This is a genomic window from Pseudoalteromonas sp. 19-MNA-CIBAN-0066, from assembly GCF_040308705.1.
In the GTDB taxonomy this organism is placed as follows: Bacteria; Pseudomonadota; Gammaproteobacteria; order Enterobacterales; family Alteromonadaceae; genus Pseudoalteromonas; species Pseudoalteromonas nigrifaciens.
Genome location: NZ_JBEONZ010000024.1, coordinates 1 through 56,619, shown reverse-complemented (window position 1 = coordinate 56,619; position 56,619 = coordinate 1). Strand labels below are relative to the sequence as shown.

General features: G+C 40.1%; 52 protein-coding genes, 1 tRNA gene and 1 pseudogene. 23 read left to right on the top strand and 31 right to left on the bottom strand.

The features are described 5' to 3' along the window. Positions 1-135: 135 nt before the first annotated feature. Positions 136-822 (bottom strand): M48 family metallopeptidase, encoded by a 687-nt coding sequence (locus tag AAEZ18_RS13470; RefSeq protein ID WP_192532808.1) that lies wholly within the window; start codon positions 820-822, stop codon positions 136-138. 162 nt (positions 823-984) lie between these two features. Between AAEZ18_RS13470 and AAEZ18_RS13465 the strand changes: the two genes are divergently transcribed. Next, a complete protein-coding gene (locus tag AAEZ18_RS13465) occupies positions 985-4,308 on the top strand; it encodes an MHYT domain-containing protein (RefSeq protein ID WP_350595045.1) in 3,324 nt (1,107 codons plus the stop codon). Between the two features lie 3 nt (positions 4,309-4,311). Continuing rightward, positions 4,312-5,307 carry a response regulator gene (locus tag AAEZ18_RS13460; RefSeq protein WP_011327836.1) on the top strand — a complete coding sequence of 332 codons (996 nt, stop codon included), beginning with the start codon at positions 4,312-4,314 and terminating at the stop codon, positions 5,305-5,307. A 1-nt stretch (position 5,308) separates the two neighbouring features. On the opposite strand, the gene AAEZ18_RS13455 is transcribed toward AAEZ18_RS13460, so the two are convergent. Together AAEZ18_RS13455 and AAEZ18_RS13450 are read right to left on the bottom strand one after the other, a co-directional pair. Further along, a complete protein-coding gene (locus tag AAEZ18_RS13455; RefSeq protein ID WP_086993303.1) occupies positions 5,309-5,740 on the bottom strand; it encodes a VOC family protein in 432 nt (143 codons plus the stop codon). After that, entirely contained in the window at positions 5,727-6,383 is a 657-nt protein-coding gene (locus AAEZ18_RS13450) for an HD domain-containing protein (RefSeq protein WP_502935384.1), read from the bottom strand. Before AAEZ18_RS13450 ends, AAEZ18_RS13455 begins: the two co-directional genes overlap by 14 nt. A gap of 152 nt (positions 6,384-6,535) precedes the next feature. Between AAEZ18_RS13450 and AAEZ18_RS13445 the strand changes: the two genes are divergently transcribed. Beyond that, a complete protein-coding gene (locus tag AAEZ18_RS13445; protein WP_011327833.1) occupies positions 6,536-7,726 on the top strand; it encodes a class I SAM-dependent methyltransferase in 1,191 nt (396 codons plus the stop codon). A 336-nt stretch (positions 7,727-8,062) separates the two neighbouring features. On the opposite strand, the gene AAEZ18_RS13440 is transcribed toward AAEZ18_RS13445, so the two are convergent. The 11 genes from AAEZ18_RS13440 to AAEZ18_RS13390 form a co-directional block, all read right to left on the bottom strand. After that, a complete protein-coding gene (locus AAEZ18_RS13440) occupies positions 8,063-8,359 on the bottom strand; it encodes a PilZ domain-containing protein (RefSeq protein ID WP_086998101.1) in 297 nt (98 codons plus the stop codon). An 8-nt stretch (positions 8,360-8,367) separates the two neighbouring features. Then, on the bottom strand, positions 8,368-8,748 hold the full coding sequence (locus AAEZ18_RS13435) for a response regulator (protein ID WP_058373030.1): 381 nt from the start codon (positions 8,746-8,748) through the stop codon (positions 8,368-8,370). Between the two features lie 76 nt (positions 8,749-8,824). Further along, positions 8,825-12,712: an ATP-dependent RNA helicase HrpA gene (gene hrpA, locus AAEZ18_RS13430; RefSeq protein ID WP_350595041.1), complete on the bottom strand. Its 3,888-nt coding sequence runs from the start codon at positions 12,710-12,712 to the stop codon at positions 8,825-8,827. A gap of 127 nt (positions 12,713-12,839) precedes the next feature. Beyond that, the gene (locus AAEZ18_RS13425; RefSeq protein ID WP_089368012.1) at positions 12,840-13,874 is read right to left on the bottom strand and encodes an isoaspartyl peptidase/L-asparaginase family protein; all 1,035 of its coding nucleotides are present in this window, start codon (positions 13,872-13,874) and stop codon (positions 12,840-12,842) included. A 122-nt stretch (positions 13,875-13,996) separates the two neighbouring features. Beyond that, positions 13,997-14,701, bottom strand: coding sequence for a SapC family protein (locus AAEZ18_RS13420; RefSeq protein WP_011327828.1), 705 nt, complete (start codon positions 14,699-14,701; stop codon positions 13,997-13,999). Positions 14,702-15,042: 341 nt separating this feature from the next. Continuing rightward, positions 15,043-15,753 (bottom strand): 6-phosphogluconolactonase, encoded by a 711-nt coding sequence (pgl, locus tag AAEZ18_RS13415; protein WP_350595039.1) that lies wholly within the window; start codon positions 15,751-15,753, stop codon positions 15,043-15,045. Then, positions 15,753-17,228: a glucose-6-phosphate dehydrogenase gene (zwf, locus tag AAEZ18_RS13410; RefSeq protein WP_352255565.1), complete on the bottom strand. Its 1,476-nt coding sequence runs from the start codon at positions 17,226-17,228 to the stop codon at positions 15,753-15,755. Before zwf ends, pgl begins: the two co-directional genes overlap by 1 nt. Before the next feature lie 299 nt (positions 17,229-17,527). Further along, on the bottom strand, positions 17,528-19,174 hold the full coding sequence (pgi, locus tag AAEZ18_RS13405; protein ID WP_350595037.1) for a glucose-6-phosphate isomerase: 1,647 nt from the start codon (positions 19,172-19,174) through the stop codon (positions 17,528-17,530). Between the two features lie 272 nt (positions 19,175-19,446). Then, a complete protein-coding gene (locus tag AAEZ18_RS13400) occupies positions 19,447-21,705 on the bottom strand; it encodes an aminotransferase class V-fold PLP-dependent enzyme (RefSeq protein ID WP_197182860.1) in 2,259 nt (752 codons plus the stop codon). A gap of 133 nt (positions 21,706-21,838) precedes the next feature. Then, complete coding sequence (locus AAEZ18_RS13395; protein ID WP_011327823.1) at positions 21,839-22,912, bottom strand: AI-2E family transporter; 1,074 nt, start codon at positions 22,910-22,912, stop codon at positions 21,839-21,841. Further along, positions 22,905-23,123, bottom strand: a complete 219-nt coding sequence (locus AAEZ18_RS13390) for a hypothetical protein (RefSeq protein ID WP_011327822.1) — start codon at positions 23,121-23,123, stop codon at positions 22,905-22,907. The genes AAEZ18_RS13395 and AAEZ18_RS13390 overlap by 8 nt, the downstream gene beginning before the upstream one ends. A 146-nt stretch (positions 23,124-23,269) precedes the next feature. Here AAEZ18_RS13390 and AAEZ18_RS13385 point away from each other — a divergent pair, with 146 nt between their 5' ends. The 5 genes from AAEZ18_RS13385 to AAEZ18_RS13365 are packed head-to-tail and all read left to right on the top strand — an operon-like array spanning position 23,270 to position 26,795. Beyond that, positions 23,270-23,935, top strand: a complete 666-nt coding sequence (locus tag AAEZ18_RS13385) for a hypothetical protein (RefSeq protein WP_089368010.1) — start codon at positions 23,270-23,272, stop codon at positions 23,933-23,935. Position 23,936: 1 nt separating this feature from the next. After that, the gene (bepA, locus tag AAEZ18_RS13380; protein ID WP_011327820.1) at positions 23,937-25,394 is read left to right on the top strand and encodes a beta-barrel assembly-enhancing protease; all 1,458 of its coding nucleotides are present in this window, start codon (positions 23,937-23,939) and stop codon (positions 25,392-25,394) included. 53 nt (positions 25,395-25,447) lie between these two features. Further along, complete coding sequence (arsC, locus tag AAEZ18_RS13375) at positions 25,448-25,795, top strand: arsenate reductase (glutaredoxin) (protein WP_011327819.1); 348 nt, start codon at positions 25,448-25,450, stop codon at positions 25,793-25,795. Next, the gene (gene wrbA, locus AAEZ18_RS13370; RefSeq protein WP_011327818.1) at positions 25,795-26,349 is read left to right on the top strand and encodes an NAD(P)H:quinone oxidoreductase; all 555 of its coding nucleotides are present in this window, start codon (positions 25,795-25,797) and stop codon (positions 26,347-26,349) included. The genes arsC and wrbA overlap by 1 nt, the downstream gene beginning before the upstream one ends. After that, positions 26,346-26,795, top strand: a complete 450-nt coding sequence (locus AAEZ18_RS13365; RefSeq protein ID WP_182683231.1) for a DUF2069 domain-containing protein — start codon at positions 26,346-26,348, stop codon at positions 26,793-26,795. The genes wrbA and AAEZ18_RS13365 overlap by 4 nt, the downstream gene beginning before the upstream one ends. 161 nt (positions 26,796-26,956) lie before the next feature. Here the strand turns inward: AAEZ18_RS13365 and AAEZ18_RS13360 are convergent, their stop codons facing one another. After that, the gene (locus tag AAEZ18_RS13360; protein WP_089368009.1) at positions 26,957-28,294 is read right to left on the bottom strand and encodes an ankyrin repeat domain-containing protein; all 1,338 of its coding nucleotides are present in this window, start codon (positions 28,292-28,294) and stop codon (positions 26,957-26,959) included. A 221-nt stretch (positions 28,295-28,515) separates the two neighbouring features. Further along, positions 28,516-29,109, bottom strand: coding sequence for an MlaC/ttg2D family ABC transporter substrate-binding protein (locus AAEZ18_RS13355; RefSeq protein WP_011327815.1), 594 nt, complete (start codon positions 29,107-29,109; stop codon positions 28,516-28,518). Between the two features lie 245 nt (positions 29,110-29,354). On the opposite strand from AAEZ18_RS13355, the gene AAEZ18_RS13350 reads away from it, so the two are divergent. Next, positions 29,355-29,882 (top strand): acyloxyacyl hydrolase, encoded by a 528-nt coding sequence (locus tag AAEZ18_RS13350; RefSeq protein WP_011327814.1) that lies wholly within the window; start codon positions 29,355-29,357, stop codon positions 29,880-29,882. A gap of 94 nt (positions 29,883-29,976) precedes the next feature. Beyond that, a complete protein-coding gene (locus tag AAEZ18_RS13345) occupies positions 29,977-30,123 on the top strand; it encodes a DUF2897 family protein (RefSeq protein WP_011327813.1) in 147 nt (48 codons plus the stop codon). A 37-nt stretch (positions 30,124-30,160) separates the two neighbouring features. Here the strand turns inward: AAEZ18_RS13345 and AAEZ18_RS13340 are convergent, their stop codons facing one another. Further along, a complete protein-coding gene (locus AAEZ18_RS13340; RefSeq protein WP_350551198.1) occupies positions 30,161-31,576 on the bottom strand; it encodes a YjiH family protein in 1,416 nt (471 codons plus the stop codon). Between the two features lie 65 nt (positions 31,577-31,641). Continuing rightward, positions 31,642-32,700, bottom strand: a complete 1,059-nt coding sequence (bamC, locus tag AAEZ18_RS13335; RefSeq protein WP_350551195.1) for an NlpB/DapX family lipoprotein — start codon at positions 32,698-32,700, stop codon at positions 31,642-31,644. A gap of 353 nt (positions 32,701-33,053) precedes the next feature. Here bamC and AAEZ18_RS13330 point away from each other — a divergent pair, with 353 nt between their 5' ends. Both AAEZ18_RS13330 and bcp read left to right on the top strand, forming a co-directional pair. Continuing rightward, complete coding sequence (locus tag AAEZ18_RS13330) at positions 33,054-33,590, top strand: glycine cleavage system transcriptional repressor (protein ID WP_011327809.1); 537 nt, start codon at positions 33,054-33,056, stop codon at positions 33,588-33,590. A 14-nt stretch (positions 33,591-33,604) separates the two neighbouring features. Continuing rightward, the gene (bcp, locus tag AAEZ18_RS13325) at positions 33,605-34,084 is read left to right on the top strand and encodes a thioredoxin-dependent thiol peroxidase (protein WP_011327808.1); all 480 of its coding nucleotides are present in this window, start codon (positions 33,605-33,607) and stop codon (positions 34,082-34,084) included. Between the two features lie 251 nt (positions 34,085-34,335). Here the strand turns inward: bcp and AAEZ18_RS13320 are convergent, their stop codons facing one another. From AAEZ18_RS13320 to queE, 4 genes are all read right to left on the bottom strand, one after another. Next, positions 34,336-34,578, bottom strand: a complete 243-nt coding sequence (locus AAEZ18_RS13320) for a DUF2789 domain-containing protein (protein WP_011327807.1) — start codon at positions 34,576-34,578, stop codon at positions 34,336-34,338. Between the two features lie 103 nt (positions 34,579-34,681). After that, positions 34,682-35,143 (bottom strand): flavodoxin family protein, encoded by a 462-nt coding sequence (locus AAEZ18_RS13315; protein WP_089368007.1) that lies wholly within the window; start codon positions 35,141-35,143, stop codon positions 34,682-34,684. Positions 35,144-35,556: 413 nt separating this feature from the next. Further along, positions 35,557-36,300, bottom strand: a complete 744-nt coding sequence (locus AAEZ18_RS13310; RefSeq protein ID WP_089368006.1) for a class I SAM-dependent DNA methyltransferase — start codon at positions 36,298-36,300, stop codon at positions 35,557-35,559. 194 nt (positions 36,301-36,494) lie between these two features. Continuing rightward, on the bottom strand, positions 36,495-37,160 hold the full coding sequence (gene queE / locus AAEZ18_RS13305) for a 7-carboxy-7-deazaguanine synthase QueE (RefSeq protein WP_089368005.1): 666 nt from the start codon (positions 37,158-37,160) through the stop codon (positions 36,495-36,497). A gap of 146 nt (positions 37,161-37,306) precedes the next feature. Between queE and queC the strand changes: the two genes are divergently transcribed. Then, positions 37,307-37,963, top strand: a complete 657-nt coding sequence (gene queC / locus AAEZ18_RS13300; protein WP_011327802.1) for a 7-cyano-7-deazaguanine synthase QueC — start codon at positions 37,307-37,309, stop codon at positions 37,961-37,963. Between the two features lie 47 nt (positions 37,964-38,010). Here queC and AAEZ18_RS13295 read toward each other — a convergent pair whose 3' ends face one another. After that, the gene (locus AAEZ18_RS13295) at positions 38,011-38,460 is read right to left on the bottom strand and encodes a methyltransferase family protein (protein WP_089368004.1); all 450 of its coding nucleotides are present in this window, start codon (positions 38,458-38,460) and stop codon (positions 38,011-38,013) included. Positions 38,461-38,645: 185 nt separating this feature from the next. On the opposite strand from AAEZ18_RS13295, the gene AAEZ18_RS13290 reads away from it, so the two are divergent. Then, positions 38,646-38,888 (top strand): hypothetical protein, encoded by a 243-nt coding sequence (locus AAEZ18_RS13290; RefSeq protein ID WP_089368003.1) that lies wholly within the window; start codon positions 38,646-38,648, stop codon positions 38,886-38,888. On the opposite strand, the gene AAEZ18_RS13285 is transcribed toward AAEZ18_RS13290, so the two are convergent. The 4 genes from AAEZ18_RS13285 to AAEZ18_RS13270 all read right to left on the bottom strand — a co-directional run bounded on the left by AAEZ18_RS13285 (position 38,883) and on the right by AAEZ18_RS13270 (position 44,546). Further along, positions 38,883-39,929, bottom strand: a complete 1,047-nt coding sequence (locus AAEZ18_RS13285) for a hypothetical protein (RefSeq protein WP_350551187.1) — start codon at positions 39,927-39,929, stop codon at positions 38,883-38,885. The two genes, AAEZ18_RS13290 and AAEZ18_RS13285, sit on opposite strands and share 6 nt — an antisense overlap. A 308-nt stretch (positions 39,930-40,237) precedes the next feature. Next, positions 40,238-41,176, bottom strand: a complete 939-nt coding sequence (locus AAEZ18_RS13280) for a class I SAM-dependent methyltransferase (RefSeq protein ID WP_011327797.1) — start codon at positions 41,174-41,176, stop codon at positions 40,238-40,240. A gap of 2 nt (positions 41,177-41,178) precedes the next feature. After that, the gene (uvrB, locus tag AAEZ18_RS13275) at positions 41,179-43,173 is read right to left on the bottom strand and encodes an excinuclease ABC subunit UvrB (protein WP_011327796.1); all 1,995 of its coding nucleotides are present in this window, start codon (positions 43,171-43,173) and stop codon (positions 41,179-41,181) included. Continuing rightward, on the bottom strand, positions 43,170-44,546 hold the full coding sequence (locus AAEZ18_RS13270; RefSeq protein WP_182683230.1) for an MATE family efflux transporter: 1,377 nt from the start codon (positions 44,544-44,546) through the stop codon (positions 43,170-43,172). The genes uvrB and AAEZ18_RS13270 overlap by 4 nt, the downstream gene beginning before the upstream one ends. A 1,049-nt stretch (positions 44,547-45,595) precedes the next feature. On the opposite strand from AAEZ18_RS13270, the gene AAEZ18_RS13265 reads away from it, so the two are divergent. The 9 genes from AAEZ18_RS13265 (at position 45,596) to nth (ending at position 54,687) form a co-directional block, all read left to right on the top strand. Continuing rightward, positions 45,596-45,672 (top strand) — tRNA-Asn (locus tag AAEZ18_RS13265). A 150-nt stretch (positions 45,673-45,822) separates the two neighbouring features. Beyond that, positions 45,823-47,766 carry an EAL domain-containing protein gene (locus AAEZ18_RS13260; protein WP_011327792.1) on the top strand — a complete coding sequence of 648 codons (1,944 nt, stop codon included), beginning with the start codon at positions 45,823-45,825 and terminating at the stop codon, positions 47,764-47,766. Positions 47,767-48,030: 264 nt separating this feature from the next. Beyond that, the gene (gene rsxA, locus AAEZ18_RS13255; RefSeq protein ID WP_011327791.1) at positions 48,031-48,612 is read left to right on the top strand and encodes an electron transport complex subunit RsxA; all 582 of its coding nucleotides are present in this window, start codon (positions 48,031-48,033) and stop codon (positions 48,610-48,612) included. Position 48,613: 1 nt separating this feature from the next. Then, on the top strand, positions 48,614-49,168 hold the full coding sequence (rsxB, locus tag AAEZ18_RS13250) for an electron transport complex subunit RsxB (RefSeq protein ID WP_011327790.1): 555 nt from the start codon (positions 48,614-48,616) through the stop codon (positions 49,166-49,168). A gap of 8 nt (positions 49,169-49,176) precedes the next feature. Further along, positions 49,177-51,597, top strand: coding sequence for an electron transport complex subunit RsxC (gene rsxC, locus AAEZ18_RS13245; RefSeq protein ID WP_350595395.1), 2,421 nt, complete (start codon positions 49,177-49,179; stop codon positions 51,595-51,597). Further along, entirely contained in the window at positions 51,594-52,652 is a 1,059-nt protein-coding gene (gene rsxD, locus AAEZ18_RS13240; RefSeq protein ID WP_089367998.1) for an electron transport complex subunit RsxD, read from the top strand. Before rsxC ends, rsxD begins: the two co-directional genes overlap by 4 nt. Further along, on the top strand, positions 52,649-53,290 hold the full coding sequence (gene rsxG / locus AAEZ18_RS13235; RefSeq protein WP_011327787.1) for an electron transport complex subunit RsxG: 642 nt from the start codon (positions 52,649-52,651) through the stop codon (positions 53,288-53,290). Before rsxD ends, rsxG begins: the two co-directional genes overlap by 4 nt. Further along, positions 53,287-53,985 (top strand): electron transport complex subunit E, encoded by a 699-nt coding sequence (locus AAEZ18_RS13230; protein ID WP_089367996.1) that lies wholly within the window; start codon positions 53,287-53,289, stop codon positions 53,983-53,985. The genes rsxG and AAEZ18_RS13230 overlap by 4 nt, the downstream gene beginning before the upstream one ends. A 39-nt stretch (positions 53,986-54,024) precedes the next feature. Continuing rightward, positions 54,025-54,687 (top strand): endonuclease III, encoded by a 663-nt coding sequence (gene nth, locus AAEZ18_RS13225; protein WP_089367995.1) that lies wholly within the window; start codon positions 54,025-54,027, stop codon positions 54,685-54,687. 363 nt (positions 54,688-55,050) lie between these two features. Here the strand turns inward: nth and AAEZ18_RS13220 are convergent, their stop codons facing one another. The 4 genes and pseudogenes from AAEZ18_RS13220 to AAEZ18_RS13205 form a co-directional block, all read right to left on the bottom strand. Beyond that, entirely contained in the window at positions 55,051-55,266 is a 216-nt protein-coding gene (locus tag AAEZ18_RS13220) for a GDCCVxC domain-containing (seleno)protein (protein ID WP_089367994.1), read from the bottom strand. Further along, positions 55,254-55,643, bottom strand: coding sequence for an organomercurial transporter MerC (merC, locus tag AAEZ18_RS13215; RefSeq protein WP_024601094.1), 390 nt, complete (start codon positions 55,641-55,643; stop codon positions 55,254-55,256). The genes AAEZ18_RS13220 and merC overlap by 13 nt, the downstream gene beginning before the upstream one ends. A gap of 65 nt (positions 55,644-55,708) precedes the next feature. Then, a complete protein-coding gene (locus AAEZ18_RS13210; RefSeq protein ID WP_010557530.1) occupies positions 55,709-56,086 on the bottom strand; it encodes a MerR family transcriptional regulator in 378 nt (125 codons plus the stop codon). Between the two features lie 284 nt (positions 56,087-56,370). Beyond that, positions 56,371-56,619: pseudogene (locus AAEZ18_RS13205) on the bottom strand (cation transporter); the annotation flags it as partial.

Sequence of the window (56,619 nt, the reverse complement as noted above, 5' to 3'; positions counted from 1 at the left end):
CGGCCAAAGGGATCAGACTGTAAATCTGACGGCTCAGCCTTCGCTGGTTCGAATCCAGCTCCCTCCACCACTTTTCTACTTATATAGTTACTACATTCCTTGTTAGTAATCTCCGTGTTTTTTCTTAGTTAAACATTAAAATACCCATTGTAAACTCATACCATATTGTTTTAGCCATAACGTACTTGCTTTATAGTCGGGACAAAATTGTGCTACGCGCTGCCAAAATGCTTTGCTATGATTTAAATGTCGTAAATGCGCCAGCTCATGCACTATTACATAATCAATAATGCTATGCGGTGCACCAATCAATAATAAGTTAAATGTTAACGCCCTTTTACTATTACAACTTCCCCATTTGCGTTTATAAACTGCAATATTTAAATCGTTAGGCAGCGCTTCTTGCATCAGCGTGCAAAAGTCATTAAGTCGCATTTCAATGTATGCGGTTAACTGCTCTTTTAAATACGCCTCTAAAAGTAATTGGTACTTTTGCTGCTGATGCTTAACACGAGCAGAAACGGTAATAAGCAGGTCATCTTGTTGGCGCTCCACTGTAGAGGTATTGCCTTGCTGAAACGTTAAATTAATTGCTTCTGAAAAAACCCAGATCTTTTTGTCCTTAAGTGGATACTGTTTTGTATCAACCAAAGTAAGCTGTTTTTGCAGCTGCGCCTCAACCCATGATTTTTTTTCTAATAACCAGTTATCGAGCACTTTTTTTTGTACGTGATGGGGGGCATATACCGTCACATTTTGATTATGCACTTTAATAGCAACGGTCTTTCGTCGGGTACTTTTTTTTAGTTGGTAGGCAAACAAATTAATCTCTCACACTATACTAGCTAGGGGCTACTTTTCGTCTAATGGTTAGTTAATGCCGTGTTGTTTATTTATAGCTTAATAAGCAATCATAAAATTAACGGTTTATTAATTAATTAATTCTATTAAACTACACGATTAAAATGCCTATTTAGAGCCGCCATGTTATCAGCTTTCTTTATTACTGACCAAGATCCTAGTTTAATTATAAACGGGGTTTACGATCCTCTCTTGGTTTCTCTTTCAGTTTTAATAGTGATATTTGCCGCTTTTTTTACTACAAAACTCATTGATTTAGCTAAAAAAACTACTTTCCCAAGCTATCAACGTTTAGCTACTGTAACCGCTGCAGCTGTTTTTTCTGCGGGTATTTGGAGCATGCATTTTATTGGTATGTTGGCTTTTTCTTTGTGTACTAACATTAAATATAACCCAACTATTACCTTACTCTCTTTTATACCGGCATTTTTAGCGTGCCAATACGCTGTATCTATACTGGTAAAAAGTAATGGTAACTTTAAAGTATTAGCTGTTTGCTCGGTATTATTAGGCTCAGGTATTGGCACTATGCATTACAGTGGTATGGCAGCGATGGAGCTTGCGCCTATGCTACGGTATGACCCAGTTATGTTTGGGTTGTCTATTTTAGTGGCCGTTGCCCTATCCTTTATAGCTTTATATAGCCACTTTAACCTTGAAAGAATTTTCCCTCGGTTATCACAGTTACAAATTCGTTCAACCAGCGCCGTTATATTAGGCTTTGCTGTTACTGGTATGCATTATATGGGTATGGCAGCAACCCGTTTTGTAGCAACTTCTCCTCTTATTTACGCAGACGAAAATGCGTCTGCTGGGCTTACATTTGTTGCAATTGCGGTTGCCACTGCAACTGTTGCAATAACCAGCGTGGTTGCTGTAATTAATGGCATGGTACGCTATAAACTGCTACTTGAAGAGAAGTCAGCCGACGAGTCGCGGTTAAACGCCATATTAGAAACAGCAATAGATGGCATTGTGACTATTGATCATCAAGGTATTATTTTAAGCTTTAATGATGCTGCGAGTAAGATTTTAGGTTGGCGAGAACATGAGTTACAAGGTAAAAGTGTACAGATTCTTTTAAATGATAATAACGCCTTAAACAATGCGTCATCATCTGGTGATATGACTCTTGATCTAAGCGCTATTATAGGCATAAACCGCGATACTTTTGCTAAACATAAAGATAACCATTTGATCCCTGTGCGCCTTGGTATTGGACAAGTGACGCAAACTGGGCAACCGCCTTTGTATGTTGGCTTTATTACTGACTTAACGCAGCAACGAGCGCTACAAAAAACGGTTGTTGAAAATGAGCAAAAATATCGCTCATTAATGCAAAATATGCCAGGCGTTGCCTTTAGATGTAAATTTGATACTAACTACACCATGCTATTTGTTAGCCCAAGTATATTGGATTTAACTGGCTATACACCAGATGAATTTATTGAGCAACACATTGAGTTTACAGACCTGATTTTAAAGTCTGATCAACAAATGATTATTACCACGCTCACTAATGCCGTTACCGAAAAGCGTCAATATTCTGTTGAATATAGAATTCGCCATCGCAACGGCGCAACGGTATGGGTATTAGAGAAAGGCAGTTTTGACTTTAATAATACCGATGTAGCACAGTGGATTGATGGTGTACTTGTTGATATTACTGAGCGCAAAGAGTATGAAGCAAAATTAGAGCACGCTAAACTGCAAGCAGAAGAAGCTGCCAATGCTAAGCAATCTTTTATGGCAAATATGAGCCATGAAATACGCACCCCTATGAATGCAATTATTGGCTTTAGCGATCTGCTAATGGATACACCGCTAAGTAAAGAGCAGCAAAAGCACCTTGTTACGGTTAATAGCGCAGCACGCTCTTTGCTGCGGCTGCTTAATGAGATTCTCGACTCTGCAAAGTTAGAACGAGGAAAGCTAACCATTGAGCCTGTGCATTTTAATTTAAAGCCCGTTATCGACAGTATTATTTCAACTTTTTGGTTAGAAGCTAAAAAGAAAAACCTTAATTTAACGCTTAATATTAATAAATCAGTTAGCACCGCATACTACGGTGATCCCGACCGCCTTAGGCAAATACTTACAAACCTTATTGGTAACGCTATTAAATTTACTGAGCAAGGCGCTGTTACTGTTACCGTAAGTACCACACAAAATAATCACCTATTTTTTGAAGTACAAGATACAGGCATTGGTATTGCTAAAGATCGTATTAAAGCGGTTTTTCAGCCTTTTGTGCAAGCCGATGGCACGACCACACGTCGATTTGGTGGCACAGGTTTAGGCACAACAATAAGTAAACAATTAGTAGAGCTTATGCATGGCTCAATTGATTTAGTGAGTGAAGTTGATAAAGGCAGCTGCTTTTACTTCTCATTACCTTTTACTGTTGGTGATGAAAATAAAATAGATTATTTTGAAGGCCTACATACCGAACTACCTCCGCTTAGAATATTAGTGGTTGATGATATAGAACAAAATACAGAGCTACTTTCTATATTACTTTCGCGAGATCAACACACAGTAACCACTGCAAGTAATGGTTTAGAAGCCATTGAGGCGTTTAATCAACAAGACTTTGATGTCATTTTAATGGACATTCACATGCCTGAATGTGACGGTATTGAGGCCACCATTAAAATTCGTGCATTGGAGCAACTAAAACAAATAAAATTTACGCCTATTATTGCCTTAACAGCCAGCGTGTTACAGCAAGATAAACTAACCGCTAAAAATGCAGGCATGAATGGGTTTGCTAATAAGCCGGTTGATATCAACCAACTGAATCAAGAAATAGCACTGGTGCTTGGACTTGGCTTAGCAAAAGAAACATTAATTGCGCAAACCGACCCCGATGCCAAGCACATAGATTTTGAAAAAGGGTTAGCTTTGTGGGGCTCTAAATGTAAACAGCTTACCGAAATTACTAAATTTGTTAATACCAACGAAAAGCAATTTATAAGCTTATTTAAGCTGCAACTAAGCGATATTAAAAGTGTTTATACGCTTATTCACACTTTAAAAGGCGTGGCTGGTAATTTAGGGTTATTAACCTTAATGACACTGTTAACGCGTTTAGAGAACGCTGACGATGAAGCTGCGCTAACCAGCGTTTTGGCAGATATAAAAACTGAATTGGCGCTTATCGGCCAATTATTAGCAAGCACTATATGTAAAGAGCCCGCCAAACTTATCGACAATGCTGAGCCGTTATCAACAGCTGAGCTAATAGAAATTTGCCAAGAACTCTATGCTGATGCACAAAATGCCGAACTTAATGATGATCTTCTCGATCAGTTACAACGTAAATGTATAGCATCAGTACAAGTAGATATAGATGAAATAGCCAGTGCCTTTGATGAATTCGACTTTGATAACGCGCAAGTTAAATTAGCAAATTTACTTAAAAAGTTAACCCTAAAGGAGAATTAATTAATGGATTTTATTCTAGATAAGCCCCGCATATTAATTGTTGACGACGAGCCTGCAAACTTAAAAGTAATGCGCGAGGTGCTTGGTAATCAATATAGAATGTCGTTTGCTAAATCGGGCGCTGCCGCTATAGCATTACTTGAAAAAGAACTACCAAAGCTAATTTTACTCGATATTATGATGCCTGATATGAATGGCTTTGAAGTATGCCAAATTGTTAAAGCTAACCCTGCAACATCGCATATCCCTATTATTTTTGTTACTGCACTAAGTGATGAAAGTGATGAATTTAAAGGTTTTGAACTAGGCGCTGTAGACTATATAACCAAACCCATTAGCCCTGCTATTGTACGGGCACGTGTTAAAACTCACCTGTCGTTAGTGCAAGCTGAGCAGCTAAAACAAGCTCATGTCGATTTAGTACAGCGTTTAGGTCGTGCTGCAGAATATAAAGACACCGATACCGGTGAGCATATTATACGTATGAGTCAATACAGCAAAGTACTTGCATTGGCGCTGGGTATGGATGAGCAACACGCCGAATTATTACGCCAAGCAGCCCCTATGCACGATGTAGGTAAAATAGGTATTCCGGATGCCATTTTGCTAAAACCCGGAAAGTTAACTGCCGATGAGTTTACCCACATGAAAGAGCACGCTTTAATTGGTGCACAAATTTTAGCAAATTCATCATCGCCACTATTACAACTGGCGCATGTGCTGGCAATTGAACATCATGAAAAGTGGGATGGTACTGGCTACCCCAATGGCCTAAAAGGAGAAGCCATATCGCTGGAAGGCCGTATTGTTGCCATTGCCGATGTATTTGATGCACTTACCTCAAAACGCCCCTATAAAGAGCCTTGGAGCATAGAGCAAACTCTAGAACATATGCAACAACAAGCCGGTAAACACTTTGATCCGCAATTGGTTGAGCTATTTATTGGCAAAATTGACGATATTATTGCCATAAAAAATGCTCATCAGGAGCGATTTTAATTTAGCTCTTTTTGGCTGTATGCGAGCCTAATAATACCTGCGGATACACAGTTTTAATCTGCGTATAGTCATGAGAGGTAATTTCATGGCTATTTCCGCTGTTATCTTTAAAATAAATTGAAAACGTAACGCCGTGATCAGCTAATACTGTTTTAATATTTAGGTGTTCAAAATGCTCAAGCCATGCAATAAATTGCTCCCCAGTGGCTAAAAAAGCAATGCCTTTACTACGTCCCTGTGCAGTAAATAACGCTAAACGCGTGGTAGCATTTGCATCTTCAAGGGTTAATGGCCCTTTGCCATCTTCATTCCAAAAGGCGAGCGCTTCAACCACACTAAAACCTAAAACACGCTCATACCATTTAACCGCTTGCGCTAAATCATCCACATTTAAATGACAATGATCAATCCCAGCTAGCTTAGGTATACTCACGCTGCTCTCCTATTTCAGACTTTAGTTGCTCTAAAAAGTCATGCATATACTCAGTACGTCTTAGTGCTTCGGCCTTAGCCGAGGGAGTATTCATGCTTTGAGCTATGTGTAATAACTTAATAAAAAAATGATCAAGCGTGTATTTTTTATCATCTGCTTCGCGTTGTAGGCAAAATGGGTCATCCGGGTTATATAGTAATCGACTTATTGAGCCACCTACTTTCATGCAGCGGCTTATACCAATCGCGCCTAGTGCGTCCATTCTGTCTGCGTCTTGCACTATTTGTGCTTCTACTGAGTTCACTTTAATATTGGCGCTAAAGCTATGCGCCGCTATTGCATGATGAATTTGAGTAAATAATTGCGCGTCGTAATTAATAGAAGCTAAAAAAGCAATCGCTTTATCGGCGGCCATAGTAGAGGCTTTAGCCCTATCTGGGTGGTTTTTAGCCACGGCTACACAGTCGTGTAACCATGCAGCCGGGAGCACTACCTTCATATTAGCTTGCTCTGCATCGCACAATTTAATAGCAACCCGAACTACGCGTTCAATATGGGTTATATCATGCGCCACATCGGCATGAATTAGTGTGGTAATAAAGGCTCTGCACTGTAAATTGAGCTGCAGCTCAGGGCTTAACATTATGTCTGTCACAACGTGTTCCAAATACCTAATTAACATATTGAATTAGCCATACTTTACCGCGATTTATGGGCTCCATGCAAAACATTCATTGTATGTTGCCCTTGCCTTGACTAAAATACAGCGCTTATTTATTACTACTGAGAAGCTTTATGACATCTGCCGTTTACCTGCAAGCTGGCCGCGATAAATCATTAAAAAGAAAACACCCTTGGTTATTTTCCAAAGCCATCAAAAAAATTAAAGGTAAACCAGGCCTAGGTGACACAGTTACTATTCACGACAGTGAAGGTAAATTTTTAGCAACAGCAGCTTATAGCCCACATTCACAAATTCGTGCCCGTGTTTGGAGCTTTGACGAAAAAGAAGTTATTGATCAACACTTTTTTGAACGCCGCCTACGTCGTGCACTAGAAGCCCGTAGCCAAGTAATTGAAGAAGGTGGTTTAACTGGTTTTAGACTCTGCGCCGCAGAATCAGATTTTTTACCCGGCGTTACCATAGATAAGTTTGACAACGTATTAGTGTGTCAATTACTTAGCGCGGGTGCTGAGCGTCATAAAGGTGAAATTGTTGGCGCGTTAATGGCTATATTCCCTGGTATGAGCATTTACGAGCGCTCAGACGTAGAAGTACGTACCAAAGAAGGCCTTGAGCCAATTAAAGGGGCATTATGGGGCAATGAACCAACTGCCCCAGTACTCATTGCAGAAAATGGCTTTAAAATTGAAGTTGATATTATTGATGGCCATAAAACCGGCTTTTATTTAGATCAACGCGATAGCCGCGCTGCACTTGAACGCTTTTCTAAAGACAAAACCGTATTAAACTGCTTTAGCTACACGGGTACATTTTCGTTGTATGCCTTACGTGGCGGCTGTAAACACGTAACTAATGTGGATGTATCGCAGCCAGCCCTCGATACAGCTAAGCGCAATGTTGAGCATAACAATCTTGATTTAGATAAGGTTGATTTTGTCAAACAAGATGTATTTAAGTTACTGCGTCAATACCGCGAAGACGGTGTTTTGTTTGACACTATAGTAATGGATCCGCCAAAGTTTGCCGACAACAAAGCACAACTTACTGGTGCGTGTCGTGGCTATAAAGATATAAACATGATTGCTATGCAAATATTAAAACCAGGTGGCACCTTATTAACCTTCTCGTGTTCGGGCTTAATGGAGCAAAACTTGTTTCAAAAAGTGGTGGCTGATGCAGCCCTTGATGCTGGTAAAGACTTACTTATTATGGAGCGTTTAAACCAAGCCGCCGATCACCCTATTGCGGGTAGTTACCCTGAAGGTTTTTACTTAAAAGGCTTAATTTGTAAGGTTTACTAACGCCTAGGCTTGATTAGGGTCTGTTGATCTTTCAAGGTTGAATTTGCAGCAGTGTGTTTGGTATTTAGGCAAGGCAGAGCCTATGTGGTGTGGTTATTCCCCATAAATAGGCGATAACGTAGCATCAATGCCAAACAGGCACTGCCCGAAGGGTTCTGCCTAGGGGCGATTGACTCTTTGTTGCTCGGTTTTTACTTAGCCCACTAGGTTACAAACCTCGCGCCGTGATTAAATCGCCCCTAGTTTGAACAAATTTCAATCCGCAAAGGTCAACAGACCCTAGTATTTATACGTAGTTATTGCCTATTTATATGGGCAATAACCACGCTACCTAAGCTAATTAAACTGTATTATTTCAAGTCCGGCAGTTATTGTACCGTCATCTTCTTTGCTGGCGCGTATCACCTTAGCCGTTGCGTCTAAAGGCGCAATACTCGGATGAGTTGAGTCTATATGTACCAATAAAATAGTGTTTGGCTCAAGTAACTCATCTAAATGCAACGACAACCCAGTTGCACTCAAATCTACACATTCTGCATTATAATTTAAGCCAGCAATCGGCTCTATTGTGGTTAGCTTTGCTGGTGTATTGATCTGCATACGTCGAAAATTTCGCTTATCATCTGTAAACATAATTTTTCCTATACTATTTTATTAATTTGCTCTAACAACAGTGGTACAGAAAACGGCTTAACCACATAAGCATCACAGCCCGCGTCAAACCCAGCTTGCTTTTCAAGCGGTGACTCCAGCCCTGACACCATAACAATAGGGATGTTTTTTGTCTCAGGTGTATGTTTAAGCATTCTACACGTATCGTAACCATCCAGCCCTGGCATACATACATCAAGTAAAATAATATCGGGCGGATTAGCAATAGCAGAGGCTAAACAGCTTGTTCCAGAATCGGCATAATTAACATCAAACTTTGCGCTAAGTGCTGCTTTGAGTATTTCATAATTAAAATACTCGTCATCTACCACTAGTAGTTGTTGTACTTTATGTTCTATTGATGAGGACATGGCTATGTCGTTTCCTTCTCAAAACAAAAAATAAGTTCTACTATTAAGTACTTAAGCTTAATAGTAGATACACCTTTTACTCTATTTCTTTTATTGCATTTAACACACGTTTCGCCGAAATTGGATACGGAGTACCCAAGGTCTGTGCAAATAAAGACACTCTCAGCTCTTGCTGCATCCAAAAGATAGCTTCTACCTCTTTTGGAATTGGCATCCCTTTAGGGGTTTTGTTTGCTTGCTTTTTATACTCTTGAGCCACTTTATCAAGCTCAAGTACACATAATCTATCGCGATTTGGATCTATGGGTAACTTTTCTAAACGTTTTTGAATCGCTTTTAAATAACGGATTAAGTCACTTAGCTTAGTTGCCCCATGTTGGCTTACAAAGCCTTTAAAAACAAGAGACTCTAATTGCGATTTAATATCTCCATGCGCAGTGATCATGGTTAAATCTACCCGTCCTTTCATTTTTTTATGTAAGGCATGGGCTATACTTAACACTTGCTCTACTTGCGTGGCAATTTCAACTACAGCGTCACCAAGCTCACCACGTATATGCTCTTTTACATTTTCAAACGCGTCGCTGGTGCGAATGTCACCGTACTTTAATAATAAGCTATCAACACCGGCGGCAATGCAGTCATCAATTAAATCGGCTATTTTACCAAAAGGATTAAAATACAATCCAAGCTTAGCCTTATTTGGTAAGTTTTGCTGCAAATACTTTATTGGTGAAGGCACATTTAATAATACTAATCGGCGCAGCCCTTGTTGATGGGCAACCTGTGCTTTTACTTCGTTATCGAAAAGCTCAATAGCAGCAGTTGATTTTTTATCCACCAGCGCCGGATACGCTTTAATTTCGTATTGCCCTTGTTTTTTTACATATGAGTTAGGTAGCTCGCCAAAATCCCACTGCGTTAAGTCTGCTTTTTCTATGCCTTTATCGGCTACTTTGGATAATGTTTGCGTTACTTCGCCTTGTAGCTGCGCTTTAAGTTTGGCTAAATCTAGGCCACGCGCGAGTAACTTATCGTTATCGCCACGTACTTCAAACTGCAAACGTAAATGCGCTGCCAAGGCACTTAAATCCCAGGCATCAGGGTCAACTCGCACCCCTGTCATTTTTAATAGTCGATTACTAAGTGCGTCAATTAAACTCCCCTGCAATGGCTCAATAGCCGCCAAAACAGCATCGGCATAGTTAGGCGCAGGTACAAAATTACGGCGCAGTGACTTAGGCAATGATTTAATTAAACCACTTATTAACTCATGTCGAAACGCAGGTATATGCCAGTCAAAGCCGCTTTCTTGCACTTGGTTTAATAGCGCAACCGGTATTTGTACCGCCACACCATCAACCGCTTGACCGGGATCGAAATGATACGCTAAAGGTAAAATTAAATTATCTTGCTGCCAAGTATCTGGGTAGTCAAACTCGGTAATACTGCTTGCACCATGCTGCATTAAGTCATCGCGGCTCATTTGCAAATAGTGTTTATTTTGTTGTTTTTGCGTTTTATACCATTTTAAAAATGCTGCACGATTATTAATTTCTTTTGGAATTTTTTTATCGTAAAACTCAAATAAAGTTTGCTCATCAACTAAAATATCGCGCCTGCGTGACTTGTTTTCAAGCACTTGAATATCTTCAATCAGCTCGCGGTTAAACTCTAAAAAGCTTTCGTTTAAACCCAGTTCTTGCTCAACTAATGCGGTGCGAATAAACAGCTCACGGCTCACTTTAGGATCAATATTGCTATACACGCAGCGGCGCTTATTGACGATTAGCAGGCCATATAAGGTTTGTTGCTCAAAGGCGATTACCGCACCGGGTTTTTTCTCCCAATGTGGCTCTGTATAACTGCGCTTAACCAAATGCTGCGCCAGTGGCTCAACCCAGTTAATGTCTATTTTGGCGTTAGTGCGGGCATATAATTTACTGGTTTCTACCAGCTCTGCCGACATTAGCCATTTTGGGCTCTTTTTAAATAACCCCGACCCCGGAAAAATATGAAACTGGCTATTACGCGCGCCTTTATAAATTTGTTTTTCATCTTTAAAGCCAATATGGCTAAGCATACCGCTCAGTAATGCTTTGTGAACTTGCTCACCGTCGGCAGCATTCGATGTGGCTTTCATACCCATTTCGTTGCATACGGTACTTATTTGATAAACAATATCTTGCCACTCACGAAGGCGCATATAAGCGAGGAAGTCTTTTTGGCAGAGTTTTCTAAACTGGCTATTAGTCAGTACGCTTTGTTGCTCTTCTAAATAATTCCACAAGTTTAAAAATGCAATAAAGTCTGAATCAGGATCATCAAAACGGCCGTGTTTTTCGTTTGCCGCAGCACGTTTTTCTTGCGGGCGCTCACGGGGGTCTTGAATAGACAGTGCCGCCACTATAATAATTACTTCACGTAGCGCACCGAGCTTATGTGCGGTTAACACCATTTTAGCTAAACGCGGATCGACCGGTAAACGGCTTAATTCTCGGCCTGACTGGGTAAGCGCTGTTTTGTCGTTACGTTTAGTGGGATGTACTGCTTGGAGTTCCTCAAGCAAGGTTAAACCATCACTAATATTACGACTATCTGGGGCTTGCACAAACGGAAACTGCGCCATGTCGCCTAAACCCAGCGCTAGCATTTGTAAAATAACCGAAGCTAAGTTAGTACGTAGTATTTCAGGATCGGTAAACTCTGGGCGTGATAAAAAGTCATCCTCAGCGTATAAACGAATACAAATACCCGCCTCTACGCGGCCACAACGTCCCATTCGCTGATTTGCACTGGCTTGCGATATTGGCTCTATAGGCAGGCGCTGTACCTTGGTGCGGTAACTATAACGGCTAATACGCGCCGTACCCGGATCAATTACATAACGAATCCCCGGTACGGTTAACGATGTTTCGGCCACGTTGGTCGATAAAATAATATGGCGGCGCGAGTGCGGTGCAAATATACGGTTTTGCTCGGCGTTTGATAGTCGCGAATAAAGCGGTAATATATCAGTGTGTTTTAAATTACGTTTACTGAGAGCATCGGCGGTATCGCGTATTTCACGCTCACCATTTAAAAATATTAAAATGTCGCCAGGGCCTTCTGCACACAGTTCATCTACAGCATCAAAAATACCTTGCAGTTGGTCGCCTTCGGCTTCCATATCCTCTTTATTTATCTCAGTAACTGGGTTGTAACGTACATCAACTGGGAAGGTTCGCCCTGATACTTCTATAATTGGCGCATCATCAAAGTGCTTTGAAAAACGCTCTGGATCGATCGTTGCTGAGGTAATTATTATTTTTAAATCGGGGCGCTTAGGGAGTAAGTTTTTTAAATAACCTAAAATAAAATCAATGTTTAAGCTACGTTCGTGCGCTTCATCAATAATAATGGTGTCGTATTGATTTAAAAATCGATCTTGTTGAATTTCGGCAAGTAAAATCCCGTCGGTCATTAGTTTAATATAGGTATTATTCGAGACCTGATCACTAAAGCGTATTTTAAAACCAACTTGTTGGCCAAGTTCACACTGCATTTCTTCTGCAATACGATTAGCCACCGTTCGTGCTGCTAGTCGCCTTGGTTGGGTGTGGCCAATTAAGCCATCAACCCCACGCCCTAGCTCTAAACACATTTTAGGAATTTGCGTGGTTTTACCTGAACCGGTTTCACCTGCAATAATAACCACTTGGTTATTAGCAATGGCGTTTTTAATCACATCCTTTTTTTGACTCACCGGTAATTGCTCTGGGTAAGTCACTTTAGGCAGAGCCGCTAAACGCTGCGCGCGCAGTGCTTGGCTACGGGTAATGTCGGCCGCTATTTTTTCAAGCGCGTTGGCATGCTTATTCTCATCGGTTATTTTTTTTACGCCATGTAAGCGTTTTTTAAAAATGAATTGATCTTTTTTCAAGCACGTCTTTAGCTCGCCAAACAACTGACCTAGGTTTACCACCCGCATACCTTATAAAATTAGTAAAAGAGCCGCAATTGTAGCAAATTAAATGGCTGGGGTTAATCCTACAAAGTGCATAACGCTTAGTAGTTTGTTATATAAGCCACCAGCCAAACAAATAAAGCGCTTATTCGCCTTTAAAAATGCCTACATAAGTGGCTTGGGTATTTGATTTACTGGCTCTGTACATACCTGAGGTATTAAACGGCAAACTAATATTACCTTTAGTATCCACTATAATAACACCGCCCGTACCGCCTATTGGTGCAAGTACCCCATTAATCACTTCGTCCCCTGCTTGCGTTATGGTTTTACCTTGGTATTTAACGCGCGCACAAATATCGCTGGCTACATTGTAACGAATAAAATACTCACCATGGCCGGTAGCCGATACCGCACACGATTCATTTTCCGCAAACGTTCCTGCACCAATTACCGGCGCATCACCAATACGGCCATAGCGTTTGGCGGTCATACCACCGGTTGATGTACCAGCTGCTAAATTGCCATTTTTATCCAGTGCTACCGCACCAACCGTGCCCATTTTATAGTTATTTGGCAAGGCTTTATGCGCCGCTTGATAGTCTTTACTGGTTGCTTTGGCTTTATCTAATTTTTGCTTTGCTTTTAATAATGCTTTATAGCGGTGCTCGGTATCAAATAAGTTATTTTCGATTAAGGGAATACCTTGCTCTTTAGCAAATTCTTCAGCGCCTTGCCCACTGAGCATGACGTGTACTGAATTATCCATAACCAAACGTGCTAAATTAATTGGGCTCTCTACATGCTTAACACCTGCAACTGCGCCCGCCTGACGATTACGACCATCCATAATTGATGCATCGAGCTCATGGCTGCCATCGTAAGTATAAACCGCGCCACGCCCTGCATTAAAATAAGTAGACTGCTCCATCACTTGAATCGCTGCCGTTATGGCATCTAAGCTTTCGCCGCCTTGCTCAAGTACTTTATAACCGGCCTCTACCGCTTGGGTTAATTTAGCACGATAAGCTTGCTCTTCTTTTGGCGTAAATTTACTTTTTTCAATCGTGCCCGCACCGCCATGAATGGCAATAGCAAAAGGTACTTCTGCGCTTAAGGCGTTATTGCTTACGCTAATAAAACTAGTGGCGATAAGCGCCATTAAAAGTGATTTTTTCATAATGAGCTCTTATAAACTTCAGTGAAACCAATGTGGATGGTCGCTAACTATTTATCAAGTAAAGTAAGTTTAAACACATAAAAAAAGCGCCCAAAGGCGCTTTTTTTTGCTGGTTTAAATTATTACGCTTGTTGCGCTTTTAAACGAGCTAAACGTGCTACTTGATGCGTAGACGTTAAAAAAGAATAAATTGGTGCTAAATAACCACGTTTACGTAGCTCTAAAAAGTCAGCATCACTTAATTCATTAAGTTTTTTCTCATCGATAAGGTAAATACCGTTGATGTCTTTTTTCTCGCCTTTAATATCAACTGTTAGCGTTTGCGCTACTAAAAGCTCTTTATCGGCTAAAAACTTAGTAAAAGCATCTGTGATCTGTGAAAACTCAATAAACGATACTAATGCTTCTTTACGACGCTTTAAGTAGTCAGTTTCTTCGCCGTTTTCAAACAACGCATTACCTTCTTCTTCGCCAACTAATGGGCTCGCTTCGTCAATAACAATACCGTATTGATCTTGATCTGGGTGTTTTACTAAACCTAGTGGGTAGCGCGTCGTAGCCATTGGTGCAAATGCTGCCGTCCACTTATCGCCTTCAACAAACAAGTTTTCGCCTGGCTCAAGGCCAAACATAGCAACTGCTTGAAAAGTGCCTGTTTCGTTATTTTTAACGAAAGACATTGGAAATTCATTCGCTATACGCGCAAATTCATGTGCAACTACTGGCACTAAATGTTGCGTTTTCATAAATTCTACATTGATGCCGTTTTTAATTTTAGTGTTGGCATGTTTTTCGTTGTGTAAAGGCTGTACTTGTTGCTCCGCCATGTTACTGCTCCGTTTATTTTTAATTTGTATGTTTCTTTGTTAATACCTTTAGGCTAATGCTTTTGAGCAAAAAAAGGAAGGGAAACTTTTATGACAACCGTTTTGATAAAATAAAATTTAAATAAATCTGCACCTTGCCAAAAAACGTACACATAACAAGGGTTAAATCTGCTTAAAAAGCACACACAGTAAGGCTATTTAACATACAGGCTTGTTTTTAATGTTAACCTGTTTTAACAAAATCACGTTACTAACCACGTTATTTTGGATAATAATTACACAAATAAAAAGGCAGCTAGTTATAGCTGCCTTTTTATTTGTTCATTCGCACTCATTTTAAATTACGGCGCCCAATAAACCTCAATATTAATACTTGGGTGATTTAGCACTGCGCGCAGTGGCATGTCGTTTACATCTCCGCCCGCTTTGGCTTGCTTATACACAGCGAGTTTTTCATCACCGCTAATAAGTAGCTTAACCACTTTAGATTGCGCTATCGCGTTTAACGTAAGTGTCATACGCTCAGTAATACTGCCAGTTACATCGCTTTTAATGGCATTAATTGCACACACCAGTTGATCCGAGCTTAGGCCTACGTCTAAACCCTCTGCATGTGGGAATAATGACGCAGTATGGCCATCTGCGCCCATACCTAAAATAGTCACATCATACGGGCGTTTTAACGCAGCATAAGCAGCTTCACACACTGCAGTGCCTTGCTGCGCAGTCTCGGCGCTATTTTTCATCGTGACAAAGTTAGCCGCAGCACCATAGTTTTGTAATAACGTGCTGTTAATAAATGCTTCGTTACTTTTTTCGTGGCTAGCATCTACCCAACGCTCGTCAACCATAGCAACATCAACATGCTGCCAATTTAAATCAAGGGTTGATAAATGCTTATACGCCGCAGCAGGGGATGAACCGCCCGATACCATTAATACTGCACGGCCATCATTGCTTATGCCATCACGTAATGATTGTTCAAGTGTTGCCGACAGCTCTGCTGTAAGCGCCTCTTTACTATCAAAAAACTTTTCAATTATTGTTGCCATTATGCTCCCTTATCACCGGTGTTAAACCATACATGGTTGTTCTCTGCTAATAATTCGTCAGCATCTTCTGGGCCCCAGCTACCTGCACGATAAAGCGCCGGTTTGCCTTTTTCTTGCCAGCGGTCGATGATTGGATCAATCCACTTCCATGCTTGGCGTACTTCATCACGATGGATAAATAACGAAGGATTATTAGCGGCTGCATCTAGCATTAAGCGCTTGTAGGCATCTGAGTGAAAACCATTGCTATAGGCTTGTGAAAGCTCAATATTCATCGTTACTGGCTCAAGCTGCATTTCAAGATTATCTAAGCGTTTAGACATCAAGGTTAGCTGAATAGTTTCCTCTGGTTGCAGGCGAATAACCAAGCGGTTTGGCTCTATTTCGCCAACGCTGTCTTCGTACACATTGTGTGATACTTTTTTGTATTGCACTACAATTTCAGCACAGCGTTTAGCCATACGTTTACCCGTGCGCAAATAAAATGGCACACCTGCCCAACGCCAGTTATCAATATGCTCTCGAATACCTACAAAGGTTTCGGTTTTACTTGAACCTTCATTAAGCTCTTCTAAGTAACCTGGTACAATTTTACCGTTTAGGTCACCTGGTACATATTGACCACGAATAATATTTTTATCTACGTCGCTGCCAATAAGTGGACGCAGCGCCTCTAATACTTTGAGCTTTTCGTTGCGAATACTACTGGCATTAAGTTTATGGGGTGATTCCATTGCTACTAAACATAACAGCTGTAACAAGTGGTTTTGAACCATGTCACGCAGCGCACCGGCTTTGTCGTAAAAGCCTGCACGAGTTTCAAGGCCCACAGTTTCTGAAATGCTAATTTGAATATTATCGATTGATTTAGCATCCCACATGTTTTCAAACAACGAGTTTGAAAAACGCAGTGCCATTAAGTTTTGAACGGTTTCTTTACCTAAGTAATGATCAATTCGGAAAATTTGCTCTTCGCTAAAATACTCGGCGATTTTTCCATTAATAGCCTCGGCAGATTCACCACAATAACCAATAGGTTTTTCAACCACTACACGTGAAGTAGGCGTTATTAAGTTTTTAACAGATAAAATTTCACAGCAAGTGCCGTACACAGCAGGTGGTAGTGATAAGTAAAATACGCGAGATTTAGTGCTGTCGTGCTCATCTAAAATACCTTTTAGCACATCCCAGTTATCGTCAGGGGCTGTTACATTGCTAACAACAGGTACTAAAAAAGTAGCAAAGGCTTTCCAATCTTTAGCATTAAACTCATCCTTTGCTAAAAACTCTTTTAAGGCCTTGTGTGCTGTTTCTATGTACTCAGCACGTTGGGTTTCTTCGCGTACCGTTGGCAAAATACGTGAGCCTTCAGGTAAATTACCTTCTTGATATGCTCGATACATTGCAGGTAGTAATTTGCGTAACGCAAGATCACCACCGCCCCCAAAAATTATAATATCAAAAGGATTAAGCATAGTTACTCTCTACGTTTGTGCTACCTGGCACTACCCGTTAGGTAATCAGATATAGCGGTTTATTGCTTGAATGATGTCGGTTTTTATAAATATATTTGCACAAAAACCTGCTTTGTTATGCTGTGATGATGATGTTTTTTATTTAACCGCACCGCTGGCTATTTATTTTTAATTTTATCATCTGCGCTTAAAAATGGGCCTTAGGGAACTGTAATTCCTCTCACAAAAATACAGTCCCTAAGTACACCAGCGCTACCCGTTCAAAGGTATTTGGTTGCTTATGTTACTAAGCTAATTTTTTACTGCGTACGATGTTGCTTATAATACGCCATTAAGCCATTAGTTGAACTATCATGAGCATATTTAACGCGCTCATCAACTAACTCGGCTTCTATTTTTGATGCTAATCCTTTACCTAGCTCAACACCCCATTGATCAAATGAGCAAATTTCTAAAATAATGCCTTGGCAAAAAATCTTATGCTCATACAACGCAATTAAGCGCCCTACCGTTTTAGCGTCTACGCTATCTAGTAACATAGAGGTAGTTGGGCGGTTGCCTTGATGAATTTTGTGCTTTAGTAACTCATCTATTTGTGCCTGAGATTTACCCTTAGCGGTTAAATCTGCGGTGATCTCTTGCTCATCTACGCCATTCATTAGTGCTTCTGTTTGCGCAAAAAAGTTCGATAATAAAATATCGTGATGTTTATCAACGTTTACTTGCGGCTTAATTGAGGCAATAAAATCAGCCGGTACAATAACATTACCTTGATGCAAACATTGGTAAAATGCGTGTTGCCCGTTAATCCCGGTCATACCCCAAATAATTGGCACTGTTGTATAAGGCACAGGTTCACCCGCAAAGTTAACATGCTTGCCGTTACTTTCCATTTCACCTTGTTGTAAGTACGCAGGCAACATGTGCAGCGCTTGGTCATAAGGTAAAATAGCTTGCGAGGTATAACCTAAAAAGCTGGTATTCCACACACTTAATAATGCCATAATAAGCGGAATATTTTGCTCTAGTGGTGCGTTTTTAAAGTGCTCATCAACTTCGTACGCACCCTCTAAAATTGCTTCAAAAGCGTCATATCCTGCATATAATGCAATCGGTAAACCAATAGCGCTCCATAATGAAAAGCGACCACCAACCCAATCCCACATCGTAAATACGTTGTCGTTACTAATGCCAAACTCGGCTGTTTTTTCTAAATTAGTGCTCACCGCAACAAAATGCTTAGCAATAGCGGCGTTATCTTTAGCTGTTTGTAAAAACCAATCAACCGCTGTTTTAGCGTTGGTCATTGTCTCTGACGTGGTAAACGTTTTTGATGCAATAACAAACAAGGTTGTTTCAGCATCAATATTTTTTAATACCGAGGCAATTTGTACCCCGTCAGCATTCGACACATAATGTACATTTAAGGTATCGTCACTTAATGCTTTTAATGCTTCGGTTGCCATTTGCGGGCCAAGGTTTGAACCACCTACACCTATACTTACTACATCTTTTACTGGCTTACCACTGTAGCCTAACCACTTACCACTGCGTACTTTTTCAACAAACAGTTTAATTTTAGCAAGTTCGTTATCAACCAACTCAGTTACATTTTCACCATCAACAATAAGTGGCGTATGAGCGCGGTTACGTAATGCTGTGTGTAACACTGCTCGGTTTTCGGTGATATTAATTTTTTCACCGTTAAACATTTTTTCACGCCAAGCGCTAATGTCACACTCTTTAGCTAATGCAATTAACTGCGTAAAAACATCTTTATCAATACGTTGTTTTGAGTAATCAAATAATAATCCAGGGATTTGCGTAGAAAATTGAGAAAAACGCGCGTCATCTTTAGCAAATAAATCCCTAAGATGGCTTTGTTTCATCTTGGTTGCACTTTTTTCAAGCGCTTGCCAACTTGCTAATTGCGAACGGTTAGTCATGTAAACATCCCCTAAAATATTAATCTATTGATTTAAATGTATTTATTATATAAAACTTAGTTAATTAACATATATAGCAAAGTTAAAAATGAGCTGTTTTTATATTTTATGCTGTGAATGATAACGTAATTTTTTGCTTTTGACACCGGTATCATAAAATTAATATATTAATTTAACAACCCATTCAGAGGCGACTCAGTTAGCTTAATTTGGCAAATAAATAAAAAGGCCGACAAATGCCGGCCTTAATTATATTTATTTGCTAACTAATTTTAACTTCCCAGTGCCAAACCGCCATTTAAATTATAAACCGAGGTATAACCTAGCTCAATTAAATTAGCTGCTGCCAACTTTGAGCGGTTACCACTGCGGCACACTAAAATATATTGATTATTTTTATCTAGCTGCTGCTCTACTATTGCGTTTGCCATACGACTAAGCGGAATATTTAAGGTTTTAGCTGTAGCAACATTTAACAGCGATGAAATGTTATTAGCGCCATGCTCATAGGGTTCGCGCGTATCAATTAAATATACATTGCCGTGGCTGAGCATTTCTTTTGCCTGTGAATAACTCAATTGCTGTGTATTTGTATCTGGTTGCGCATTTACATAACCACAAAGTTGGTTGTTATTATCTGTTTGTTTTTGCTCATCGTGCTGCTGCTTTTTAGCAGCAAATTCATCTTTCGTTATTTGCTTAGATAATAATGCGCTCAATAAAGGAGTTTGCTGTTGTTGCACCGCCCAGTTCATAGCAAAACACTGTTGGTAATCGTGTCCTGAGCAAATAACCGCCTCTGGGGTTAACTGCTGCGCTAATAATATTAACGAGTCAGCCATTTGCTCTGCACTACCACCAAGCAAATGAGTATTACCCAGCCCCGCTGGTAAAATGAGATCACCACAAAAACAATAGCGAACCTCACCCGAGGCTTCTTTTAATAAGTAACTCACACTGTCTTGGCTATGCCCAGGTGTGGCAAGTTTTTCTAGGCGTTGCCCATTTAAATTAATCACCGTTTGGTTAACTGGCCAACCCAATTGATCAACCTCTCCTGCTACTAAACGTGCTGCTAACACACTGCGTAATAGGGTAATTGCACTATTACGCTCTTGGTGAGCATGGGTGTCTAAAATAGCGGTTATGGTTAAATTTTGCGTATTGGCTATTTTTTCAAAGCGCGGTATTAACTCTATAATAGGGTCGATGATCACCGCTTGGTTGTTGCTATTAACATATAACCAGCTGCACGCGCCTTGGTGCCTAAATTGGGTTAAGCCTAGTGCACATAATTCCTGCGTAGGTGTAGCGCTGTCAGATACTACCAGGCAATTTGCTTGTAATACTTGTTTAAGGGCGCGAATTCGCTCACAGGCATGGTCAATATCTTGTTGCGTGGCGGCAGGTCCAAACGATAAACGTATGGCGTTTTCACTTTGCCACTGGCTTGCACCCATTGCATCTAGTACAAAACTTTGTGAAGCACCAGTACTACACGCAGAGCCGCCGCTCACGCGTATGCCGGCAGCATCAAATAAATCAATAACTTCTTTACTGGTTAAGTCGTTAACCGCAAAATTAAGCGTGGTGGGCACTGAGTATGCAAAATCATGGTTAAAGGTAATGGCACCAAATGTATCGCTTATTGCATTGTGTAATTGGCTGCGATATTGCGCAAGCACAGCACTTGATTTAAACGTGTCATCGGTTTTATCTAATAACAAACTAAATAACTTATTAAGTCCTGCAATACCAGGGAGATTTTCAGTACCTGAGCGCATACCACTTTCTTGCCCACCACCGGCTATAAATGCCGTATAAGCACTGCCTTGACGAATATATAATAAGCCAATGCCTTTGGGAGCGTAGAGTTTATGGCCCGAAAACGGTGCGTAATCTATTGTTGTTTCGCTCAACATAAGCTGCTGCTTACCTAATGCTTGAACGCAATCGACCATCCAAGACACGCTGCTATTGCGATTACGAATAACCTGCTCTATTGCCGCTAGATCTTGGTATACACCGGTTTCATTATTAACCGCCATAGTGCAAATCATCAGCGCATCATCAATATGCTGAGCAATAAAATCTAAGTCTAAAATACCGTTACTATCAACCGGAATAGCAAGTACTTGAGCGTTAATCTCTAGCACTTGATTCCAATGTTTTAGGGTGTTTGGTACTGCTTTGTGCTCTGTAGCGCCATAAAGTAACACCGGATTTTTTTTATTATGGGTTTTAGCATTTATCAGCGTAGACACTACAGCCGTTTGAATACCTTCGGTTGCCCCAGAGGTAAATAAAATATCACCATTATTAGCGCCAATTACCGCGCGTGCTTTTTGTCGAGTTTGCTCCAATAAGTGCTTAGCTTGAATACCCGTTATGTGTGGGCTAGAAGGATTACCAAAACAGGTTTGCATTGCATGGCACACCACATCAACTATGCATGGCAACACAGGGGTCGTTGCATTTGCATCAAGGTAAACTTGTTTTACTGGCTCATCGGGTAATAAATACTCAGACATTAAAAAACGCACCTTATTACTAATAAATATATCTTATACCAATATTACATAGTTTTGGCTGTAATAGATAATAATCAATTAGTTTTAAAGATGCGTTTTCTATGCTTTTTTATACTTAAAGCGGTGTTAACTTTTAGCTCAGCTCTTTAATGATTTCTTCTTGAGTAGATGACCACGCATTGATCAGCGCTTTGACTAATGACGCCAGTGGAATGGCAAAAAATACGCCCCAAAAACCCCACAAGCCTCCAAAAAATAATACCGCTACAATAATAAATACCGGATTTAAATCAACCGCTTCAGAGAACAATAAAGGCACTAGTACATTGCCATCAAGCGCTTGAATAATACCGTAAATAATTAAAATGGTCCAAAATTGGGTTTCAATTCCAAACTGAAACAACGCCACTGCCGCCACCGGAATGGTTACCAATGCCGCACCCACAAAAGGGATCAACACCGAAAAGCCCACTAATACTCCCAATAACGCAGCATAGCGTAAATCAAGTACCGTAAAGGCAATAAACGACACCGAGCCAACAATCAGTATTTCAAACACTTTACCGCGAATGTAGTTCATTATTTGCTGATTCATTTCATTCCACACCTGCATTATTAAGCGTCGTTGTTGCGGAATAAGTTTAGCAATACTGTGGCTAAGCTCTAGTTTGTCTTTAAGCATAAAAAACACTAACAAGGGCACTAAAATTAAGTAAATTAACCACGCAACCGCATCTTTTAAAGACGTGAGCGATACCGACAGCACTACTTGACCAAATTCAATTACTTTAGTCTCTACTGTTAATACAATTGTTTGTACTTGTTCTGCAGTAATTAAACTAGGGTACTGCGCAGGCAAGGCCAATAAAAACGATTTTCCTTGCTCTACCATATGGGGTGTTTCTTGAAATAAATTACTGGTTTGCTGCCACAGCACAGGGCCAATAACTAAAATAAGTGTCAGCATAATACCTGTAAATATAAGCATAACAATTACTGTAGCGGTAAAACGCCTTAACCCAAAACGCTCTAAGTGCAGTACCGGCCAATCGAGTAAATAGGCAATAATAAGTGCCACTAATACCGGCACTATCAAAGATCCAATAAAATATAATAAGGCTACTAACGCCAATAATAAAAATAATAAAGTAACTGAATGAGGATCAGAAAACTTTTTTTCGTACCACGCTTTTATATATTCAAACACGTAATGGCTCCACTAATAACATTCCTTGGCGCTTATTTAAGGTATAACAATATGCATGCTTTTGTAAAAATCGTTCAATGTCGTTTATATTTTCTGCATTATTAAAACTAAAAGTAATACTTTGTTGTAACGACACGGCTTTACGCAGCCCAAGTTTAAATTGAATAAACTGCTGTGGGCATTTATAAGCTGATAAATTTTGCTCTAGCATACTCGTTTCACCTTGAGTTCACATCAATAATAAGTCCCATAGTCACCACCTAAAAATGTATTAAGTGTGAACATGCATAACTTTTCCTTAAAACAACCTCGGCAATAGTTTATCCTTAGGGCATAATTAGCAGTAAGGATAGGTTAATGCCTGGCACGCATAATAAAGCGCAATTACCCAGTAATCCAACACTCAAAGAGATTAATTGGTATAAAAAACAAATAAATTGGGGCGAATTACCACCTTTTTATCACCTTGTTGCCTCATCGGTCAGCGAAGCTGAAGGTATTTTAGAACATGGGTTTGATAATGCAGTAAAAAGCCTTTTAGACAAACGTAATTGGAACCTTGATCTACTTGACGGCTACGAAACCGAGCTAGGCGAAATTCAATGTAATAAAAAGCCACGCATTGCACTGCATCAAGTATTTACCGATCGTGGTTTTGAGCTTTGGGCTCAACCGTACGCTAAAGATGTTATTATTGATCAATACGTTAAAAATAATCGTTTTATGGAATTTAAAGTATGGGATCCACTTTCCATGAAGTGCTTAATTAGAATAAATCAATTACATACATTTATTGGCTTTTATTTTGAACGTGGAGACAAAGCCGATAAAGCTATTATTTTACACGCACACAAGGTAGTGCATAAAATTATTACTTTTTTACAAATACAATTGAACGTAGTAAAGCTAGATGGGGTCACAATAAAAGCGCTTTATCAATTATGTGAAAAAGACAGCCGTGCATGCAGTGACGAAATAAACATTGCCAAAATTGCTCTTGGTGAACCAATTAACAGGGAATAAAATGCAGCTAAAATCAGCCTTTATCACTTTATGTAGTGCCGCGCTTACATTTAGCCTATTAGTAAGTGAGCCTTTAAAGGCGCAAACAAACTTTAAATTGCCAGATTTAGGTACCTCAGCCTTACAAGTGCTGCCGCTCGAAAAAGAACAAGCGATTGGCGAAGTAATGATGATGCAAATTAGAGGCTCGTCGCCAATAATTAACGACCCTGTGCTTGATGAGTACTTAACCACAGTGGGCCGTAAACTTGTGGCTAGCGCCAATGATGTGCGGTTTCCGTTTTCATTTTTTTGGTTAAATAACTCTGAAATAAACGCCTTTGCATTTTATGGCGGCCATGTAGGCGTACACACCGGATTAATTGCGCAAGCTGATGATGAAAGTCAATTTGCATCGGTACTTGGCCATGAAATTGCCCACGTTACCCAGCGCCATTTAGCACGGCGCTTACAGCAACAACAAGACAACAGCGCAATGACCATAGCTGGAATGATTGCCGGTATTTTAGCCGCTGTAGTCGTGCCCGATGCTGGTATTGCTATTATTTCAGCAAGCCAAACACAATCGGCATTTAGCCAACTAACGCATAGCCGCTCAGCAGAGCAAGAAGCCGACCGTATTGGTATGCAAACGCTTAATAATGCAGGCTTTGATCCGCGTGCATCAAGTGAATTTTTAACTAAACTCGCTGCGCAAATTCGTTATAAATATAAGCCACCTGCGTTTTTACTTACTCACCCGCTTCCTGAGAGCCGTGTGTCTGATGTAAGATTGCGTGCGCAGCAATACCCTAAACGCCAAGTAAACCCGAGCCTTGAGTTTAACTTAGCAAAAAGTCGCGTGCTGGCAAGATACGACAATAAACCAGAAGCAGCAGAATCGCTGTTTAGAAAATTAATTCGCGAAAATAGCTACAATAATGCCGCCCTAAAATATGGCTTAGGCATTAGTTTACTAGATCAAAAAAAGCTTGATGAAGCGCAGCCTATTTTAGATGAACTACTAAAAAGCGATCCTAAAAACTTATTTTATATAGATACCTATACCGATTTATTAATAGCGCAAAAAAAGGCCGCTGAAGCCGTTACCTATTTAGCAGAATTAAACAATTACCGCCCTAACAATCAGGTAATTACGCTAAACTATGCCAACGCAGCCCTAGAAGCAAAGCAATACGAGCTTGCCGAAAACATCTTAAAAAGCTTTTTACTAGAAAAACCAGATCACAGCTTAGGTAAGCAACTATTAACCGACGCCTATAAAAAGCAAGAAAAACTCGCCGCCTATCACGAAGCCAATGCCGATGTATTATCGCAATACGGCGCTTATTTAAAAGCTGCCGACGAAATACAAAAAGCACTCAACTTTATTGAGCCAAACGAGCTAGTTAAACAACAAAGGTTAAAAGCGCTACTTACACAATACCGACTTTTACAAAAAGAGCTTGCTAGGCTTTAAGTCTACAAGCGCTTGGCCTAAAATGGCCGCAACTCATTTATTGGAAGCATTTTATGTCTGTAACTATTTATCATAATCCGCGCTGCTCTAAATCGCGCGAGACCCTAGCTTTATTACAAAGCAAAGCTATTGAGCCAAGTATAGTTGAATACTTAAATACGCCTTTAAGTAGCGAGCAGCTAACTACATTAGTTAAGCAGCTGGGTTTTACATCTGCACGCGAGTTAATGCGCACCAAAGAAGACATTTACAAAACGCTAAACTTAAAAGATGAAACCAGTGAAGCTGCACTTATTAATGCTATGGTACAAAATCCAAAACTAATTGAGCGCCCTATTGTGGTTAACAATGATAAAGCTGCTGTTGGTCGCCCTCCAGAAAACGTATTAAGCGTTTTATAATGAGCACGACCATAGTGGTACTTTACCATTCAAGCCATGGCTCAGTTGAAGCTATGGCCCATGAAATTGCCGAGTCTATAGAGCAACAAGGGGCCAGCGCTTTGCTGCGCACTTTTGTTGCTAAAAACCCACACGACATTATTATCACTAAAGACGATTTAATAAACTGTGATGGCCTTGCCTTTGGCACACCTACTCGCTTTGGTATGATGGCTTCTCAAGCAAAAATGTTTTGGGAAACCACCAGCGAATTATGGTTAAAAGGGCAATTAATTGACAAACCAGCCTGTGTTTTTTCGTCGTCAAGCAGTATGCATGGCGGCAACGAAGCTACATTACTTAACTTATCGCTGCCGTTACTGCACCATGGCATGATGTTACTTGGTGTGCCTTACGATGTACCCGAATTGCTAGCAACACAAACCGGTGGCACACCCTATGGTGCAACACATGTTGCTGGTAGTAGTAATAGTACTGAATTAAGTAAAGACGAAATTAAAATATGCCAAAGTGTTGGCAAACGCCTCACTCAAATTGCGAGAAAACTTCAATGAAAACAGCTGAAATTCCAGCTAAAAAGCCAATTACTGTTAAATTTCAACGTACCGCGATTTTTGGTTATGTCGGTTTATTAATTTTAATGCCGTTATGGATGTTTGTATTTGCACCGAGAGAAGGCCACAGCAATGGCTTTATTTTTGCCGTGTACATACTGCCATTATTATTTCCTCTTAAAGGCATAATTCAAGACAAAGCGTATACGTATGCATGGGCAAACTTTATTGTTATGCTTTACTTTATTCATGGCCTTACATTGCTTTGGGTAGCGCAAGATGAGCTGGTATGGGTATTGTTAGAGCTACTATTTGCCTCTGCTATGTTTATTGGCTGTACCTACTATGCTAGGCATCGTGGGCAAGAACTTGGCTTAAAAATTCGTAAATTGAAAGACGATCTCGCCGAAGAAAAAGCAGCGCACGAGCACGAAAAAACAGATTAAATTATAATTTAAACACAAAAAACGCGCTAATTAGCGCGTTTTTTATTTATGCATCGTTATCGCCTATTTATGGGGAACAGCTACACTACATAGGCTCTGCCTTGCCTAACGGCCAAACACATTGCTGCAAATTTAACCTCGAAAGATAAACTTGTAAATATTTAAACTAAAGAACTTAATGCGGCAAGGGTTACAATAGCGGCTAAACCTAACTGCCCTACTAGGCTAACTAAAGAAAAGCCTCTTAATACAAATAATCCCCACGGGTGTTTAATGTGCGGGTACAGCGCGCAGCGCTTTAAAGTAGCCGCAAAAAAGAAACACACCGCCGCAATCATAGTTAGAGTTAATGTTAATTCGCTTTTTATGGTTATTGTTTCATCAAAAAAGAAAAACAATTGCACCGGCAATAATAAAGTAACCAGAGCATGCAGCGCATGCACTTTTTTAATGCGATCAAACTGCCCTTCAGGCGACAACTCTTTAATACCAAAGTCGCGCTCAAGGCACTTTACTAAGTTACTCGCTTTTATGCTCACCGCTAAGCGATAACAGCTAAGCCCTTCGTTATTACGCACTCTAAAGTCATACCCCGCCTTTAGCAGCAATACCATAAGCGATTCGTTTTTAGAGAGCACAGCATAATGCAAGGCAGTATTCCCCTTATCATCAACTGCTTTTTTATCTTGTTGGCTCAGCAGGGTTTCAACTACATTTACGTAGCCTTTTTCAGCAGCCCACATAAAGGCTGTTTTATTGTGCTCATCGGCAAGCGTACCTGTTGCGCCTTGCTCAATAAAGCGCATGGCCATCATTTGCTTAGCGGTTTTTTTATTTAAATGAGCAAGCAAAGCTTTTTCAAGTAGTACCACAGAATCTACATCCGGCGATACTTGAGTGAGTAAAGTAAAGTAGTCTTTGCCTTTAGCCACCTTTTCACTTGCCAGTTCAGTTAAATGCTCAAGATCGGCAATTGAACCTGGAATATAAGCACTCAAACGCTCTCTAAAATCAACTTCTTGCCACAGAGCTAGCGTGTCAACCGCCGATAATTTACTGCGATTATTTAACGCATGCTCAATTAGAGTAAAATAGCGTTTAGCAAAAAATAAACTAAATAACGACTGCGGTGTATCAATCTCATTTTGCGCCGATACATTCGCGTATTTTTCGAGCCGTTGGCAAAGCATAAGTACTAAGCTTTCGGGGGTATATTCGTTATCAAAATAATGTTCTTTTACCGCGCTTATATACGTTTGTGCACTTTCGTCATACTCGCAAATATGTTGAAAATAACACTCTTCAAAAGGCTCCAGCGGAGTAAACCACGCTAAATAAAATATGGGCGGTAAAACAGTAGTACATACTCCATCATCTTCATGGGTAGAACGACAGGCAGGCCAAGCTTCTAAAGCATCTAAAATAAAGGCACCATTTTGTTCTACAAGTCCTTTGATAAGTAATGGGTATTCCTTTGGCCAAATCAGTACATTTTCCATTAAAACAACACAACTCCAGTGTAGCTTGGGACAGTGGTCAGTTATAGCAGCTTTTAGCTGACACCACGCTTAATCGACGAGCCGATATTCTAGCACACCTTGATCGCCACGCTAGCGCAAAGTAACGCAATACTTATAAAATAAAAAAGCAGCCAACTACATAACTAGTTGGCTGCTTATTTGGTTGGAGCTGGACTTAATCAGGGTCACATAATCTACTATTAGTTGCTTTTTAATTCGCTAATAACGCTCTCTATACCTACATCAGAAATACGTTGTATAATTTCTTTTTGCTTGGCGCTGAGCAATGAAATGCCTTCTGCAACTATGTCGTATACTTTCCATTGTTCATCTTTCCCTAAGCGCAATTTAAAATGTAAATCTATAGTAGGCGCATTTGCTTGTATTATCTGGGTTTTAACCGTAGCGTACTGTGAGTCGCTCAAAGCGTTATCTTGCTCAAAAACTACTTTTTGACCAGTGTACTTCATTAAAGCACCGGCATAAGTGCCTGTTAAATAATGCTCTACTGCATCAATAAAATTAACTGCTTGCTCGCGCTCAATGCCCTTTATATGTTTGCCTAATAATTTAAATGCTACAAATTTTATATCAATATGCGGCATTAAGCGCTGCTCAACAATGTTAAACATGTCTTCTTTACTTGCATCGCCTTTGGCATTAACTTGGGCTATATCGGCAAATAAAGTATCGGCTACGCTTTTAAGGAGTTGTTGTGGAGATTGTTGCGTTTGAGCAAAAAGTGAGCCGCTAAAGAATACAGCTACAACGAGAAACAGTTTTAAAAACTTCATAATAAATTATTGTCTGTGTGATTAAGATGACGCTAATTTACGCGATAATTACACCTTTAAATAGACTTAAATAAGCAACTTATTAATGCCCATTTAGCACCAATAAAACAAAGTAAATAAATTCAATTAGTTAATCAACCTCGGTTAACACCCTATATACAAGCGTATTTTTGTCCCATTGAAAACACCCATGTTGCGCCCTTACTATTTAGTCACTATTTAACTCAGGCACAGCACTGACACCTATGAAAACGTCATTTTTATCATTATTTATATTTGTTTTATTATTCACGAGTCAACACGCATTCGCACAATCGCAGCACGGCTACGCAATTGATCTGCTCAAGGGAGAAGGTGGCGTAAATGGCTTTAAACTAGCCCATCAATATTATCCTACAGGGTTGCAGTCTTTACTTGGCGATACGCGCTTTTATTTCGAAACCAGTGTAAACCTTTGGCAATATAACCATGGCGATAAAACACAGTCTAATGTAGTGCTTGCCATGTCGCCTGTGCTGTTGTTCCCAGCATTTAGCATTAACAATACCCCCATATATGTAGAAGCGGGTATTGGTATTTCATTGGTTGATGAAACCTATTTTGCGGGTAAAAACATTAGCACTCACTATCAGTTTGAAGACAGAATTGGCTTAGTTGCTGATTTTGGCGAAACCAACGTGGCGCTAAGAATTATTCATTACTCTAATGCGGGCTTTAAAGATCCCAACCCCGGGCTAAATTTTTTAACTCTATCGGTAGCAAAACGCTTTTAAATACAGCATTAGCACCATTTTTTAAGTCACTTTATTGCTGTTTTAAACTAAAACGCTCACACTTATACTTTGCTTATAATTAACGGACGTTGCTATGCAAACTTGGCACATGGTTGTTATTGTTATCATTGTATTTGCTATTATTATTGGTAATCTTGCACTGCTAAAGCACTCGGCAAATTTACCCTTTAAAAAAACAAAGCCCGATAAAACTAACTCTACAGATACAAAAAAGCCCTGAATATCAGGGCTTTTTACTGCTTAATCTTTATAACCAACTAACCAACTAACCAGTGCGCCATTAAGGCAATAACTGGTAAAGTGATTAAGGTTCTAAGAATAAAAATAATAAACAATTCAAAAATATTAACCGGTATTTTACTGCCTAGTAAAAGTGCACCCACTTCCGACATATAAATAAGTTGCGTTACACTCATTGCCGCAATAATAAAACGGGTTACGTCGCTCTCAATTGTGCCCGCTGCTAATATTGAAGGAATAAACATATCAGCAAAACCAACCATAATCGTTTGTGAAGCAAGCTCAGCTTCTGGTATTCGTAGCAGCTCTAAAAATGGAATAAACGGCATACCTAAATACTGAAAAACAGGGGTATATGTGGCAATAATTAACGCAAATGTACCTACCGCCATTACGACAGGTAATACAGCAAACACCATATCAAATGCATTGTGTAAGCCTTCTTTTAACGTGCCTTTAAACCCTGGCGATCTATGCGCTTTAGCTAACGCAACATCTAAAGAATGCCCAAACAAGGTTTTACCACTTGGTACAGACTCAGCATGCTCATCGCGTTTACTGCCATCTATAAAGCTATCTTTTTTGAAGCGTAACGGCGGTAAGCGCGGCACAATAATCGCAGCAACCACACCGGCTAAACACACAGTTAAATAAAACGGTGCAAAGTGACTCTCTAAGCCCACTTGTTCAATAACCACTAAGCTAAAGGTAATCGAAACTGCCGAAAACGTAGTACCAATTATGGCCGCTTCACGCTCAGTGTAATGTTTTTCTTCGTACTGACGCGCAGTCATTAAAATACCTACGCTGCCATCACCTAACCACGACGCCGCACAGTCAACAGCACTGCGCCCCGGCACACCAAATAACGGACGCATAAGTTTAGTAAACAAGGTGCCCACTAGCTCTAACAAACCAAAATTTAATAACAGCGGCAGTAATAACCCCGCTAAAACAAATACCGAAAACAAAATAGGCAATAAATCGTTTAAAACCAAGCCGCCCGTATCTGCCGAGGTAATAGCATTAAATACCGGTAATAAAAACGCAGGAAGCGCCGAGCTCACGTCTGCGCCGGTTTGACTAATAAAGGTCAAAACAATAAACAGCATACCCAGTAAGCGAATACCTAGCCAAAGCCAGTTAACATCAAATAAGTGTTTTAGTATAAAAGACTTTTTAATAAAGCTAGGCTTAACAACTTTGGCTAATAGCGAAAGCACACCCGTTACACAAATAATGAATGTAAGCAGCTCAATCATAACAGAGCTAATTCCCTCTTTAATTGCTTTAGCCATTAATGCAATGGGAATGGTCATACCATCAGCAATAGGGATTGGTGTCATAAATAAAAACAAACCAATTAGCGAAGGAACTAAAAAGGTAAGCCAAGTGCGCATATTATATTGCGACGAAGTGGGGAACTGAGACATATTTTTAACCTATAAAAACCACAAAAAGAGCAAAGTGCTCTTTTTGTGGTAAAAACTTATTATTATTAAATATTAATACCGCGCTGAATGAGTGCAGCCACTAATGCTTGCTGTAAACCATTCATAGTACCTGGCTCAAGCGTATCGCCTTGTTCATCCATCCAGGTCAGACTAGTGCCGCCTTGTTTGGTTTTACTTACTAATATTTGATATTGACCTTCATCAATAGGTAATTGGGTTACTTCGTCACCCCAAATAGAATCCCATACACTTGACTCTGGTTTTTTATAATCTGCCGTAATTAAGCCTGTATCTGGGTTAATTTCAACAATAGTGAACGACAAGCGCTCTAAAAACCCTGAAAAACGGTCAAATACAGTTTCATACGACTGCTCAGTTACAAGTGCTGCATTACCTTTGTTATCAAAGCCCATTTCTAAAGAAATAATACCTTGGCGTTTGCGCATATCAACTTCAAGTTGACGATAACGATAATCAAACTCGCTAATAACTTGGTTAAGTGCACGCACTTCTAACTGTTGCTTAAATAAATCACTTAAAGGCTCATCACCTTTAAAGTCAATAAGTTCAGCACTTAATGAAGCCGTACGCTGATGCGACTTTTCTTCAATTGTAAATTTAAAGCGTTCTAAATCAACACTTTCGTCGCTATTCCATAACCAGCTTTCTTCTGGCTTAATAATAGCGTACCAATCTGTTTCTATAATGCCTAGTAGCTTGTCTGCTTTAGTCGCTTGCGTGTTATTGTCGGCTAAAACCGCATTAATAGACTCCCAAATAAACTCATCTAGGTCATCAATACCATCGTTTTTATCAAAATAAACACGGGCGTTTTTATCTGTTTCTTCAACCCAACTACCCTTTGCTACTGTAAGTACTTGAGCAGGCGGACGGTAATTTGTAGCATCTGGATTATTACTATATTGGCCTACATCCATTTTATATGTTGGATCTTGAGCGGGTTGTGATAACGATGCAGGCACTTTTACTGCTTCATGAGCGCGATAATTACGCTCGTCATGTGCATCATTAGTAAATACACTACATCCTGATAAACTTACCAATACACTTACTGTTAGTGCTTTTGGGATCCAATACTGCACAGATATTTCTCCTTAGCATACCCTTTAATTGTTTTAACAAGTATATGAGTGGGTAATGCCGATTTGGTTCAGTGTAAAATCAATATTAACTTTACAGTTATAATTTGGTTGCCTGGTTGCTTAATACTCACCTCTGTTAACAAAAGTAAGCAACAAATAGACACATTTGGGCTATGGTACTTTCCCATGCTTGTAAAAACAAGAAACACTGTACTTTTAAACTGCTAAATTAGCAGCCTGTGTAGTTTAAACACGTTTTTGTGTTAAACTTCGCCGCCACGCAACTTTATGTGTTTACTTTTTGTGTTGCCAACTGCGCTGTTGTAATTCAAGTAACTTAGGTATTTAAACCCATGACTGCACACTCAAATCATCAAATTGTTTTAACAGCTATTGGCGAAGACAGGTCTGGCATAGTTAGTGAGTTAACTCAGCTAGTAAGCGATTGCCACTGTAATATAATAGATAGCCGCATTGCTATTTTAGGTAACGAATTTACATTTATCATGCTACTTAGCGGTGACATGTCGGCCATTAGCCGCATAGAACATACCCTGCCTACCAAAGCGATGGAACTGGGTTTGCTCACTATGATGAAGCGCACAGCAAGTCATAACCAAGGAGCGTTTCGCGCCGGTTACACACTAGAGTACACAGGCACCGACACACCCGGCACTTTGAGTAAAGTTACGCGCTTTTTTGCAGACAACAATATTATTATTTGCTCACTAAAGTCAGACACTTATGATGACGAAGAAGCAGTAATGAGAATGCGCTGTGAACTAGAGTTTAATATTCCTGTTGAAGTAGATGTAGACCAATTTAAAATTAGTTTTGAAAAACTTTCTCACCTTCTCAACGTAGACTATATATTTAGACGTATTCGTTAAATTAAGGAGCAAGCATGAACAAAATCAGCCCATTACAAGCCGGCGACAACGCCCCCGCTTTTAGCTTACAAAACCAAAACGACGAAACAATCACCTTAAGCGAGTTGTTAAAACAGCAACAAGTACTGGTTTATTTTTACCCTAGAGCGTCAACACCAGGCTGTACCGTACAAGCCGAAAACCTACGCGACCAGCAAGCAGAACTGGCAAAATTTAACACCCGCGTAGTAGGCATAAGCCCAGATCCAATTAAACGCCTTAAAAATTTCGAAACTAAAAAAGAACTTAACTTCGATTTACTCTCAGATGAAGATCACGCCATTGCAGATGCATTTGGAATTTGGGGCTACAAAAAATTTATGGGCAAAGAATACGACGGCATACACCGCCTGACGTTCTTAATCGGTCAAGACGGCAAAATTAAACACCTGTTCGATAAGTTTAAAACCAAAGATCACCATCAGGTAGTGTTGGATTATCTCGCAGCAGAATAAGTTAGCGGCAGAGTAAGTTACTCGCTGTTAGAAATTAGACATAAAAAAGCGTTGCTCAAGGGCAACGCTTTTTTGTGGGTGTTGATTAAATTATACTTTTCATCGAAAGGTAAACTCACAGCGACTATCAAACGCTCAATGATGATAATGTCTGAAGTCAAGATTTGACCCCTACGGCTCTTGGTTTTTGTTCTACATTCGCTACGCCCAAGATCGACATATCTATTATCTGATAATTACTGCAAATTTATTTACTCAGCGACGTTTGACAAAAGTAAATTTAAATCATCGATGACTTGAGTCCACATGCTGTTTTTATCCCATTCCTCTTGGAGAAACGTGCGTTGGCTATCATTCCAAATCTTAGATTCTTTTAATGATTCGCCTGCTGCTAATTGATTTTTTTCGATAAACTCATTAATGGCGTCATCCGAACTGTCTAATCCTAATTGCGCAAACAAGTTATTCATCGTATATTCTGATTCTGCTAACATTTTGTTTCTCCTACAATTATTTTAATTTAAACCTTAGCATATTGGCCCGGGTAAGTATACTCAGCCTGGGTAGAGCACGCGGCTTACCCTGTGTTTTGGTTCGTTAATAAATCCCCACATCAAGCCCAGCTGCTATGGTCATACCTAACGCTTCGCATTGCTCAAGAAACGCTGGTTGCCAGTCGCCACGACACACTAATGGTGGATGAGCCCAGTGCCAACGCAAGCCACTACAAATTGATTCAACTGCTCGGCAAGTACCAGTACCATCGTTACCAGCACGAACAAATAATGCACAAGGCAAACCCTGTTTTACATCTAGGCAAGGGTAATAACAACGGTCAAAAAAATCTTTCAATGCGCCACTCATATAACCGAGGTTTTCCGTCGTGCCCATAATTATCGCATCGCAAGCTAATACATCTTCAGGTGTGGCGTTTAATGGTGATACCCAGCGTGCTTGTACTTGCTCAATTTCTGGATGCTGTGCCCCTGTCAAAACAGCATTAACCATTAACTGGGTATTTTTAGAGGGCGCATGGGCAACAATTAACAGTGTTTTCATAGTTTTCCTGCTTTTGTGTTTTAGCGGCAACTGTTTTTCGCCAGCTGTGTTACTGCCGGTAGAGTAGAATTTTTATACTATAAGATAAAGCCATTGATAAGTTAATACTATGTCATTAGATAAAATACCGGCGCAAATTGCCACTGCTCGGCAAGGGCCATGTGAAAAAATGCCGCCTGTGGAGACAAAGAGACAAAGGGGTCAAATCTTGACTTCAGACATCACGATTAATTAACGACTGATCTCCAGTCGTACGACAACGCTAAATGCTGATAATAATTGGCAAGATATTTTGCTGTGTCGGATGGCGCTTCGCTTATCCGACCTACGTTTTCAAATATATAATGCGGGTTTATTAGGGGGTGGGTATTCGTTGGGTTTCGCTACGCTCTACCCAACCTACGTCGTTTGTCTTAAATTTTTACGCAAGCAAAAATAGCATTGCCCGAATTACCATTCCACGGGGTTATTTGCTCATAGTTATGCTCAAATATATGGATTTCGAAATAAGGCTGCAAAACTGCTTTTAGCTCGGTGAAGCTAAGCGCCACCATGGGGTGTTCATCATTCCAGATGAATGTTTCATCGCTTGTGGTTTTTTCAATACGCAGTTTTAGCGACTGTTTTTCGCCCGTGCCACTGTAATGCCAGCCAGAGCTGAAGGTAAATAAACTATTTTCACTAGTTGCTGTATGTTTTACAAATGAATCGTTATTTATAGTATTTTTATCAACTGCGTTAAAACACAACATGCCACCGGCTTTTAGTGCGTTATGTACGCTGATGATACATGCTTTTAATTTTTCAATGCCATCACAGTAGTGAATTGAATACAAAAAACAGGTAATTAAATTTTGCTGCTGCGCTACGGTAAACTCGCTCATATTTTGCAATGTAAATTGTGCTTCTGGGCAGCGAATAGCGGCTCTATCTAGCATAGGTTGATTAATGTCGAGGCCACTGCTTGTATAGCCAAAATTAATAAAATGCCGTACATGCGGGCCTGTGCCACACGCTAAATCTAGGTGTGTATTTGCGCCATTACCAAAAATTTGGTGTAACCGTTTAATAAAATGGCTTTGAGCTTGATAATCTATATCAGCGCACATTAAGTCATAGTAACCAGAGAGATCTGTGTATAAAGCATTTGCGGACATATTGGCCTAGTTATTAAAGGGTAAGTAATTTGGGTGGCGCATAGTAAACTAGTTATTAGTATTAGCGAAGTAAGCTTTAGGGTAGATGTAATTAAGGGTGTCGGATGGCGCTTCGCTTATCCGACCTACGTAATATAAATTAACGCCGAGCTGGTATTAGCTCAAAGCTAATCACTTAAAACCCGGCTTAATTATTAGTTAATCCCTAAATACTTATGCACTTGAATTGATAAGCGCCAGTTTTTAGCAATACAGGTTTTAATAGCCAGTTTAGTTGCTGACTCTTTTTGGCTAATAGGCTGTAAATAAACCAATTTAGGGTTAACACCCGTTTTAACAAACAGCTCTTCTAGCTCCTCTACATGCTTTTGCATGGCAACGGGGTGTTTAATTTCGTTGGCGCGCTGCATGGCGGTTGTAAGTACCTCAAAACCGCCGCGCATATTAATTTTTGGCGATACAGTAACCCAAGTTTGCGCTGGGGCAAGTATTTCAAAGGTGCCGCTGGTTTCTATTTGCGTACTGAAGCCGTTTTCGTGCAATAAATTACACACTGGGTTTAAGTCGTACATGCAAGGCTCGCCACCTGTGATCACCACATGCTTTGCGGTATAACCACGTGATTGAAATAACGCTAATATGTTTGCTGCGCTGGCTTGTGCCCAATGATCTGAATCGGCTTTTTTTTCTACTGTTTCGTCAAGCGACACTTTGTACACATTATCAACATCCCATGTTTGTTTTGTATCGCACCAAGAGCACCCTACTGGGCAACCTTGCAAACGCAAAAATATAGACGGTGTACCAGTATAACTAGCTTCACCTTGGATGGTTTCAAACACTTCATTTATTTTGTACAAAAGAGAACTCACTTACGATCAAGCAGCAAAATTGCTACCATTAAGGACTAAATAGCGCAGCGCAAAAATTGTTATTTATGCCGTGGGCATGTAGTATATCGTGCCCTGATATAAACCTCTATTAAAACTAAAGAGCAAAACCAGATATGACGCAAAAAGTAGTAGTTATTTATTCCGGCGGTATGGATTCATTTACCGTATTAAATAAGGCCCTGCAACAAGGACATGATGTTTATGCCTTATCGTTTGACTATGGTCAGCGTCATGTAAAAGAACTTAAGGTGGCAGCCCAGGTATGTAAGCAATTAAATGTGCCACACAAAATTGTTGATATTTCGGCTATTAATCAAATTATTGGCGGCTCATCTTTAACTGATGATATTGACGTGCCAGAAGGCCATTACGAAGAAGACAGCATGAAAAGCACAATAGTGCCAAACCGTAATATGATTTTACTGTCTTTAGCGGTAGGTTATGCAGTGTCGCTTAAAGCGAGCCAGGTTTATTATGGTGCCCACTCTGGGGATCATGCGATTTACCCTGATTGTCGTCCTGAATTTGTGCAAAAAATGGATGATGTGTGCCGCATTGCCAACTACGATGCCGTAGAAATTTTTAGCCCGTATTTAAACAATACAAAAATTGATATTTTAACCGATGGTATTGCAATGGGCTTAGATTACAGCCAAACATGGACCTGTTATAACGGCCGTGAAAAAGCCTGTGGTAAATGTGGAGCATGCCAAGAGCGCTTAGAAGCATTTGAGGTCAATAACTTAACCGACCCGCTAGAATACGAATAAACAATTTATTAAGGCTATCATCGATAGCCTTTTTTATGGGTGCTTGTTTATAGCCAGCGTTTTACTTTGTTTTTGTATTGGATGTAATCCTCACCAAAGAGCTGAGTAAGCGCCCGCTCTTCAGGAATAATTTGAAACAGTGTTAAGTAGGCAATAAAACCCGCCACACACAAAAGTGCCCATAACGAGCTTAACCAAATACCCCACCCTAGTAGTATAAATACAAAACCCACATACATAGGGTTACGAGAAAACCTATAAACGCCACTGGTAACTAAACTTGTCGCTTGCTCTGGTTTACTTGGGTTTACTGTGGTGTTAGCCAAACGAAAACTAACCAATCCGGCAATACAAAATACGCAGCCTATAGTTACTAAACTCACCGTTAAATATAAAATAAAGGCACTAAAATCAATCACACTATAATGTGCAATTAAGGCCATTATTAATGCAAAAAAAAGCACAACAACAAGTGGAGGAATTTTATTATTTAACATAGCAGCTCACTTAATTAGTTAATAAAAGGGGCAAACTCTTTGCTTAATCATTACACAATATAGCCAATGTATAAACTACCAGCACACCGGCAATCAACATTTAGAAAAATAAAGTTACAATTAGGCGCTTTATCGTAAATGTATTACGGTTATACTTTAACCAAAGTAATTAACAGGAAGCGGTTATGTCGGGCACTACCATGATTGTATTAATTGTACTTATATCTGTTGGCTCTGGAGTTATATACGATATGTACAAAAAACATTTAGAATTTAAACACCGTATGCAAAATAATAATAGCGATGCTAATAAGCACCTTGCTGAAGTAAATGCGCAAGTTCAAGCATTAAAAGAGCGTGTGCAAACCCTTGAAACCATAGTTACCGATTCAAGCTTTGACGTAAAACAAGAAATAAATAAACTATAAATAATTTTCATATAAATGGGCGTTTTCTGGCTGCTCAATACCGTGGGCAGCTAAAAAACCACCAATAACCTGACCACAGCCCTGTGGTGCTCGGGTGCTGTCTATTTCAAAGTTTAATTGATTAGCGTGCTGCTTGCCCATAGAGCACAAGCCTAGCGCGTCTGGCGAACGTATAGCTACACTTAACTCCCCTATTTGCTCGGCCATTACCTGTTTGCTAAAGCGTGCAAAATTTTTATATTTAAAGTGCTCGCTTACATACTCGTTACTAATGGCTACAAGCGCTGTAATAAAGCCATGTAAAAAGCTATTTGCCGATGTATCGGTTGTTAAAAATGCCATGGTTTTATTATTAAACTCATTTAATTGGCAATCACTACAATTAAGCTCAAGCGTATATAAGTGCTGCTTACTGGTTATTACTTGATGGTTTTTAATCACTATGCTCATACCGGCAAATATCAGCCGTTTAGCTATCGATTGAGCGCTCGCTTGATCAGTGCTATTACTTACCAACTCAGGGTTTTGCGCCATTAATGACAAGTCGTGATGGTTATTAAATGGCGTACTTGTTGCCCCTTTATGCGTTAATTGCAGCAGCTCTCGCACTTCGTGCTCTCGTGCTATTTTAAGTGCTAAAAACGCAGTTTGAATAAGCTCTGAGGTTGGTAGGTTTTTTTCTACTAGCCAGCGCCTGCCAAATAATAATTTTTTTGCGCGAGTGTGATTTTTGTTAGCTGCGCTATTTTTCTCGCAGTTTGAATTATTTGAATAGTTGTCTGGGCTAAGCACTGCCACTTGTAAGTAAAGCTGTTCATTTTGCTGGGCAGCAACCACTCTAAAGTGCGCCGAAAAGTCGATATTTTCAAGCACTGTATTAACACTTTCAAGTGTGTGTTGGTAGCGTAAAAAATGCTGTGGAACAACCCAATTATTATTCTTTAATTGCACCAAAGGGGCATACGAAATTGGCTGCTCGTAACTGTATTGCCATTTTTTATTATTGACGAGAGGTATACGGTGGCTGTTTTTATTTGGCATAAATTAGTTCGCACATGGCAATATATTGTCTGTAGCTATTTACGTTATTAGCGGCAATATTAGATCACATTTATGTGCAATTCTAAGTGGCTAATATTTAATTAATTAAGCTCTGCGTTTGTGATGATCGGGTGCAGGAATGCCTGTCGTAAAAATAAAATTACCCATTACCCTCATAAACACTACTTTAGGTAAATAGTGCCTTAGTAATAAAAATGGCGCATGTATTATAACATTGCGCCACGGCTCATTTTTTACTGGTAACTAATAACTAAAAACTGGTTATTAATTAAGAGTCATAATTTAAATTAGGCTACTGTTTGCGATGTTTTATAAACAAGCGCTTTTAAGCTTCTGTCACGATCTACTTCAATAAAACGCTCTGTAGCAGCTAACCGTTCAACAAACTCAATAGCGCCCTCTGTGTGCTCTGTAATTAAGGCTTTAAAAGCCTCTTCACTAAGCTCTGGGCTGTTAGCGCAAAGTAATAGCTGGGTTGTATCGCTTAATAGCTCAGGTAATCTGCGCAGTACTTTTTGATAGTCTTTCGTTAAAATAAAGCTGCCTTTTTGAAAGCTTGGCGGATCAACAATAATGAGATCAAACGGCGCTGCTTTTTTTAATTTACCAAACGACTTTAAAATATCATGCGGTAAAAAGCTCACCCCTTTATTAAAGCCATTGAGCTGATGATTTTGTTTACCCACCCTAAGCACGCCTTTGCTCATATCCATGTTCATTACATGATCGGCTCCGCCTTGCATTGCCGCCAGCGAAAACCCACAGGTATACGAAAATAAGTTAAGTACTTTTGCCTGTTTACTGTTTGCTTGCACAAACTCACGGCCGCTGCGCATATCAGGAAATATTCCAGTATTTTGGCGGCTGGTTAAATCAACTAAAAAGCCAATACCGTTTTCTTTTACCACATGTTGGCTAGGCAATTGCCCATAAACCAGAGTATTTTGGCTTTGTACACCCGCGCGCTGCTGATACACAAGCGCAGTAATAAGCTCAGGGTGATGTTGCTGCGCCCATTGCCACAGCACACTGGTTAGTTCGCTCAGCGTTGGCTCATCTATTTCATCATAAGACACTAAAAACAAACTAGGTGGGTAAAAGTCTAAGTTAATATGGCTTAGCGCTTCTACGCTATGGCCGCGGCCATGAAACACGCGGCACAGCTCATTTTTTAATAAAGGGGCATCGGCTAATGCGTCAATAAGTGGAGTAAAATTAGGGGTCATAGTTAATTTATCAACTGTTGTTGGAGTTCGTGTATTTCATCACGCACTGAGGCTGCTTTTTCAAATTCTAGATCACTGGCGTAAGCGTGCATTTTACTGTCGAGTTGCTTAATTTGCACTGTGATTTCTTTAGCACTAAGGACTTTTTTAGACTCTTTACGAATGAGTCTAAGGTTATCTTTTGGCCCTGCTTCTTCGCCTACGTCCATCGAATCTAGAATCTTTTTGGCTAACGAATGTGGTTCAATACCGTGTTCAATATTATAAGCATGCTGAATTTCGCGCCTACGTGCGGTTTCGTCCATCGCCTTAGCCATCGATTTTGTAATTCGGTCACCGTATAAAATTGCGCGCCCTTCTAAATGACGTGCGGCGCGGCCTACGGTTTGAATAATAGAGCGCGCTGAGCGTAAAAAGCCTTCTTTATCGGCATCAAGAATTGCCACCAGTGCTACTTCTGGCATATCGAGGCCTTCACGTAGTAAGTTAATGCCTACTAACACATCAAATACTCCAGCGCGTAAATCGCGAATAATTTCGACTCGCTCTACGGTGTCTATATCTGAGTGAAGGTAGCGCACTTTTACATTGTGCTCACTTAAGTAGTCGGTTAAATCCTCCGACATACGTTTGGTTAGCGTGGTAACCAGTACCCGCTCACCTTTCTCAACACTTTTATAAATTTCTGAAAGCAAGTCGTCAACCTGGTCCCCCACTGGGCGCACTTCAATAAGTGGATCAAGCAGTCCTGTTGGTCGAATTACTTGCTCTGCAATTGCGCCTACGCAGCGATCTAATTCAAAATCGCCTGGGGTTGCCGATACATAAATTGTTTGTGGCGAAATAGCTTCAAATTCTTCAAAGCGCAGTGGGCGGTTATCCATAGCCGATGGCATTCTAAAACCATATTCAACCAGGTTTTCTTTGCGGCTTCTGTCGCCTTTGTACATCGCGCCAATTTGCGACACTGTTACATGCGATTCATCAATAATCATTAATGCATCGTCGGGTAAATAGTCAAGTAAAGTTGGCGGCGGATCGCCCGGTGTACGCCCCGATAAGTAACGGCTGTAGTTTTCTATGCCTGAGCAATAACCAAGCTCGCGCATCATTTCAATGTCGTACTGCGTACGCTGTGTTACGCGCTGCTCTTCTACCAATTTATTGGCACTTAATAGCTGTGCTCGGCGATCTTTTAGCTCTTCTTGTATTTTTTCGATAGCACCAAGAATTTTTTCACGCGGGGTTACATAGTGTGTTTTAGGGTAAATAGTGGTGCGCACTATGTGTTTTTCAATTGCGCCTGTGAGGGGGTCAAAAATACTTAAGCGTTCTATTTCGTCATCAAACATTTCTACACGTATCGCAAATGTGCTTGATTCTGCAGGAAATATATCAACCACTTCGCCACGTACTCGGTACGTGCCGCGGCTAAAGTCTACATCATTACGGGTATATTGTATTTCGGCTAAGCGGCGTAGCATATCGCGCTGATCCACTTTTTCGCCCACTTTTAAAAGTAGCATCATTTTCATGTATGATTTTGGATCGCCCAAACCATAAATGGCCGACACTGAGGCTACAATTATAGTATCGCGGCGCTCAAGCAGTGCCTTTGTAGCACTTAAGCGCATTTGCTCAATGTGTTCGTTAATAGATGCGTCTTTTTCTATAAACGTATCACTAGAAACCACATAGGCTTCTGGCTGGTAATAATCGTAATAAGAAACAAAATATTCAACTGCGTTTTTAGGAAAAAACTCTTTCATTTCCCCGTAAAGTTGCGCGGCTAAGGTTTTGTTATGTGCCATTATTATCGTTGGACGGTTTAAGTCGTTAATAATGTTAGCCATGGTAAAGGTTTTACCTGTGCCGGTAGCACCTAGCAAGGTTTGATGAGCAAGCCCGGCCTCAAGTCCTTCGCATAACTGCGCAATCGCGGTGGGCTGATCTCCCGCAGGCTTAAAGTGTGACTTTAGTTGAAAATGATCGCTCAATGACTGCACTCCTGTAACGATTGGTTACTTAATGTTTCAAGCTCTTTCATAAACCATTTATAGGCCACCAAAGCGGTAAACAAGTTACCCACAGCAGCGCCAATAAATAACCCCAATAAGCCAGCAAGTTCGTTGCCTATATACGCAAAGGGTAAATAAAAAATAAATAAACGAATAATACTTAAAAACAATGCGTTCATCGGTTTATGTAAAGCATTAAACGATGAGTTTGATAATATGATCACCCCTTGCAAGCCGTAACTTAATGGAATGGTGTAAATAAATAGTTTTATAACATCAATAACGGCTTGTTCTTTACCAAATAACTGGCTTAACACGCCTGCACTAGCAATTAGTAATATATAAATAATAAACTGCCAAACCATTACAAATTTTAAGGTGCCGGTGTAGGCGTCTTTCACTCTGGATAATTTACTAGCACCAAAGTTTTGGCTTATAAATGGCGGTAATGTCATCGAAAGCGCCAATACTAACAAGCTGGCAATAGATTCTATTTTACTCCCTACCCCAAATGCAGCAACCGCTTCGGGTCCATGATGAGCCACTAATGCGGTCATTACTGCCATTGCAACTGGCGTAAGCATATTTGCCCCTGCCGCAGGCAAACCAATTTTTAATATTTTACTAATAGAGCCAATAACCGTTTGTTTACCTGCTTTTAAACTCAATAAACGTTTTTTTAGTAATATATATAAAATAATCACTACCGCTACTGACCAGGCAATAACACTGGAAATAGCAGCGCCTTCAATACCTAATGCCGGAATAGGTCCAAAGCCAAAAATAAGTATAGGATCGCAAATGGCATTTATTAGCCCTGCCCCGCCCATCACAAAGCTAGGCGTTTTGGTGTCGCCGCTGGCACGTAATACCGAGTTGCCAATCATAGGTGTTATTAAACACACGCTGCCTAAAAACCATACATTCATATACTGATGTATTAGCGGTAATACGTTTTCACCAGCCCCTAGTAAAGTAAATATGGGGTCAATAAACACATAACCAAAAAAAGATAATATAAGTACCAAAATCACAGCCACCAATAAAGAAATACTGGCATCAAAACGCGCTTCATTTACTTTGTGGCTGCCCAAGGCTTTTGCAATAACCGCAGAAGTGCCTATGCCCAAACCAATGGCTAAGCTTATTACCATAAAAGTAACCGGAAATGTAAAGCTCACGGCTGCTAATGGCTCTGTTCCTAATAAGCTAATAAAAAACGTATCAACAATGTTAAACATCATCAACGACACCAAGCCAAATATCATTGGAATGGTCATTTTTTTTAGTGTTGGCGAGATAGGATCATTGAGTAAATCAGGGCGAGTATGTTTTTCTGAAATTACGCGCATAGAATAAGTTGGCCTCTTTTTACTGAGCTAAACATTTTAAAGCATCTGGGCAATTCAAGCCATGCTTTATTGAGTATAGAGGGCTAAATACCTAACTAAGGAGTAAAGCTTTATTTTCAAGCCTTAGCGTATAAATTCACCTTGAGAGCGCCAAAAAACAAATATATATCATTTAAATTACTTTTATAACATTTAACGCTTCATAAATGGTGCATTATCACACAACATATTTTTTTACTTTATCGTCACGAAAAGTTTTACTTATCGTTAGAGTCGCTTTCAGCATCAATTCGTAACACACTGTTTTTTAATGATTTAAAAAAACATTCTTAAAGACTTGAAATCGTTGCAGCCCCCTAAAATACTGGGGGTACTGAAGTTCATAAAGTTTAATAAACAGAGTTATCCACAGAAACCGTGGATAACTCATTCAAAGCCGCATTTATAAAGGGGTTACAGCGGATCAAATAAAATGCCGTATTAAACTTATCCACGTTACCAATATGAAAACTTTCTTGGGCTTTAATGTAAAGCTTGCTGTTAGCTGCAATCACCACCTTATTGAGCAACCTAAAGGTGTAAATAAAATTATTTAAGCTATTGATTGTGTTGTTTTTGTACAAACCTTTGCGATTGGCTAATTATTAACTAATAAGTAATTAAATAAAGATATTTTTAGTTTTTGCCGTATTCGTTTTTTATGGAATTTAAGTATTAAATCGATTTTAAGCGTTAAATTTTAAAAACCACTCTGCCTGTGTAAGCTCTTTACGGTAATGTTTTTGTAATATTGAGCGCTATTTTTAGGTGTAATGGCTGTTTTTTATATTTTAAATTAAGTAAATACGCCCTTTAATTTAATAATTTTTAAAACCAAAAGTACTTTTTCATAAAAATGACGCGCTTTAATTTTGGCATTTGTGCTATAAAACGTGCAGATCGAACACAAAAACAACGAATAGAGTTCTTTTTTGTATTTATGATCTTTTATGTGTTGACACTTTGCGGCTGGATCATTAATATTTCGCCCCGTTGAAAGGCAAGACGCTTCCCCCTTAGCTCAGTTGGTTAGAGCGACGGACTGTTAATCCGCAGGTCCCCCGTTCGAGTCGGGGAGGGGGAGCCAATTGCTAATAATTTCATAGACATTCCTCTCAATATCTACTACCCTTTCTGATTAATAACTAAAGTATATTCACTCAATTTTCGTGTTACGATTAGTTTATAAATCAAGGATTTGATTCCTTCCCTTTCTGACAATTAAAAGATTGAAAAAATGGCAGGCTTTAAAAAACTCATATTAATACAAATACTCTCTTGGTTAGCATGTGTTGCCGTTGGTAGTTATTTTATAGCTATTAGCTTTAATTACACAGTTAACGAAGCGCAAAAAAATGCACAAGCTACAGTCCAAAATTATATAGATGGTTTAACTTTATCTGATATATCAACAAACAATTTTAAACGCGCTATTACTAATAACGATACTTTTGCAAACTTCATCCTCAGAGACAATCAAGGAGCTGAAGTATTTAAAGTAACGCATTCCCCTGCACTGCCTTTTATTGCCGAATTTGTACAAACAAATTTTAACTCGGTACGTCCCCAGTTTGTAAGCGGTAGTAATACTGATATAAAAGTAGAATTTACACTTAATGTGCAACGTTTTGCACACTTATTACAAAGCGCGTTTTTTATTATTGTGCTTGTTAGTACTTTTTTAGTCCTTATTCCTATGGCGTTAATGAAGACCCTTTCTCATAGAGTAAATAAAAGAATTAGTATGGACGTGGCTGATGTTATTGATGTTTATATAAATCAAAACCAGTTAGATCATGACCTAGAAGTCAGCCTTGATACAAGCAGGCTCAAAAGCCAAGGAAAGAGCTTAGTTCCTAGCTTTAATCGTTTATCGCACTTTTTGAAAAGTAAAAATGAAGATCTGCAAAACGCAGCACTCACAATAAAACACCAAGCCTATAAAGATGGTGTAACCGATTTAGGCAATCGGAATATGTTTGTTGAGTATTATGAAAAAAATATAGAAAACAGCGAAAAAAGCACTTTTGGTACACTCGCTTTAATTAGGTGTAGTGAACTGCAATCTATTAACCAAACCCGCGGTTATCAAAAAGGTGATGAATACATTAAAGGTGTGGCTGATATTATTAAGCACATTAGTGGCACCTACACTGGCAGCCAAGTATTTAGACTTAATAGTTCTGATTTTGTAGCTGTATTACCTAATATACCGCTAAAAGAAGCCGAACGTTTTGGTGAAAACTTACAATCTCGCTTTACTCAGTATCAACAAACCCAAGAGCTCAGCTCAGTAGCTAATACTGGTATTGTGGGTTACGAAAAAGCAAAACCACTTGGTGAGTTACTTTCGGTAGTAGATAACGCCATGAGTATGGCGCAATCAAAACATGCAAACGCTTGGCATGTACAGCGCGAAAGCGATTTAATTAATAATGTAAGTGCTGGATTTGGTAATCAAAATTGGCGCAAAGTTATAAATGAAGTAATTGAAGCAAAACGTGTGCATTTAGTAATGCAAAATATTATGCCTTTGGGCAAAAATATTAAAGCGTATGCTGAGATTCAGGTACGATTTAAAACCGAAGATAATCAAATGCTACCTACAGCCTCATTTTTAGCCATGGCCGAAAAACTTGATATGGCTATAGAAATCGACAGGCTAATTATTGACTCATCACTTGAGAAAATAAAAAGCCGAAATCTTTCAGAAAAGTTTTTTGGTTTAAATGTTACGCCTTCAAGTGCGCACAACGACCAGTTTGTAATTTGGTTAGAACGCCGATTATTAAAAGATACCCATATTGCATCAAAACTTGTTTTTGAAGTAAGTGAATTTGGGCTACAACAAAACATTAAAGCGAGTAAACGCTTTATTGACATGATTCATCGCGTGGGTGCTCGCATAACAGTTGAGCGTTTTGGTGTTGGCTTAACATCGTTTAAGTTTTTCCGCGATTTAAAACCAGACTTTATTAAAATGGATGCCAGTTATACCCGCGGCCTAGAAGATGATAAAAACAATCAGTATTTTATGCGCTTAATGGTCGATTTAGCACACAGGATTGGTGTAAGTGTTTTTGCTGAAGGGGTCGAAAGCCAAGAAGAAAAGCACATTATAGAAACCCTGTGCTTAGATGGTGTACAAGGTTACTACATAGAAAAACCTAAAGACATTTGATATAAGGGCGTAGTTAACCCAAGTTCAGGTTATTTAATTAATAAAAAGAGCACTTGTTGCTCTTTTTTTGCTTTATTTTCAGTACTGTCACCCATACTAAAACCATAACGTTAAATAAACTCTACAAACAAATTACAGTAATTTTACATCTTCATTATGCGTTAATTATTTTACCTTATTTATTTGACTGATAACTACTCCACATGTTGTTTATCTCGGCAGAAAAAAGGATAATGCATTGGATTTTAATAGCGCGAGGCACACATGACAGAATATGTATTGTTATTGATTGGCACTGTTCTGGTTAATAACTTTGTATTAGTACAATTTTTAGGCTTGTGTCCGTTTATGGGCGTGTCGAGTAAACTAGACACGGCTATAGGTATGTCTTTGGCTACCACTTTTGTGCTTACCCTTGCCTCTGTAACCAGCTACTTAGTTAACCAATATATTTTAATACCGTTGGATATTACCTATTTACGCACCATGAGCTTTATTTTAGTGATTGCTGTAGTAGTACAATTTACCGAAATGGTAGTACGTAAAACAAGCCCTACTTTATATCGCTTGCTGGGTATTTTTTTACCCCTTATAACCACAAACTGTGCTGTGCTAGGCGTTGCATTACTTAACATTAAAGAAGATCACTCCTTTTTACAGTCGGCGGTTTATGGCTTTGGTGCCGCAGTTGGTTTTTCGTTAGTACTTGTATTGTTTGCTGCCCTGCGAGAGCGCCTTGCAGCGGCCGATGTTCCTACCCCCTTTAAAGGTGCCTCTATTGCCTTAATTACCGCAGGCTTAATGTCGATGGCATTTATGGGGTTTACCGGATTAGTGAAGTTTTAATATGACCTTGTTTTATGCATTAATAGCACTAGGCTCACTGGCATTAGTTTTTGGCCTAATTTTAGGATTTGCCGCTATCCGCTTTCGGGTAGAAAGTAACCCTATTGTTGAGCAAATTGATACCATTTTACCGCAAACTCAATGCGGCCAATGTGGCTACCCTGGCTGTAGGCCATACGCCGAAGCGATTGCCAATGGCGACGAAATAAACAAATGCCCACCTGGCGGCGAAGCTACTATGAAAAAGCTCGCCGAATTAATGGGCGTTGATCCCAAGCCCTTAGCTGGCGGAGAGCAAGCTGAACCAATTAAAACTGTGGCATATATTCGCGAAGACGAATGCATTGGCTGTACCAAGTGTATACAAGCATGCCCAGTTGACGCCATTGTTGGTGCAACTCGACAAATGCATACTGTATTAATTGACGAATGTACTGGCTGCGATTTATGCGTAGAGCCCTGCCCTGTAGATTGCATTGATATGCTCCCTGTAGCCGAAACTAAACAAAACTGGAAATGGCAGTTAAATGCAATTCCCGTTACACAAATAGATTAGAGGTTTGAGTGGATAAGTTACTTGAACAAATAAAAAAAGGGGTCGTTTGGCCATTCCCTGGCGGCGTTCACCCACCACAACAAAAATCACTCTCTAATAGTGCCAGTATTACTCGCTTGCCATTACCCGACAAACTCGTAGTTGCACTTAAACAACACATAGGCGCTAACGGTAAACTTATTGTTGAGAAAGGTCAGCACGTTTTAAAAGGCCAAGCTTTAACCATACCTAAAGCTAACTGGTCGGTGCCTATGCATGCGCCAACCTCAGGCACAATAGCCGACATAAAGTTAATGCCTTCGGCGCACCCTTCGGCCCTACCTGAACTTAGTGTAATAATTGAGCCCGATGGTAAAGATTTATGGTGCGAGCTTAACCCAATTAAAAACCCAGCAACGCTAAGCCACGATGAACTTATTAATATTATTCATCAAGCGGGCATTAGTGGTATGGGAGGCGCTGGTTTTCCAACTTATGTTAAAGCCGATACTAAGCAACCTATCGAGTTTTTAATTATTAATGCGGTTGAGTGCGAACCTTATATAACAGCTGATGACATGCTAATGCGCGAGCATGCCAAGCAAATAGTGCAAGGTATTGAGCTAATGCAACAACTGCTCAATCCTACGTTATGCATTGTGGGTATAGAGGACAACAAGCCAGAAGCAATTGCTGCAATGATACAAGCAGCGGAGCATAATAGCTTAATATTGGTGCAAAAAGTGCCCACTATTTATCCCTCTGGTGGCGAAAAACAGCTTATTAAACTGCTTACTAATCGCGAAGTACCTAATAATGGCATTCCGGCAGATGTTGGTATACTGGTACATAACACCGGTACTTTATTTGCTATACAACAAGCTGTTTATGAAGGTAAACCCTTAATTGAGCGCGTAGTCACAGTAACGGGTAATACTATTCATAAACCCGGAAATGTATGGGCTTTATTAGGCAGCGAAATAAAGCACTTGCTCGATTGCCAAGGTTTTTCGCCTGTACCACAGCAACAAGTAATTATGGGCGGCCCAATGATGGGCTTTACCCTACCAACAATTCGTATTGGCGTGGTAAAAACCACTAACTGTATACTCGCGCCCGATCATAAAGAGCTTGCAGAGCCCGGCCCAGAAAAAGCCTGTATACGCTGTAGTGCCTGTGCGGATGCTTGCCCTGCTTCTTTATTACCTCAGCAATTACAATGGTTTGCTAAGTCAAAAGAATACGACAAACTACAAGAACACAATTTGTTTGACTGCATAGAATGCGGCGCGTGTGCCTACGTTTGCCCAAGTGAAATACCGCTAGTGCAGTACTACCGGGTAGCCAAGGTAGAAATAAAAGAGCAGCAGGCAGAAAAAATTAAAGCAGATCGTGCTAAAGAGCGTTTTGATGCGCGAAAAGAGCGCCTTGATCGCGAACAAGCTGAGCGGCAAAATCGCCATAAACGTAAGCCTGCAGTTAAAACACCAGACGAAAAACAAAAAGTAGCCGATGCTTTAGCAAGAGTTAAAAGTAAATCAGCTAATAGCGATGAAAAATCAGCCGTAGCCGCTGCTATTGCCCGTGCTAAAGCTAAAAAGCAACAAGGCGATGCACTTGAACCTGATAATAGCGAAGTAGCAAAAGAACGCGCATTGCGTAAAGAACAAGCTCGACAATATAAAGAGCAAAAAGCACAAAGTGATGAGCCAGCAAGCCCTGATGATAAAAAATCAGCTGTAGCCGCAGCCATAGCTCGCGCTAAAGCTAAAAAGGCCGCACAACTAGCAAACGCTGAAAGTACAACTGACGATGCGCTGCAAAACGAGGCCCCCGTTGATGACAAAAAAGCTGCTGTAGCCGCTGCCATAGCTCGCGCTAAAGCTAAAAAGGCCGCGCAATTAGCAGACGCTGAAAGTACAACTGATGATGCGCTGCAAAACGAGGCCCCCGTTGATGACAAAAAAGCTGCTGTAGCCGCTGCCATTGCTCGCGCCAAAGCGAAAAAGGCCGCGAAAGCATTAGCCGATGCTGAAAGTACAACAGACGATGCACCGCAAAACGATGCACCCGTTGATGACAAAAAAGCTGCTGTAGCCGCAGCCATTGCTCGCGCCAAAGCGAAAAAGGCAGCGAAAGCATTAGCAGACGCTGACAATACAACAGACGATACACCACAAAACGATGCACCCGTTGATGACAAAAAAGCCGCTGTAGCCGCAGCCATTGCTCGCGCCAAAGCGAAAAAGGCCGCAAAAGCATTAGCCGATGCTGAAAGTACAACTGATGATGCGCAAGTAACGAGCGCTGTTGAGAATAACGACGCCGCATCTAGTACTAAAGCCGACGAGCCTAAAGCGAACGATGACAAGAAAAAAGCCGCAGTAGCTGCTGCTATTGCTCGAGCAAAAGCCAAAAAGTCTCAAAAAGAAGGAAATGATCAGTCGTGAAATTAACCATGGCCAGTTCGCCTCACAGCCATAGCCATAAATCGTTAACCCGATTAATGCTTTGCGTTATTGCTGCGTGTATTCCTGGGCTAATTGCTCAGATCATCTTTTTTGGTACAGGTGTGCTTATTCAGCTCATATTAGCGCTGATTGCTGTAAGTGTATTTGAAGCTGCAGTAATGCTACTTCGCAAACGCCCCGTTTGGCCCGCGTTAAGTGATGGCAGCGCGTGGCTTAGCGCAGTACTACTTGCATTGAGCATTCCGCCATTAGCCCCTTGGTGGATAGTTATTATTGGCTGTTTATTTGCCATCGTTATAGTTAAGCAGCTCTATGGTGGTTTAGGGTTTAATTTATTTAACCCTGCTATGGCCGCTTATGTATTATTATTAATTTCGTTTCCGGTACAAATGACCGCGTGGATGCCAATTACCGAGTTATTAAATACTCCGATTGGTTTTACCGAGCAGCTTAGGGTTGTTTTTACCGACTTTACTGCCACCGGTTTTAGTTTAGATCAAGTACGTGCAGGTATAGATGGTATTACTATGGCAACCCCACTGGACACTATTAAAACAGATATTGCCCATGGTTTAACCGTAACCGAAAGCATGCAAAAGCCGATATTTAATGAGTGGGCTGGACATGGATGGGTGTGGGTTAACTTAGGCTTTTTAGCCGGTGGTTTATACCTTTTAAAAGAAAAAATAATTAACTGGCATATCCCAGTAAGTTTTATTGCAAGCTTAGCGCTGTGCAGTGGCATAGGTTATATAGCAGCGCCCGGTACAGAGCCTGGCATAATACTTCATCTATTAAGTGGTGCCACTATGATGGCTGCATTTTTTATTGCTACCGATCCGGTGTCGGCTGCCACCACCAATAAAGGGCGCTTAATTTATGGCGCAGCTATTGGCTTATTAGTGTATTTAATTCGCACCTTTGGTGGCTTCCCTGATGCTGTTGCTTTTAGTGTATTACTGCTCAATATTGCTGTTCCCTTAATTGACTACTACACACAGCCGCGCACTTATGGCCACGGAGCAGCAAAATGATACTATCCTCTATGGCTAAAAACGGCGCTATTTTAACTGCTTTTGCATTAGTGACTACAGGGCTGGTTGCCTCTATTAATATGCTTACCGCCGATAAAATAGCAGAGCAAGAGCTATTGCACCTTACTTCACAATTACAAGAAGTGCTCGACCCGAGTACTTACGACAACGAGCTAACAACAGATTGCGTTATTATTTCAGATGAACGACTAGGCCCTTACGCTAATCAAATAGTTTACCGTGCCCGTAAAAACAATGAACCTGTAGCCCTTATTGTAAGGCACGTAACGCCAAGTGGTTACAGTGGTGATATTAACTTACTAACCGCGGTTTTAAGTGATGGTAGTATTGCCGGTGTGCGTACCACTAAGCACGAAGAAACTCCAGGCCTAGGCGATAAAGTAGAAGTTAAAAAATCACCGTGGATCACTAGCTTTAAAACGTTAACTGTACAAAGCAGTAGCGATGCACGTTGGGCGGTTAAAAAAGACGGTGGCCAGTTTGATCAATTTACCGGTGCAACTATTACACCTCGCGCTGTGGTTGGCTCGGTAAAAAATGCCGTATTATTTGCTCAAAGTGAATTTGATGCTATTTTTGCAGCACCTAATGCCCAATGTGTAGAGGTAACTAAATGAGTGAATTAAAAACACTATATAAAGACGGTATGTGGGTCAACAACCCTGCCCTAGTACAGCTATTAGGCCTTTGCCCATTGCTTGCTGTTACGTCTACAGTTACTAACGCACTTGGCTTAGGGCTGGCTACACTGCTTGTTTTAGTAGGTTCTAACATTAGTGTATCAATAGTGCGAAACTGGGTACCTAAAGATATTCGTATACCGGTATTTGTCATGATTATTGCCGGCTTTGTAACTATAGTGCAGCTATTAATGAACGCTTATACCTATGGGCTTTATCAGTCGTTAGGTATTTTTATTCCGTTAATTGTTACTAACTGCGCCATTATTGGTCGCGCTGAAGCATACGCATCTAAAAACCCAGTTCACTTATCGGCGTTTGATGGGCTAATGATGGGTTTGGGCTTTATGATTGTGCTTGTTGTTTTAGGCGCAATGCGCGAGCTAATTGGGCAAGGCACTTTATTTGATGCCGCCGACTTGTTACTTGGCCCTTGGGCACAAAGCCTACGCATTGAAGTATTTAGCTTTGATAATCAATTTTTACTCGCAATTTTACCACCGGGTGCCTTTTTAGGTCTTGGGCTACTTATTGCCGCTAAAAATGTAATTGACGCACAAATAAAGTCAAAACAAGTTACCCCACCAGAGCCTGAAAAAGGCCCTCGTGCTCGTGTTACTAGCTTAACTTAAAGGAAAAGCGCACATTAATAAGGTGTGCGCTTAAGTAATATGAATAAAGAAAAACGCCACCAAATTCTTACTCGCTTACGCGACGATAACCCGCATCCAGAAACCGAGCTTGAATACTCAAGCCCGTTTGAGTTACTTGTCGCTGTAACGCTCTCAGCGCAAGCAACCGATGTAGGCGTTAACAAAGCTACTCGAAAGTTGTTCCCTGTGGCTAACACACCACAAGCCATTTTAGATTTAGGCCACGATACACTGCGAGATTATATAAAAACCATCGGCTTATTTAATTCTAAAGCCGCAAACGTTTATAAAATGTGCCAAATTTTGGTGGATGAACACAACAGCATAGTTCCCGAAAACCGAGAAGCACTAGAAGCCCTACCAGGCGTCGGCCGAAAAACCGCAAACGTAGTACTCAACACCGCGTTTGGCTGGCTAAAGGATAATGAAGGTAGATACTTTTTAGCAGTAGATACTCACATCCAACGTCTTGCAAACCGTTCGGGTTACGCTAAAGGTAAAACTGTTGAGCAGACAGAACAGGCCATAATTAAAAATACGCCAAATAAAAAAGAGTTTATGTTTAACCTCCATCATTGGTTTATTTTACATGGGCGCTATACGTGTACAGCGAGAAAACCAAAATGTGGAAGCTGTATAATCGAGGATTTGTGTGACTATAAAGAGAAAACTGAGTCATAGCTAAGAGTAGTTACTTTTTAGTTAGTATAAACCTTTTAACAGCCACATTTTTTAGTTTCCATTTAATAAGTTGGCTATTTGGTTCTCATATGAGCCTTTATTAGGCCAGCACCAGTTAAATTGAAAATTTGCGTTAACTTAAGAATAATTTGAATTTAAGCAAGGTGTTGCAATTAGATTATGATTTATTAATTAGAGCCCAGCTTAAACCTAAAATTTAAATACAGAATTCATTGGAAGCTATTTCTGGTTTGTGCCAAAAGCAGCCCTTGAGTGACTTAGTGATAAAGGCTGCAATGATACGATTGCTGACATTTCACTATTTCTTTTTATGCCTTCTCATTGCCATTAATAGACTGTCATTTAGCTATCGCAACAACTTTGACCTTCTTGAATTGGCGGGCATTTCACTGTTCCATAAGAGCAATATACGCAACAATCGCCTTTCAAAGGCTTTAGGAGAACTTTGCAAGATTCACATTCATAATACCACTGGCAAGCGTTGATTGGCATTTCTTCAGTTTTACTGAAGCCACACTCAGGGCAAGTAATGGTAGAATTTAACTCTATACTTTGCATGTTTGCTCCTTCAAAGGTTTAACAATGTCTAATACGGACATTACAATCATCAAACAAATACCTACATAAAACAAATAAGTGCTCCATTCGTATTGCCATAGTGGATAGAGGGTTAACAAAACCGCTATAGGGCCAATAACCCCAAGAATACCTCTCGCATGATTTTGGTTTTTATACCAGTTATACAAATTTACCAACAATGCCAGAGTTGCAAATATAGGTAACAAGGTATTTACAGCAATTCCCTCAAAGTGAGAGAGAAAGCCTAATCCTAATGCTGATGCTAACGAGCCGAGTGCGGGGAAGCACCCCGTACAACTAAGAGCCGCAAGCCAAACACCACCTGAGCTAACTTTATCTAAAATCTTATTAATCATTTTTAACGTCTAACATTATTTGAATGATTTGAGTATGAACTCCGTAGGTAGGTACGGAGTCAATACTATTTTAGCGAATCGATTATTGGGCAGTGGGATTGATCGTTATTGTTGCGGCATGAATTAGTCATTTCTTTTATGACGACTTCTAAGCGTTGAAGGTCAGCTATCTTATTTTGAATTACGTTCAATTTCAGCAAGCCTAGGGATTCTACTTTGGCACAATCGCCATCCATTGACATCAATGAAGCCACTTCTTTTAGAGTAAAGCCAAGTGCTTTGGCCTTACAGATGAATTGTAATTGTTTGGTGATTGAGTCGTCATAGACACGATAACCATTTTGAGGTTTTTGAGGCTGTTTTATCAAGCCTTCCCGCTCATAAAACCGTATAGTTTCTACGCCTATATCAAGTTCTTTAGCCAACTTGCCTATTGTTTTCATCGTCCAACCATAAAATCAACTTTAATCATGACATTAGTATATCAATACGAAGTAAAATTGCTCGAACTACAATGACTGGTTTTCGCTCTTTTGAGGCATTCGCCTCAACACGTTTTGGGGCAAAGGTGAGTTATATTGATAAATCGTCGATGGACAAAAACGTTTTAGAGTATTCATCGCATTGAGCGGCGAACGAAAAGCCCGATTGACACATGAGCAAAGTAATAAGTAGCCATGCCAACCTACGCAGTTTTGATGTGCAATTAAAAATTGGCATGTTCTTATCAACTTTGCGCATTAAGCGCTCGCTGTCTTTCATTTCCAGCATCTTCGAGGATCATTTTTGCCCCGCGCAACACAACGCACGAAACTATCACACCGATAACCAGATCAGGCCATCGAGAATCGAGCCAAAACACCAAAGCGCCAGCAGAGATAACACCTAAGTTGGCAATCACATCGTTGGCTGAAAATATCCAGCTTGCCCGCATATGCACTTCTTCATTTCTTTGTTTGCGTATGATCACAAGACA

Excerpts from the sequence above, each read along its gene's own strand:
- AAEZ18_RS13465 (WP_350595045.1), top strand. The coding sequence starts at position 985 with ATGTTATCAGCTTTCTTTATTACTGACCAAGATCCTAGTTTAATTATA.
- AAEZ18_RS13460 (WP_011327836.1), top strand. The coding sequence starts at position 4,312 with ATGGATTTTATTCTAGATAAGCCCCGCATATTAATTGTTGACGACGAG.
- AAEZ18_RS13450 (WP_502935384.1), bottom strand. The coding sequence starts at position 6,383 with ATGTTAAGCCCTGAGCTGCAGCTCAATTTACAGTGCAGAGCCTTTATT.
- AAEZ18_RS13445 (WP_011327833.1), top strand. The coding sequence starts at position 6,536 with ATGACATCTGCCGTTTACCTGCAAGCTGGCCGCGATAAATCATTAAAA.
- AAEZ18_RS13440 (WP_086998101.1), bottom strand. The coding sequence starts at position 8,359 with ATGTTTACAGATGATAAGCGAAATTTTCGACGTATGCAGATCAATACA.
- AAEZ18_RS13435 (WP_058373030.1), bottom strand. The coding sequence starts at position 8,748 with ATGTCCTCATCAATAGAACATAAAGTACAACAACTACTAGTGGTAGAT.
- AAEZ18_RS13425 (WP_089368012.1), bottom strand. The coding sequence starts at position 13,874 with ATGAAAAAATCACTTTTAATGGCGCTTATCGCCACTAGTTTTATTAGC.
- AAEZ18_RS13420 (WP_011327828.1), bottom strand. The coding sequence starts at position 14,701 with ATGGCGGAGCAACAAGTACAGCCTTTACACAACGAAAAACATGCCAAC.
- pgl (WP_350595039.1), bottom strand. The coding sequence starts at position 15,753 with ATGGCAACAATAATTGAAAAGTTTTTTGATAGTAAAGAGGCGCTTACA.
- zwf (WP_352255565.1), bottom strand. The coding sequence starts at position 17,228 with ATGCTTAATCCTTTTGATATTATAATTTTTGGGGGCGGTGGTGATCTT.
- pgi (WP_350595037.1), bottom strand. The coding sequence starts at position 19,174 with ATGACTAACCGTTCGCAATTAGCAAGTTGGCAAGCGCTTGAAAAAAGT.
- AAEZ18_RS13400 (WP_197182860.1), bottom strand. The coding sequence starts at position 21,705 with ATGTCTGAGTATTTATTACCCGATGAGCCAGTAAAACAAGTTTACCTT.
- AAEZ18_RS13390 (WP_011327822.1), bottom strand. The coding sequence starts at position 23,123 with ATGCTAGAGCAAAATTTATCAGCTTATAAATGCCCACAGCAGTTTATT.
- AAEZ18_RS13385 (WP_089368010.1), top strand. The coding sequence starts at position 23,270 with ATGCCTGGCACGCATAATAAAGCGCAATTACCCAGTAATCCAACACTC.
- bepA (WP_011327820.1), top strand. The coding sequence starts at position 23,937 with ATGCAGCTAAAATCAGCCTTTATCACTTTATGTAGTGCCGCGCTTACA.
- arsC (WP_011327819.1), top strand. The coding sequence starts at position 25,448 with ATGTCTGTAACTATTTATCATAATCCGCGCTGCTCTAAATCGCGCGAG.
- wrbA (WP_011327818.1), top strand. The coding sequence starts at position 25,795 with ATGAGCACGACCATAGTGGTACTTTACCATTCAAGCCATGGCTCAGTT.
- AAEZ18_RS13365 (WP_182683231.1), top strand. The coding sequence starts at position 26,346 with ATGAAAACAGCTGAAATTCCAGCTAAAAAGCCAATTACTGTTAAATTT.
- AAEZ18_RS13360 (WP_089368009.1), bottom strand. The coding sequence starts at position 28,294 with ATGGAAAATGTACTGATTTGGCCAAAGGAATACCCATTACTTATCAAA.
- AAEZ18_RS13355 (WP_011327815.1), bottom strand. The coding sequence starts at position 29,109 with ATGAAGTTTTTAAAACTGTTTCTCGTTGTAGCTGTATTCTTTAGCGGC.
- AAEZ18_RS13350 (WP_011327814.1), top strand. The coding sequence starts at position 29,355 with ATGAAAACGTCATTTTTATCATTATTTATATTTGTTTTATTATTCACG.
- AAEZ18_RS13345 (WP_011327813.1), top strand. The coding sequence starts at position 29,977 with ATGCAAACTTGGCACATGGTTGTTATTGTTATCATTGTATTTGCTATT.
- AAEZ18_RS13340 (WP_350551198.1), bottom strand. The coding sequence starts at position 31,576 with ATGTCTCAGTTCCCCACTTCGTCGCAATATAATATGCGCACTTGGCTT.
- AAEZ18_RS13330 (WP_011327809.1), top strand. The coding sequence starts at position 33,054 with ATGACTGCACACTCAAATCATCAAATTGTTTTAACAGCTATTGGCGAA.
- bcp (WP_011327808.1), top strand. The coding sequence starts at position 33,605 with ATGAACAAAATCAGCCCATTACAAGCCGGCGACAACGCCCCCGCTTTT.
- AAEZ18_RS13320 (WP_011327807.1), bottom strand. The coding sequence starts at position 34,578 with ATGTTAGCAGAATCAGAATATACGATGAATAACTTGTTTGCGCAATTA.
- AAEZ18_RS13315 (WP_089368007.1), bottom strand. The coding sequence starts at position 35,143 with ATGAAAACACTGTTAATTGTTGCCCATGCGCCCTCTAAAAATACCCAG.
- AAEZ18_RS13310 (WP_089368006.1), bottom strand. The coding sequence starts at position 36,300 with ATGTCCGCAAATGCTTTATACACAGATCTCTCTGGTTACTATGACTTA.
- queC (WP_011327802.1), top strand. The coding sequence starts at position 37,307 with ATGACGCAAAAAGTAGTAGTTATTTATTCCGGCGGTATGGATTCATTT.
- AAEZ18_RS13295 (WP_089368004.1), bottom strand. The coding sequence starts at position 38,460 with ATGTTAAATAATAAAATTCCTCCACTTGTTGTTGTGCTTTTTTTTGCA.
- AAEZ18_RS13290 (WP_089368003.1), top strand. The coding sequence starts at position 38,646 with ATGTCGGGCACTACCATGATTGTATTAATTGTACTTATATCTGTTGGC.
- AAEZ18_RS13285 (WP_350551187.1), bottom strand. The coding sequence starts at position 39,929 with ATGCCAAATAAAAACAGCCACCGTATACCTCTCGTCAATAATAAAAAA.
- AAEZ18_RS13280 (WP_011327797.1), bottom strand. The coding sequence starts at position 41,176 with ATGACCCCTAATTTTACTCCACTTATTGACGCATTAGCCGATGCCCCT.
- AAEZ18_RS13270 (WP_182683230.1), bottom strand. The coding sequence starts at position 44,546 with ATGCGCGTAATTTCAGAAAAACATACTCGCCCTGATTTACTCAATGAT.
- AAEZ18_RS13260 (WP_011327792.1), top strand. The coding sequence starts at position 45,823 with ATGGCAGGCTTTAAAAAACTCATATTAATACAAATACTCTCTTGGTTA.
- rsxA (WP_011327791.1), top strand. The coding sequence starts at position 48,031 with ATGACAGAATATGTATTGTTATTGATTGGCACTGTTCTGGTTAATAAC.
- rsxB (WP_011327790.1), top strand. The coding sequence starts at position 48,614 with ATGACCTTGTTTTATGCATTAATAGCACTAGGCTCACTGGCATTAGTT.
- rsxG (WP_011327787.1), top strand. The coding sequence starts at position 52,649 with ATGATACTATCCTCTATGGCTAAAAACGGCGCTATTTTAACTGCTTTT.
- AAEZ18_RS13230 (WP_089367996.1), top strand. The coding sequence starts at position 53,287 with ATGAGTGAATTAAAAACACTATATAAAGACGGTATGTGGGTCAACAAC.
- nth (WP_089367995.1), top strand. The coding sequence starts at position 54,025 with ATGAATAAAGAAAAACGCCACCAAATTCTTACTCGCTTACGCGACGAT.
- AAEZ18_RS13220 (WP_089367994.1), bottom strand. The coding sequence starts at position 55,266 with ATGCAAAGTATAGAGTTAAATTCTACCATTACTTGCCCTGAGTGTGGC.
- merC (WP_024601094.1), bottom strand. The coding sequence starts at position 55,643 with ATGATTAATAAGATTTTAGATAAAGTTAGCTCAGGTGGTGTTTGGCTT.
- AAEZ18_RS13210 (WP_010557530.1), bottom strand. The coding sequence starts at position 56,086 with ATGAAAACAATAGGCAAGTTGGCTAAAGAACTTGATATAGGCGTAGAA.